This is a genomic window from Pseudomonas putida, assembly GCF_028682455.1.
In the GTDB taxonomy this organism is placed as follows: Bacteria; Pseudomonadota; Gammaproteobacteria; order Pseudomonadales; family Pseudomonadaceae; genus Aquipseudomonas; species Aquipseudomonas putida_AA.
In genome coordinates this window covers 1,364,290-1,414,812 of the sequence record NZ_JANHLD010000002.1, presented here as the reverse complement: position 1 = coordinate 1,414,812, position 50,523 = coordinate 1,364,290, and the positions used below count along the sequence as shown (strand labels likewise).

47 protein-coding genes, 1 tRNA gene and 6 pseudogenes (1 of these 54 only partly in view) are annotated in these 50,523 nt (G+C 55.1%); 40 read left to right on the top strand and 14 right to left on the bottom strand.

Going from position 1 to position 50,523, the window contains the following annotated elements; genetic code table 11:
• The 22 genes and pseudogenes from NPS58_RS17100 to NPS58_RS16995 all read left to right on the top strand — a co-directional run.
• On the top strand, positions 1-335 hold a 335-nt coding region (locus tag NPS58_RS17100), incomplete at its 5' end, for a phage baseplate assembly protein V (protein ID WP_274116523.1).
• 7 nt (positions 336-342) lie between these two features.
• The gene (locus NPS58_RS17095) at positions 343-660 is read left to right on the top strand and encodes a hypothetical protein (RefSeq protein WP_274116522.1); all 318 of its coding nucleotides are present in this window, start codon (positions 343-345) and stop codon (positions 658-660) included.
• 62 nt (positions 661-722) lie between these two features.
• Positions 723-929, top strand: coding sequence for a hypothetical protein (locus NPS58_RS17090; protein ID WP_274113228.1), 207 nt, complete (start codon positions 723-725; stop codon positions 927-929).
• 6 nt (positions 930-935) lie between these two features.
• Positions 936-1,262, top strand: coding sequence for a GPW/gp25 family protein (locus NPS58_RS17085; RefSeq protein ID WP_274116521.1), 327 nt, complete (start codon positions 936-938; stop codon positions 1,260-1,262).
• A complete protein-coding gene (locus NPS58_RS17080; protein ID WP_274116520.1) occupies positions 1,259-2,239 on the top strand; it encodes a baseplate assembly protein in 981 nt (326 codons plus the stop codon). Before NPS58_RS17085 ends, NPS58_RS17080 begins: the two co-directional genes overlap by 4 nt.
• Positions 2,236-2,958 (top strand): phage tail protein I, encoded by a 723-nt coding sequence (locus NPS58_RS17075; protein WP_274116519.1) that lies wholly within the window; start codon positions 2,236-2,238, stop codon positions 2,956-2,958. The genes NPS58_RS17080 and NPS58_RS17075 overlap by 4 nt, the downstream gene beginning before the upstream one ends.
• Entirely contained in the window at positions 2,955-3,641 is a 687-nt protein-coding gene (locus tag NPS58_RS17070) for a phage tail protein (RefSeq protein ID WP_274116518.1), read from the top strand. The genes NPS58_RS17075 and NPS58_RS17070 overlap by 4 nt, the downstream gene beginning before the upstream one ends.
• Before the next feature lie 6 nt (positions 3,642-3,647).
• On the top strand, positions 3,648-4,391 hold the full coding sequence (locus NPS58_RS17065; RefSeq protein WP_274116517.1) for a hypothetical protein: 744 nt from the start codon (positions 3,648-3,650) through the stop codon (positions 4,389-4,391).
• Positions 4,392-4,405: 14 nt separating this feature from the next.
• Complete coding sequence (locus tag NPS58_RS17060) at positions 4,406-4,870, top strand: hypothetical protein (protein WP_274116516.1); 465 nt, start codon at positions 4,406-4,408, stop codon at positions 4,868-4,870.
• Between the two features lie 65 nt (positions 4,871-4,935).
• A complete protein-coding gene (locus NPS58_RS17055; RefSeq protein ID WP_274116515.1) occupies positions 4,936-5,247 on the top strand; it encodes a hypothetical protein in 312 nt (103 codons plus the stop codon).
• An 89-nt stretch (positions 5,248-5,336) separates the two neighbouring features.
• On the top strand, positions 5,337-6,503 hold the full coding sequence (locus tag NPS58_RS17050; protein ID WP_274116514.1) for a phage tail sheath family protein: 1,167 nt from the start codon (positions 5,337-5,339) through the stop codon (positions 6,501-6,503).
• Positions 6,504-6,515: 12 nt separating this feature from the next.
• Positions 6,516-7,025 carry a phage major tail tube protein gene (locus NPS58_RS17045; protein ID WP_274116513.1) on the top strand — a complete coding sequence of 170 codons (510 nt, stop codon included), beginning with the start codon at positions 6,516-6,518 and terminating at the stop codon, positions 7,023-7,025.
• Between the two features lie 11 nt (positions 7,026-7,036).
• Complete coding sequence (locus tag NPS58_RS17040) at positions 7,037-7,339, top strand: phage tail assembly protein (protein WP_274116512.1); 303 nt, start codon at positions 7,037-7,039, stop codon at positions 7,337-7,339.
• A 133-nt stretch (positions 7,340-7,472) separates the two neighbouring features.
• On the top strand, positions 7,473-10,424 hold the full coding sequence (locus NPS58_RS17035; protein ID WP_274116511.1) for a phage tail tape measure protein: 2,952 nt from the start codon (positions 7,473-7,475) through the stop codon (positions 10,422-10,424).
• 9 nt (positions 10,425-10,433) lie between these two features.
• Positions 10,434-11,279 (top strand): phage tail protein, encoded by an 846-nt coding sequence (locus NPS58_RS17030; protein ID WP_274116510.1) that lies wholly within the window; start codon positions 10,434-10,436, stop codon positions 11,277-11,279.
• Positions 11,254-11,460: a tail protein X gene (locus NPS58_RS17025; RefSeq protein ID WP_274113251.1), complete on the top strand. Its 207-nt coding sequence runs from the start codon at positions 11,254-11,256 to the stop codon at positions 11,458-11,460. Before NPS58_RS17030 ends, NPS58_RS17025 begins: the two co-directional genes overlap by 26 nt.
• A gap of 66 nt (positions 11,461-11,526) precedes the next feature.
• Positions 11,527-12,576 (top strand): phage late control D family protein, encoded by a 1,050-nt coding sequence (locus NPS58_RS17020; RefSeq protein ID WP_274116509.1) that lies wholly within the window; start codon positions 11,527-11,529, stop codon positions 12,574-12,576.
• Between the two features lie 32 nt (positions 12,577-12,608).
• Positions 12,609-13,160, top strand: a complete 552-nt coding sequence (locus NPS58_RS17015; protein WP_274116508.1) for a glycoside hydrolase family 19 protein — start codon at positions 12,609-12,611, stop codon at positions 13,158-13,160.
• On the top strand, positions 13,157-13,672 hold the full coding sequence (locus NPS58_RS17010; RefSeq protein ID WP_274116507.1) for a lysis system i-spanin subunit Rz: 516 nt from the start codon (positions 13,157-13,159) through the stop codon (positions 13,670-13,672). Before NPS58_RS17015 ends, NPS58_RS17010 begins: the two co-directional genes overlap by 4 nt.
• Before the next feature lie 155 nt (positions 13,673-13,827).
• Positions 13,828-14,621: pseudogene (locus NPS58_RS17005) on the top strand (DNA adenine methylase).
• A gap of 162 nt (positions 14,622-14,783) precedes the next feature.
• Complete coding sequence (locus tag NPS58_RS17000) at positions 14,784-15,245, top strand: hypothetical protein (protein WP_274116506.1); 462 nt, start codon at positions 14,784-14,786, stop codon at positions 15,243-15,245.
• Positions 15,246-15,808: 563 nt separating this feature from the next.
• Positions 15,809-17,365, top strand: a complete 1,557-nt coding sequence (locus NPS58_RS16995; protein ID WP_274116505.1) for a hypothetical protein — start codon at positions 15,809-15,811, stop codon at positions 17,363-17,365.
• Positions 17,366-17,851: 486 nt separating this feature from the next.
• On the opposite strand, the gene NPS58_RS16990 is transcribed toward NPS58_RS16995, so the two are convergent.
• On the bottom strand, positions 17,852-18,577 hold the full coding sequence (locus NPS58_RS16990; protein WP_274116504.1) for a hypothetical protein: 726 nt from the start codon (positions 18,575-18,577) through the stop codon (positions 17,852-17,854).
• A gap of 827 nt (positions 18,578-19,404) precedes the next feature.
• On the opposite strand from NPS58_RS16990, the gene NPS58_RS16985 reads away from it, so the two are divergent.
• Positions 19,405-19,495 (top strand) — tRNA-Ser (locus NPS58_RS16985).
• A 345-nt stretch (positions 19,496-19,840) separates the two neighbouring features.
• Here NPS58_RS16985 and NPS58_RS16980 read toward each other — a convergent pair.
• The gene (locus NPS58_RS16980) at positions 19,841-20,305 is read right to left on the bottom strand and encodes a helix-turn-helix transcriptional regulator (protein ID WP_274116503.1); all 465 of its coding nucleotides are present in this window, start codon (positions 20,303-20,305) and stop codon (positions 19,841-19,843) included.
• A 228-nt stretch (positions 20,306-20,533) separates the two neighbouring features.
• On the opposite strand from NPS58_RS16980, the gene NPS58_RS16975 reads away from it, so the two are divergent.
• From NPS58_RS16975 to NPS58_RS16945, 7 genes are all read left to right on the top strand, one after another.
• Complete coding sequence (locus tag NPS58_RS16975; protein ID WP_274116502.1) at positions 20,534-20,923, top strand: hypothetical protein; 390 nt, start codon at positions 20,534-20,536, stop codon at positions 20,921-20,923.
• Between the two features lie 22 nt (positions 20,924-20,945).
• Positions 20,946-21,350 (top strand): DUF6957 family protein, encoded by a 405-nt coding sequence (locus tag NPS58_RS16970; protein ID WP_274116501.1) that lies wholly within the window; start codon positions 20,946-20,948, stop codon positions 21,348-21,350.
• A 78-nt stretch (positions 21,351-21,428) separates the two neighbouring features.
• Positions 21,429-21,992, top strand: coding sequence for a hypothetical protein (locus tag NPS58_RS16965; protein WP_274116500.1), 564 nt, complete (start codon positions 21,429-21,431; stop codon positions 21,990-21,992).
• A gap of 53 nt (positions 21,993-22,045) precedes the next feature.
• A complete protein-coding gene (locus tag NPS58_RS16960; protein ID WP_274116499.1) occupies positions 22,046-22,285 on the top strand; it encodes an antitoxin VbhA family protein in 240 nt (79 codons plus the stop codon).
• A 184-nt stretch (positions 22,286-22,469) separates the two neighbouring features.
• Positions 22,470-23,198, top strand: a complete 729-nt coding sequence (locus NPS58_RS16955; protein WP_274116498.1) for a metallophosphoesterase — start codon at positions 22,470-22,472, stop codon at positions 23,196-23,198.
• Between the two features lie 110 nt (positions 23,199-23,308).
• Positions 23,309-23,632: a hypothetical protein gene (locus tag NPS58_RS16950; protein ID WP_274116497.1), complete on the top strand. Its 324-nt coding sequence runs from the start codon at positions 23,309-23,311 to the stop codon at positions 23,630-23,632.
• 40 nt (positions 23,633-23,672) lie between these two features.
• Positions 23,673-24,041 carry a hypothetical protein gene (locus tag NPS58_RS16945; protein WP_274116496.1) on the top strand — a complete coding sequence of 123 codons (369 nt, stop codon included), beginning with the start codon at positions 23,673-23,675 and terminating at the stop codon, positions 24,039-24,041.
• A gap of 118 nt (positions 24,042-24,159) precedes the next feature.
• Here the strand turns inward: NPS58_RS16945 and NPS58_RS16940 are convergent, their stop codons facing one another.
• Positions 24,160-24,477: a hypothetical protein gene (locus NPS58_RS16940; RefSeq protein ID WP_274116495.1), complete on the bottom strand. Its 318-nt coding sequence runs from the start codon at positions 24,475-24,477 to the stop codon at positions 24,160-24,162.
• A 413-nt stretch (positions 24,478-24,890) separates the two neighbouring features.
• On the opposite strand from NPS58_RS16940, the pseudogene tnpC (NPS58_RS16935) reads away from it, so the two are divergent.
• The 5 genes and pseudogenes from tnpC (NPS58_RS16935) to tnpC (NPS58_RS16915) all read left to right on the top strand — a co-directional run.
• Positions 24,891-25,524 (top strand): annotated as a pseudogene (gene tnpC / locus NPS58_RS16935) (IS66 family transposase); the annotation flags it as partial.
• Positions 25,525-25,545: 21 nt separating this feature from the next.
• A pseudogene (locus NPS58_RS16930) lies at positions 25,546-25,863 on the top strand (nucleotidyltransferase family protein); the annotation flags it as partial.
• 123 nt (positions 25,864-25,986) lie between these two features.
• A complete protein-coding gene (gene tnpA, locus NPS58_RS16925) occupies positions 25,987-26,319 on the top strand; it encodes an IS66-like element accessory protein TnpA (RefSeq protein WP_009684096.1) in 333 nt (110 codons plus the stop codon).
• Complete coding sequence (gene tnpB / locus NPS58_RS16920) at positions 26,316-26,651, top strand: IS66 family insertion sequence element accessory protein TnpB (RefSeq protein ID WP_009684097.1); 336 nt, start codon at positions 26,316-26,318, stop codon at positions 26,649-26,651. The genes tnpA and tnpB overlap by 4 nt, the downstream gene beginning before the upstream one ends.
• Before the next feature lie 61 nt (positions 26,652-26,712).
• Positions 26,713-28,248 (top strand): IS66 family transposase, encoded by a 1,536-nt coding sequence (gene tnpC, locus NPS58_RS16915; protein ID WP_009684098.1) that lies wholly within the window; start codon positions 26,713-26,715, stop codon positions 28,246-28,248.
• Between the two features lie 33 nt (positions 28,249-28,281).
• Here the strand turns inward: tnpC (NPS58_RS16915) and NPS58_RS16910 are convergent.
• From NPS58_RS16910 to NPS58_RS16900, 3 genes and pseudogenes are all read right to left on the bottom strand, one after another.
• Positions 28,282-28,816: pseudogene (locus NPS58_RS16910) on the bottom strand (NUDIX hydrolase).
• A gap of 91 nt (positions 28,817-28,907) precedes the next feature.
• Positions 28,908-29,759, bottom strand: a complete 852-nt coding sequence (locus NPS58_RS16905) for a universal stress protein (protein ID WP_024947943.1) — start codon at positions 29,757-29,759, stop codon at positions 28,908-28,910.
• A gap of 11 nt (positions 29,760-29,770) precedes the next feature.
• Positions 29,771-31,257, bottom strand: a pseudogene (locus NPS58_RS16900) (SulP family inorganic anion transporter).
• Between the two features lie 569 nt (positions 31,258-31,826).
• Between NPS58_RS16900 and NPS58_RS16895 the strand changes: the two are divergent.
• The 4 genes and pseudogenes from NPS58_RS16895 to NPS58_RS16880 form a co-directional block, all read left to right on the top strand.
• Positions 31,827-32,195 (top strand): hypothetical protein, encoded by a 369-nt coding sequence (locus tag NPS58_RS16895; RefSeq protein ID WP_274116494.1) that lies wholly within the window; start codon positions 31,827-31,829, stop codon positions 32,193-32,195.
• 17 nt (positions 32,196-32,212) lie between these two features.
• Positions 32,213-33,385, top strand: a complete 1,173-nt coding sequence (locus NPS58_RS16890; RefSeq protein ID WP_274116493.1) for a DUF3800 domain-containing protein — start codon at positions 32,213-32,215, stop codon at positions 33,383-33,385.
• Between the two features lie 119 nt (positions 33,386-33,504).
• Positions 33,505-33,870 (top strand): histone-like nucleoid-structuring protein, MvaT/MvaU family, encoded by a 366-nt coding sequence (locus NPS58_RS16885; protein WP_274116492.1) that lies wholly within the window; start codon positions 33,505-33,507, stop codon positions 33,868-33,870.
• Between the two features lie 231 nt (positions 33,871-34,101).
• Positions 34,102-34,221: pseudogene (locus tag NPS58_RS16880) on the top strand (DUF4113 domain-containing protein); the annotation flags it as partial.
• Between the two features lie 71 nt (positions 34,222-34,292).
• On the opposite strand, the gene NPS58_RS16875 reads toward NPS58_RS16880, so the two are convergent.
• From NPS58_RS16875 to NPS58_RS16860, 4 genes are all read right to left on the bottom strand, one after another.
• On the bottom strand, positions 34,293-34,619 hold the full coding sequence (locus NPS58_RS16875; protein WP_274116490.1) for a hypothetical protein: 327 nt from the start codon (positions 34,617-34,619) through the stop codon (positions 34,293-34,295).
• Between the two features lie 478 nt (positions 34,620-35,097).
• Positions 35,098-36,894, bottom strand: coding sequence for a reverse transcriptase domain-containing protein (locus NPS58_RS16870; protein WP_274116489.1), 1,797 nt, complete (start codon positions 36,892-36,894; stop codon positions 35,098-35,100).
• A gap of 312 nt (positions 36,895-37,206) precedes the next feature.
• Positions 37,207-37,509: an antitoxin Xre/MbcA/ParS toxin-binding domain-containing protein gene (locus NPS58_RS16865; RefSeq protein ID WP_274116488.1), complete on the bottom strand. Its 303-nt coding sequence runs from the start codon at positions 37,507-37,509 to the stop codon at positions 37,207-37,209.
• Entirely contained in the window at positions 37,506-41,471 is a 3,966-nt protein-coding gene (locus NPS58_RS16860) for a DUF4365 domain-containing protein (protein ID WP_274116487.1), read from the bottom strand. The genes NPS58_RS16865 and NPS58_RS16860 overlap by 4 nt, the downstream gene beginning before the upstream one ends.
• Before the next feature lie 275 nt (positions 41,472-41,746).
• On the opposite strand from NPS58_RS16860, the gene NPS58_RS16855 reads away from it, so the two are divergent.
• Positions 41,747-44,605 (top strand): AAA family ATPase, encoded by a 2,859-nt coding sequence (locus tag NPS58_RS16855; protein ID WP_274116486.1) that lies wholly within the window; start codon positions 41,747-41,749, stop codon positions 44,603-44,605.
• 633 nt (positions 44,606-45,238) lie between these two features.
• Here NPS58_RS16855 and NPS58_RS16845 read toward each other — a convergent pair.
• The 4 genes from NPS58_RS16845 to NPS58_RS16830 form a co-directional block, all read right to left on the bottom strand.
• The gene (locus NPS58_RS16845; RefSeq protein ID WP_274116484.1) at positions 45,239-45,718 is read right to left on the bottom strand and encodes a hypothetical protein; all 480 of its coding nucleotides are present in this window, start codon (positions 45,716-45,718) and stop codon (positions 45,239-45,241) included.
• A gap of 149 nt (positions 45,719-45,867) precedes the next feature.
• A complete protein-coding gene (locus NPS58_RS16840) occupies positions 45,868-46,560 on the bottom strand; it encodes a hypothetical protein (protein ID WP_274116483.1) in 693 nt (230 codons plus the stop codon).
• Positions 46,561-46,577: 17 nt separating this feature from the next.
• On the bottom strand, positions 46,578-49,961 hold the full coding sequence (locus NPS58_RS16835; protein ID WP_274116482.1) for a hypothetical protein: 3,384 nt from the start codon (positions 49,959-49,961) through the stop codon (positions 46,578-46,580).
• A protein-coding gene (locus NPS58_RS16830; protein WP_274116481.1) for a site-specific integrase crosses the window boundary here: on the bottom strand, positions 49,958-50,523 show its end. Its footprint extends 880 nt past the window's final position; only the last 566 of its 1,446 coding nucleotides appear in the window; the start codon falls outside the window, past its right edge; the stop codon is at positions 49,958-49,960. Before NPS58_RS16830 ends, NPS58_RS16835 begins: the two co-directional genes overlap by 4 nt.

The window sequence follows — 50,523 nt, the reverse complement described above, 5'->3', positions numbered from 1 at the left end:
GACTCTACGGCAACGCTGGGGCCCAGCCGGATAACCGCGATCACGTCGAGGTATGGCGTTTCGATGATGGCGGCTCGCTGGTCTACGACTGGCAGGCCAAAACCTACACCATCGACCTGCCCGGCGGCACCGTCAGTATCAAGGTCGGCAGCACCGAGGCGGTGTTGACGGATGACGCGATCACGGCCAAGTCGGGGGCGGCTACCGTTGAGGCGGCCAGCATCACCCTGACAGGCCAGGTGCAGATCAACGGAACGTTACGCGTAACGGGCGATATTCTCGGTGGCGCCAGAATCATCGACACCGCCGGTAACACGGCAAACCACAAGCACTGAGGAAAGAATGATCGAAACCATAACTTTAGGCCCGATCAGTGGGTTTGATCGCTTCCAAATTTCCAATATGGTCGATAGGCAGATCAGTCAGGAGTTCGACTATCACCGCATGCTTTCTTTCTGGAAGCGGCTGATGGCGGGTGACAATGAGCCAGAGGAAATTGCCCAAGGTCTTTGCATCGCCCTGAGTCTCGGGCGCTACGTCCGCAAAGAGGGCGCAGGAATCCGCAACGTCAGTATTCAGGTGTTCGGCGAGGTCGACCCCAAGGAAATTGCCAAGGCCGTAAGCGGAGCTATCACAGGCTCGACGCATACGGGCGCTTAGTTCCGCTATCCAATTCACCCCAGCCCGCCCTGTGCGGGCTTTTTCATGCCTGGAGAACAAACATGGCTACCCCCAAGAAAACCGCCGATGCCGCTGAGACAGCGGCGCAAGTGACCTTTCGCGATACGGCTTACACCTCCCGCGTGCTGATCCTGACCAAGGGTCGCCAGTTGCCGGTCGAGCGTGGCCTGGTGACGGTGGCGGCGGATGACGCCGAGGCGCTGCAGTTCCTGCAGGCGCACCCGGACCTGAAACCGCTGCAGGAGTAACCCACCATGATCGGACTGGACCGCCGCACCGGGCAGCCCATTGCCGGCCTGGCGCACCTGCGACAGTCCATTGAAGACATTCTGACCACGCCGCTGGGCAGCCGGCGGATGCGGCCGGAGTACGGTAGCCACCTGCGCCGTTATGTCGACCTGCCGGTCAATGAGGGCTGGAAAAGCGCGGTTCAAGCCGAAGTGGCTCGCGCCCTGGGGCGCTGGGAGCCGCGTTTGAAACTGGAGCGGGTGCGGGTCACGGCGGTAGTTGGTGGCCAGATCACGCTGCAGTTGACGGGCCAGTACCTGGCAGAGGCGGCCACCCTGGAGGTTCGCGCATGATTGACCTGTCCCTGTTGCCACCGCCTGAGGTGGTGGAAACGCTGGAGTTTGAAACGCTGTATCAGGAGGTGCTGGCCGACTTTCGCCTGCAGATGGGCGACCAGTGGACCGCGCTGTTGGAGTCCGACCCTATCGTCAAGTTGCTGGAGGTGGCGGCCTTTCAAAAGATGCTCGGCCGGGCCCGAGTCAATGACGCGGCCAAGTCGAGCCTTTTGGCCTATGCCCGGGGCACCGATCTGGACAACCGTGCGGCCGACTATGGTGTGCAGCGGCTGACCCTAATCCCGGCCGACCCTGACGCGGTGCCGCCAGTGGCGGCGGTGATGGAGGGTGACGAGGCGTTGCGCTACCGCACGCGGTTGTCACTGGAGGCGCTTTCGGTTGCTGGCAGCCGGGGCGCCTATGAGTTTCACGGGCTGAGCGCGTCGGCCAGCGTGGCCAGTGTCTCCGTCGATTCGCCGACGTTCAAGGGCGTGCCGGTCCCAGCAGCGCTGCAGGCGCAGTTGCCGGCCGGGGCGATTGTGCTGGTCTGCGACTACGCCGCCGGCCTCGACAACCCGTTGCCGGGCGACGTGTCGCTGGCGGTGCTGCCACGCCTTGACAGCCCGGTACCGGGCGCCGAGGTGGTGGCCAGCGTGCAGGCGGCACTGTCGGCCGAGGATGTGCGGCCGCTGACGGATAGCCCCCGCGCCCAGCTCGGCCAGCCCACTGCGTTCAACGTGGCGGCGGTGCTGGAGCTGGACGCCGGGCCCGATCCGGCGGTGGTCAAGGCCGCGTCACGTGCCAGTCTCGACGCCGCCCTGGCGGCAGCGCGGCGGCTGGAGGGGCAATTACCGCTGTCGGCGATCTATGCCGCGTTACACGTAACGGGCGTGCGTCGGGTGCGGTTGACTCAGCCCCTGGCCGATGTGACCAGCGACAAGCGCCATTACCCCAGTTGCAGCAGCGTCACGTTGGCCACTGAGGTGATTGCATGAGTCTGCTGCCGCATAACGCCACCGATCTGGAGCAGGCTCTGGTGGTTGCCTGTGACCTGGGAATCGACCCGGAGGTGATTCGGGGCGTGGCCGACTCGGCGCGTTGCCCGCCCGGCTTCCTGCCGTGGCTGGCCTGGGGCATGAAGGTCGAAGGCTGGGACGCGGCGGATAGCGAGGATCAGCAGAGGGCGTTGATACGGGAGGCGATCCCGATTCACAAGACCAAGGGCACCGTAGGCGCTGTGCGCCGGGTGCTCAAGGCGGTGCGGGTCAATTCGGAATACAAGGAATGGCACCAGATCCCAGGTGCCGCGCCGTACACGTTCCAGTTGACCGCCTGGGCCAACCACAACCGCCCCGGCGAAGGCTCGATTCTGTCGCCGCAGCTCTACGCCCGTTTGCGCGCCCTCGTCGACGCGGCCAAGAACGAGCGTAGCCACTATGACTTTCGCCTGGGGGCTGGATTCGATGGTGGGCTTCGCCTGGGCAACGCCACCCAGGTGCGCACTGTATACCGCCGCTCGGTGGAGGCTCAGGGCGTGCCGCTCGATCCGGCCCTGCAGGGCCTACAGCTGGGCAACGCTACCAACCTGCGCTGCGTGGTTCGACGCTCTGTCGAGGCGCAGGGCATTCCGATCAACGCTGAACAGGGCCTACAGATCGCTAATGCGGTACGGCTCCGCATTGTCGTGCGCGGCACGATGGAGGCTGTTCTATGAGTACACCCTTGCAACCCGTCATTACCAAGGCCGGCTTGGCCGCGATCTGGCGGGCCGATAACACCGGCGTGTCGGCTGAGATTACCCACGTCGTCCTGGGCTCGGCGGGTTACACCCCGCGAACCGACCAGAAAAGCCTGCAGGCGCAAGTCGCCAAGTACCCCATTGCCGGCGGGGAGCGCCTGAGCAGCACGCAAATTCACCTGACCGCTGTCGCCGATGATGATCGTGCGTACTGGGTCCGCGAAATCGGCTTTCTGCTGAGTGACGGCACCTTGTTGGCGGTGTGGTCGCACCCCACCGAGGCGCTGACCTACAAGCCTGCCGATGCAGACTTTGTGCTGGCCTATGACGTGTCGCTGGCCGCGCTGCCGGCTGACAGCGTGATCATCAACAGCGTACCTGGTGGGCTCAACCTGACCTTGGCGGGGCCGTTGGCAGCCCAGGCATCGGCCCTGATCGCCGAACAGCTGCGCGGCCTGCAGCAGCAAGATCAGATTGCTGTTCAAGCCGGCCAGCAGCGTATCGCCGGTGAGCAAATCGCCAACCTACTGTCGCGCATGAAGGCTGCCGAGCAGCGACAAGACGCAGACCGTGAAGGTCTGCTGAGCGCCGCTATCAGTAACGCGGCTGGGCTGATTGCCCTGCAAACCCTTGTTGTCCAACACATCCACGGAGCATAAGACGCCATGAGTCTTGAAACCGATGTTGCCACCCTGGTAACGAAAACCACCCAGCTGATTGACTACTTCAACGGCAAAAAGGCTGGCATTGATGCTGCCGTTGCGGCCGCCATCGCCGCAGTCCCGAACAACAAAAAGGTCTTCCGCATCCACCAACAGAACGGCCTCGATACCAATGATGGCAGTATCGGTGCGCCGCTGAAGACCCTCGACAAGGCGCTGGCCAATACCCCCTACGGCGGTATCTGCGAGGTCTACCTGCAGTCAGATTACAGCTTCTCCGCCGATATCAACGGCCTGGAAGGGCGCTACCTGACAATTCGCACCGATGACTTGGCTGCAGGAAAGCGCTCGTTGCGACCGGCCTATCAGTTGAACGGTGCGGGGGCGCAGATGCTTGCGAGCTTCCCGCTGTTTTCGGGTGCGATGCTGAACCTGCGTGAGGTCAAAATCGTGCTCCCTACTGCCAATGGGGTTGATCCCGTGCCAAGCGGATTGAACAACTGTTTGGTCCGCTCTATCACCACCAGCACGTCGATGCTGGTGGGCTTGAAAATGACCGATTGCGAGGTCTCTGACCTGGCGGGCGCCACCGCTTATCTGGTCGGTCCTGGCGTGGCGGCGACATTGCTTGAGGTCGTGGGGACGACATTCCCGACGGGGTTTGGTGGCCGTTACATTCTGAACGTACCTGGTGGGACCAACCCCGCAACGCTGAACAACGTTCTAACTAACCTTCCGGCTCTGTAAGGAGAGGCCATACCATGAAAAAAACCAACCTGTGTGTGGATCACGGCGGTATCAGTTACGCCGGTTATGCCTATGCAGCCCTACCATTGGCGGCGGCTCTGATCGTTGCAGCGCAACAAGTCGATTTGGCGGCGGATGCGGCGCGCACTGCCGTTTTGACCGACCCGCTGCGCGCCCTGGAGTATGAGCGTGCTGCTGTCGAGGCCCGGGCCTTCGCGGCTGCTGGCTATGTCGGCGACATGCCGCCAGCGGTGCAGGCCTGGGCAGAGGCCGCCGAGCTGGAGCCGCAACCAGCGGCTGACACCATCATTGCCCAAGCCACTGCCTGGGAATCGGCACTCTACGCCATCCGTGCGGCCCGCCTGATGGGCAAGCAGCGACTGCTCAAGGCAGCCAGTCACAACGCCGCCGAGGCGATTGCTGATGAAGCGATTGCGGCTATTCAAGCCAGTATCGAGGGCGTTGGTAACGCCGCCTGACCCGCTTCCCTCAACGTCAACCCTAGGCCGCCGAGTGCGGTTTTTTTATGCCTGGAGTAAGCATCGTGAATCAAACCAACTTGCAGCACGCCCTGGCGGGCCTGCTCATCATGGCCCTGATCTGGGGCTTTCTGGCGCTGTTCGGCGTTCCGTCCGGGCAGTGGGTCGGCGCCGCTGCTGGCGTCTTCTTCTTCCTGGGCCGGGAGTACACCCACGGCGAGCGCAAGCTGGCCCATGATCGGGCCCTGCACCTGAGTCACCTGCGCTGGTACGACGGTTTGCGCATCTGGCGTTGGAGTCCAGATGGGCGCCTCGATCTGCTGTTTCCCCTGGTTGCCTGCCTGCTGGCCGCACTGGTGGTGCCGCTGCTGCTCTGATCGGTTCCGACCACCTGCAGCCCCACCTGGGGCGCCTTCTTCCTTTCTGGCCGCGTACGTCGCGGCCTTGTGCATTCTGGAGCTTTCCAATGTCTGGTTTCTTTCACGGCGTTACCGTAACGAACGTCGACACCGGCGCGCGCAATATCGCCTTGCCGTCGTCCTCGATCATCGGCCTGGTCGACACTTTCACCCCTGGCGCGGATGCCACGGCCAAGGCCAACCAGCTGGTGCTGATCACCAGCGAGCGTGAGGCGGTCGCCGCCTTCGGCCCGGCCTCGGCCATCACCAAGGCTTGCCAGGCCATCTATCAGCGCTCCAAGGCGGTGATTGTCGCCTGTGGTGTTGCCAAGGGCATCGACGGTGCCGCGCAAACTTCGGCGATCATCGGCGGTGTGCAGGCCGACGGCACCCGTACCGGCCTGCAGGCGCTGCTCGATGGAAAGAGCCGCTTCAACGCCCAGCCGCGGCTGTTGATCGCACCCACGCACAGCGCGACGCAAGCGGTCGGTACCGCTCTGGTGGCCCTGGCCGACAAGCTGCGCGGCCTGGCCATCATCGACGGCCCGAACACCACCGACGAAGCGGCCCAGGCCTACGCCGAGAACTTCGGCGCCAAGCGTGCGTTTCTGGTCGATCCCGGCGTGAAGTATTGGGACACCGCCACCAGTGGCGAAGCGGAAGCGCCTGGCTCGGCCTGGGTCGCGGGCCTGTTTGCCTGGACTGACAGCGAGTACGGCTTTTGGGCGTCGCCGTCGAACAAGGAGTTTGTCGGCATCACCGGCACCGGCCGTGCCATCGAGTATCTGGACGGCGACCCGAGCTGCCGGGCCAACCTGCTCAACAACGCCAACATTGCCACCATCATCCGTGATGACGGTTTCCGCTTGTGGGGCAACCGCACGCTGAGCACCGACCCGAAGTGGGCGTTCGTTACTCGCGTGCGGACGATGGATATCGTCATGGACGCGATCCTGTACGGACACAAGTGGGCGGTCGACCGCTCGATCACCGCGACCTACGTCAAGGACGTGACCGAGGGCCTGCAGGCGTTCATGCGCGACCTCAAATCCCAGGGCGCGATCATCAACTTTGAAGTCTTCGCCGATCCCGACCTGAACACGGCCAGCCAGCTGGAGCAGGGCAAGGTGTATTGGAACATCCGTTTTACTGATGTTCTGCCGGCTGAAAACCCCAATTTCCGCGTCGAAGTCACCAACCAGTGGCTGACCGAAGTCCTCGACAAAGCCGCTTAAGGAGCCGCACACATGGCAATGATTCCCGAGATTCTGGCCAACATGAACCTGTTCGTGGATGGCATCAGCTTCCAAGGCGATGTGCCCAGCCTGACCCTGCCCAAGCTCACCCTGAAGACGGAAGAGCACCGCGCCGGCGGCATGGACATGCCGGTGGAAATGGACCTGGGCATGGAGAAGCAGGAGGCCGGCTTTGTCACCACCGGCGTGCGCCGTGAGTCGCTGAAGAACTTCGGCCTGGCCGACGGCACTGCGTTCAACGGCACATTCCGTGGCGCCTTCAAAGGGCTGAAGGGCGAGATCAACCCGGTGGTTGTCACGCTGCGCGGCTCGCTGAAAGAGGTGGACATGGGCGACTGGAAGCCCGGCGACAAGGCTGAGATCAAGCACAACGTCGCGTTGACCTATTACAAGCTGGAGGTCAAGAACCAGACCATTTACGAGATCGACCCGATTGGCATGAAGCGCGTCATCAACGGCGTCGACCAACTCACTGCTCAACGTTCGGCCCTTGGCCTGTAAGGAGATTCCCCATGAGCAATGCAATCAAGATCCCATCGTTCCTGAAGCTGACTGCCGACGCCGTTATCGTCACGCTGACCAAGCCCACCGAAGCCAATGGCGTGCAAGTCGACACGCTGCGTTTGCGGGCCCCGACCGTACGCGATATTCGCGCCGCCCAGCAGACCGCCGGCAGCGATGATGAACAACGCGAAATGAACCTGTTCGCCTCCCTGGCTGAGGTCGGGCCCAAGGATCTGGAGGGCCTGACCCTCAAGGACTATGCCCGCGTGCAGGCCGGCTATTTTCGCCTGGTGCAAGACGACGAGCTTTGACCCAGCCCTGCAGAAGCTGGCAGCCAAGCGACTGGCTGCTGAACTGAATTTTTCTGCTGAAGAGATCATGACCATGTCTTACAGCGACATGGTCTGGTGGCTCACGGATTGAGCCCGCACTTAAGGGGGAGTCATGGCGAACAAACTGTCGTTAGGGCTGGTCATCGGCGGTGCTGTCAGTTCGTCGGTAGGGGCGGCCTTCAATACGGTGACCAGCGGCATCAGGAAGCTGGAGCAGCAGGGCAACAAGGCCAAGGTGTTGAAGAGCACCATCGGCGAAACCATTCGCCTGCGCGAGTGGAAGAAAGCGCACGACAGCGGCGCGGCCTCGGCGGCCGGGTTGCTGCGCAAACTGGACGGTAACCTGGAAAGTCTGCGCAAGCAGGGTGTCGAAGTAGGGCGACTGAACCGCGAGTATCAACGCCTGGGCCGTGCCGCCAAGTCGGCCGATCTGCAGATCAAGGGACATCAGCAGATTGAGCAGGGCAAGGCCGGGGTGAAGTCGAGCGTTGGCCAGGCAGTGATCGGCGTGGGCGCGCTGGGTGTGGCGGGCAAGATCAGCGCGGACTATCAGGCGATCATCCGTGACATTGCGATTAAGGCGAACGTAGCCAACAAGCCGGAAGAAGTGCAGATGACCCGCACTGTCATCCAGACTTCGCAAGATACCGGCATGGCGCGCAATGACGTGGCCGACCTGGTTAACCAACTGGTCGGCGCTGGCATGGAGCTGGACAAGGCGTTGGCCTATGCGCCAGTGGCGGCCAAGTTCGCCATTGGCCAGGGGGCTAGCGGCGTCGACACGGCGAGTATGATTCAGGCGCTGGAGCAGAACGCCAAGATCACCGACCCGAAGGTGATGCAGCAGGCCCTTGAGGCTATCGCCAAGCAAGGCCAGGCGGGCAGCTTTGAAGCTGCTGACATGGCCAAGTGGTTTCCGCAACTGTTGGCAGGCATGGAGAAAAACGGCAGCACCGGCCTGGATGCGGTTAGCTCGCTGGGGGCGATGCTGCAGGTACAGATGAAGACCGCCGGCGGCTCGGACGAGGCGGCCAACAACCTCAAGAACTGGATGGAAAAGATCGGTTCCGGGGATGTGGTCAAGGCCTACGCGGATGCCGGTATCGACTATCAGAGGTCGCTGAACTCGGGCATTCAAAAGGGTATGTCGACCCTAGAATCCAGCTTTGCCCTGGCCATGAAGTACGTCGAGGCCACCGACCCGGCCAAGGCCGCGAAGATGGCCGAAGCCCAGGCCAATATCGACAAGGAAACCGATCCTGAGAAAGCCAAGGCGCAGCTTGAGGCGCTGGAGAAGTCCCTGCGCACCGGCGATATCTTCGCCGATATGCAGGTCAAGGCGGCACTGACGGCCTATGCGGCCAACCGTGGTCTGTATGAGCAGCTGAAAAACGACTCGAAGAACGCGGCAGGCATTCTCGACAAGAACCTGGCCGAACGCCGCGAGTCCTCGGCGCAGATGTGGGCCGAGACGGGGCAAGCGGCTAATGACGCCATGCGCAGTATCGGTGATGCCATTCGCCCGGCGACTGACCTGGTGGCCAAGGGCATCAAGGCGGTGGCCCAGGGGCTGACTAATTTGTCGGATGGCTCGCAGACGGTCGTGCTGGGTCTTGCCGCCGCCGGTGCCGGGTTCGTGGCGCTGAAGACGATTCTGAGCGGCCTCAAGATTGCTCGGGGCGTGGCCAACATTGGGCGAGGCGTGATGCTCGGACGTGCTGGCTCCAAGGGGTTGGGCGACGTTGCGAACGCTGTGGCAGAGAAAGGCCCGCAAACCGGTATCAAACCCGTGGACGCCGGTATCAAGGCGTTGGGTGGTCTATTGGGGGCCAGCAATGACGACAACGCCGGCAGCAGCAAGGAGCCGCAGCGCGTGTTTGTCGTCAATGCCAACGCCATCGGCGGTCTGGGTGCTGCTGGGCCGGCCCCTGCAGGGTCGCGTCGGTCGCGTCGTCGTCAGCGGCGAGCGGCGGGGCGGGCTACTCCCGCGCCGAAGATGGCTGCCCCTGCCATTGCACCAGGGCGGTTTGCCAAGCTGCTTGGCGCTTCGGGCAAGTTGGGCAAGGCCGGCCGGTTAATGCCGGGCGGAGTGATGCTCGATGCCGGCATTAACACCTTGACCACGGCGGTCACTGCCAAGACCCAAGAGGAAAAAGCCGAGGGTTACGGCGGGGCTGCGGGCAGCCTGGCGGGGACGATGGCCGGCATGGCGGCTGGTGCGGCGATTGGTTCGGTGGTGCCGGTGATCGGTACCGCCGTCGGTGGCGCCGTCGGTGCGTTCCTCGGCAGTATGGGGGGCGAGAGCCTGGGCAGCTTCCTTGGCAAAAGCTGGTTCGGCGGGGAGAAAAAGCCGGAGGAAATCGCCGCCGCCGGCGATAGCGCGTCGGTGGAGAAGGCACCAGCGACCCCGCAGGCTAAAACTGTTGAGGTGGCGTCCGGGCCTGCAGCAGTTCCCCTGCCCGTGTCCTATGACCCGCGCGACCCGAATGCTAAAGACCCGTTCTTGCTGCCGGCCCTGGCCAGCAACAAGGTCAGGTTCCCTGGTGCCGGTTTGGCGCGGCCGGAGCCGGTTGTGGCGCCGGTAGTAGTAGCAATGCCGGTGCCTGTGGCAATGCCAGCGCCTGCAGCAGCGCCCCTGCTGGCCGAGAAGGCTCCGGCGGTGTCCTACGACCCGCGCGATCCGAATGCCAAAGACCCGTTCTTGCTGCCGGCCCTGGTCAGCAACAAGGTCCGGTTCCCGGACGCCGGCCCGGTGCGGCCTGAGGGGCAAGCAGTACCGCCCCAGCCAGCGATGGGCGATGTAGCTCGCGCGCTGGCCGTGGCGCCGCCACCGCCTGCAGCGCTGCCCGCGTTGCTCAATCCACCACCGCCGGTCAAGCAGGAGCCACCGAAGTATGAGCAGTCCATTGAAATCTCGGCGCCGATGACCTTCACCGTGGAAGGCGATGTGAAAGACCCGGGGCAATTGGCTCAGGAGCTTGAGCCGTATTGGCGTAAGCACGTCGAGGAAATCCAGCGGCAGGTGCAGGCGCGAAGCCTGCTCGATGCGCCGCACGCTGCATAAGGAGGGGCAATGCCCTACATGGAACAGATGGAGTCCGGTTTGAAATCCCTGGTGCAAGCCGGGGAGGCCGGCCGGCAGGGGCTCGACGGCATGTTGGGGCCTATGAATGGCGCTATCGGCGACATCACCGGCGCCGCGTCTGAGCTGGAAAGTATCCCGTTTGTGGGGCCAGAAGTGGGCGCGAAGCTACAGCGCACCATGCGCGGCATCAACCTGGCCCAGTCCAAGGTGGGCGAGGTCGCGGCCATGTATGGCCAGGCCACCTCGGGAATGTCCCAGATCCAGGCGCGCATGGGCACGCTCAAGGAGCAGTCAGCCCGGGCAGGGGAGGCAATCAACAAAGTGGTGGGCAAGCTGAGCCCGTCGCTGGCCAACGTGGTGTCGACGTCGAGCTTTTCGCCGCTGGCGACCCCGGCGGCTGAGTCGGTCACGCCGTTCCCGCACCTGCTCATCATTCAGCCACTGCGGCCGGATGCTAGGCCGTATTACTTCAACCTCAACACGGCGGCGTTCGATGAGCTACGCCGGCAGACCGCGTTTCGCTGGGCTGGCCAGGAGCGCTTGAGCCGCAGTATTGCCCAGCAGGCCATCGGCCAGGGCGAGGATAAGCTGAGCCTCAAGGGCGCGATCTTTCCTGGCTTCAAGGGCGGGCTCAAGCAACTGGATACCCTGCGCAGTATCGGCAGGGCTCTGGAGCCGCTGAGCCTGATCACAGGCTATGGCGAGGTGCTGGGCAGCTGGTGCTTGCTCAGTCTGGACGAAGAACAAAGCCACCTGCTTGCCGGTGGTATCCCGCGTAAACAGTCCTTCAGCCTGGAGTTTGTGAGCTATGGCGGCGACCTGCAGAACGTCTGACGGGGATTTGCTCGATGTGATCTGTCAGCACCATTACGGACACCTCAACGGCACGGTAGAGGCGGTGCTCGAGGCCAACCCCGACCTGGCCAGGCAGGCGCAGCCGTACCGCGCCGGCCTGGTGTTTCACCTGCCGGACCTGCCGGCGCCAACCGATGCGCTGGTGCAGTTGTGGGATTGATCCCGCATTACGCATAACGATGAAGCCCCGCCCCGTGCGGGGTTTCGCTTTTCTGGAGTCCCAAGCATGAAACCCACTTTTCGCATCGTCGCGGACGGCAGAGACATCTCCGCGATGATCAACGACCGGCTGTTGTCGCTGCGCACCAGTGACAAGCCGGGGATGGAGTCCGATGAGTTTGAGCTGCGCATCGATGACCGTGATCAGGCGGTGTTGCTGCCGCGTCGCGGCGCCAACATCGAAGTGTTCCTGGGCTATGCCAGCCAGGCTCTGACCCGCTTGGGCCGTTACACGGTGGATGAGGTCGAGCTGTCGGGCCCACCTGACAGCTTGGTCATTCGCGGCAAGGCCAGTGACATGCGCGGTAGCGGCAAGACCACTCGCAGCGGTAGTTGGGAAGGCGTGGCCCTGCAGCAGATTGTGCATGACATCGCGGCTCGCAATGGCTGGGAGCCGGTCTGCCCGGTGGCCAGCAAGGTGCCCCGCGTCGACCAGCTCAACGAGTCGGACTTTAACTTCATCACCCGCCTGGCCAAGCAGTATGACTGCACCGCTAAGGTCGGCGACGGCAAGTTGTTGGTGCTGCCGCGTCAGGCGGGGCAGAGCGCAAGCGGCAAGGCCCTGGGCACCGTCACCATCACCCGCCAGGACGTGAGCCGCTATCAGTTCCGGGTCAGTGACAAGACCACCCACAAGGGCGTGCAGACCAAGCATCAGGACGAGAAGTCGGGCGAACTGAAAGTAGTCGACCTGGAGAACGACGAGTCTCCCAACGGCCTGCCGCCGGTGCATACCGACCGTCATATCTACCCGAACAAGACTGCCGCCGAACAGGCCGGCAAGGCGCGCTTGGCTGCGTTCAATCGCAGCACCGCTGGTGTACGCCTGGAAATGGCCGGCCGCACGGATCTGTTTGCCGAGCGCCTGGTTAATGCCCAGGGCTTCAAAGCCGGCCTCGATGGCGAGTACCTGGTGGATTCGGTCGAGCAGGTGTTCACCCAGTCCGGCTGGACCACGACCGTCGAATGCAACGGCGGCAAGAAAGGCAAAGCCAAGGCCGGCGACAAGAAGACTAAAGAATCCAAAGAGCTCAAGACCGTGGACCTACAACCCTAACGACCTGAGTGGTCAGCAATGGAGAAACACTTATGGCTATCACCGCGCAGCAGCTGCTGCAGATCCTCCCCGACGCCGGCCGCAACGCCGGCGTTTTTGTTCCTGGTCTCAATGCCGCGATGGGTAAATACAGCATCATCACGCGACTGCGCATCGCAGCATTCATCGCCCAGATCGGTCACGAATCCGGCCAACTGCGTTACGTCCGAGAACTGGGCGGCAATGCCTACCTCGCCAAGTACGACACCGGCCACCTGGCCCAGCGCCTGGGCAACACTCCCGAAGCCGATGGCGATGGCCAGAAGTATCGCGGCCGGGGATTGATTCAGATTACAGGGCACGACAACTACGAGGCCTGCAGCGAAGCGCTGTTCGGCGACAGTCGATTGCTCAACACCCCGGAGCTGCTCGAGCAGCCGGTCTATGCCGCGATGTCGGCCGGTTGGTTTTGGCAGGGCAGAGGGCTCAACTCCCTGGCAGACAAGGGCGACTTTCTGGCCATCACCAAGCGCATCAATGGCGGCACCAACGGCCTGGATGATCGCAAGGCGCTGTATCAGCGCGCCCTGGAAGTGCTGCAGTGAAAGCCTTGGATTGGCGCCTGGCGGTGCTGGCAATGCTGTTGGGGCTTGCCGTTGGCGGGGGTTGCGCCTGGCAGTGGCAGGCCAATAGCTACGGCAAGACGCTGGCAGAGCAAGCCGGTGACTTTCAACGCGAGCGTGAAGCTGCTGCCACTGCAGTGATCGAGTGGCAGTCGACTGAACAATCGCGCCGGCGAGCGCTGGAGGATCGGCTCCAGGCCGAAGACGAAACCCACTACAAGGAATTACTCAGTGCTCAACAGATTCAGGATCGCTTGCGTGACCGCCTCGCTACTGCTGATCTCCGGCTGTCAGTCCTACTCGACACCGGCGCCGAGGGTGGTGGCTGTGGGGTGCCAACCGGCACCGGCAGCACCGGCGTGGTTCATGGCGCCACGCGAGTCAAACTTGACCCAGCGCATGCTCGACGAATTGTCAGCATCACCGATGAAGGCGACCAAGGATTGATCGCCCTGAAGGCCTGTCAGGCCTACGTGCGCGCACTGGCGCGATGAATTGAAAAGGAGCGGGCAGAGTGGATGCGTCAACATCCGCGCTGCCCGCCGAACCCGCAGACCCTTCCTGCAAGTCCAGCCGAGGCTCCTGCTCCGTGCACAAAGCGCGGCGAGCCTAACACCTGTTTATCCATACAGTAAGGACTTGCTATCACATGACGAATCCAATCATTCCCTGGATGGGTGGCAAACGCCGCCTGGCCGACCGCTTGATCCCCCTCTTTCCCCCTCATGAATGTTATGTCGAAGTCTTCGCCGGCGGCGCTGCGCTGTTCTTCCTGCGCCCGCAACCCGCGCCGGTGGAGGTGCTCAACGACCTCAATGGCGACCTGGTGACGCTCTATCGGGTGGTACAAAACCACCTCGAGGAATTCGTGCGTCAGTTCAAATGGGCACTCAGCTCTCGTCAGATCTTCGAGTGGCAGAAGATGACACGCCCTGAGATTCTCACCGACATTCAGCGTGCAGCCCGATTCTTCTACTTGCAGCAGCACGCCTTCGGCGGCAAGGTCACCGGGCAGGCCTTCAGTACAGCAACTACTGGGCCAGCTATCAACCTGCTGCGCATTGAGGAAAACCTTTTCGCCGCGTGGCAGCGCCTCGCCGGCACCTACGTCGAGAACCTGTCCTGGCTCGCCTGCACTGAGCGCTATGATCGACCGCACACGTTCTTCTACATGGACCCGCCGTATTGGCAGACTGCCGGTTACGGCGTGGACTTCCCCTTCGAAGAGTACGAGCGCATGGCCGACTTCATGCGCCGCTGCAAGGGCAAGGTGATGGTCAGCATCAACGACCACCCGGACATTCGTCGGGCATTCGCGGGCCTCCACTTCGAGTGCTTTGATATCCGTTACAGCAACGGCAATCAACGAGTGGGGCAGCGGAGGTGCCGTTTGAGTTAGTGATAGTGAACTGGATGCCTGAATCATTAGATTGTCTATTTTAGAATATTTTCACTTTGAACTAGAGCTAGTTGTATTATGGCGGGGCGGTGAGTCGACTGTGGCTTGACCTCAGCAAGTAGTCATTCTTAAAGCAAGTGCTAGTGTATTCAGTGGTTCTTGTCCGGTGATAAGATCCGATAAAATTAGCGGGTGGAGTGTAAATATTGGATGGTGTCGGGGTTTTAGAGGTGGTGTCAACTGCGGGGCTTTTCTCTGTTCTTACATTTCTAGTGAATTTATATGTAACTGAAAAGTTAAGGCAGTCACTGCAGCGAGAAAACAATAAAATTGTAGAAGGGCTTAAGTGGGATTTAAAAGTCAGGGAGCAGTCGGTTAAAGTTGCAGAATATCTAGCCTTGGCTTATCGTCTCAGAAGTGAGGATTCGGATGAGTTGTACCGGCGAGCAGATCAGCTAGGTTGGGAATTGTCGATATGGTTGCCTGCCGATATTTATCGAATGGTAGCTAAGGCTGTTCATGAGCCAGATATTCATATAAATGTGTTGTCGGCTTTGGTTGAGGTCAGGAAATACTTGCTTAAAAGTGATGCTGGAAACCTGAGCTCGACCGAGATTTTGTTTCACCATCCAGGTGCAAAAAAAAGATCGCTGCAAGTTCAAGATTAAACTAAATGCACAAGTGGTTATTGAAAAGATCAATAGGTGGCGAGCTGAGGATATGTGGCTTGATAGTTGCTTGTTTGTATTGGGTTTATAGTTTCAATTGTTCAGTTGAGATCATAAAGACTTATTTTGTCAGTTCAAGAGTTATATAGAGATGTATCGCTAGCCAGTTCGTTCAACCGCTGGCAGGCGATACTGTCGACTAGTATCTCTACGCGATCAATGTAAAATATTACCACGGCTATAAAGTTTCGCGAATATACAAGGCGCGGATGCCGTAGAGGGATTACAAGGGTTTACAGGGGTGTTGGGCGTGGCTAGCCAGCATAGCCTATGTTTCGAAAGCATCAGAGTTTTGTGCATGGCAGATCACTTCTAGGGTGGTCATAGATGATTTTGCTGGAAGTATACTGTAGTCTGATCGCCTGGATGCTTGGAGGGCAACATGCTATGTCTAGTGGATCACAAATCTCTGGCCTTCAAATTAACAGCTATCTCTGAGGTGAATGCTGGATCCTGGTTTTTGGGGGGGCATAATGTCAGAAAGTTTTCTATATCGAGATGCAATGAAAATTCTAGTGCTTGGTTCTTCTAATTCGATTCGTAGTAATGCTTGGCTTGCAGGCATAAGGGAAAGCATTTCGGACGTTGAGATTACCAATTTTTCCGCTGGGGGTTCCCCTGGCGTACAATTTACATCTCACATTAATATGGACTTTGGAGTCTATGATTTTGTGGTATTCGATAGCCTGCCAAATGATGAGGAGTATTACTTTGGTAGGGATGGTTATTCTGATTTACAATACATCAACAATATACTCTTTGAGCTGTTCTCTACGATTTCAAGACAATCCAAGCTAATAGTTCTAAATATACCAATTAGGAAGCAGTTGGTTTTTGCGGACGTTGGTAAGGAAGAGAAATCTGAGGTCGCAAGAACGCGAGAGTTGATAGCTAATATTGTTGGCGCTCAAGTGATTGATGTATATTCGATTTTGAAGTATTTGTCTGTGTTTCTTGGGGGCAATTACCAAAACCTGTACGAAAATGAAGCGCACCCATTTCCTTTTGTATTGAAGCTGATAGGAGGTGTAATGGGGGAGCTTCTTTCTAGCGAAGATAATGGTAAGTATTTTTTCAATAGCAAGCAGTGCTTTAGAGATAATTACTTCCTCGTTCCACTTGGTGAGCTAATAAGGACGGAGAGTGTAAGGCTTAAAAATGCATTGATTGATGAGGTTTTTTATTTGGCAGTAGATAATGTAGTAAATCTTGAAAAGTACGCCAATTGTCAATGCATTGGATTTTATGCAGATTTCAGTGGTAGCAATGCATATCTAAATATAACAAGTGGGGGGGATGTGTTTGCGCTAAGCCTAGCAGACCTTCGCGCGCGCGGAAAAATATTGAAGGCATTCGTTCCAATGCCGAATGGCGTTAGTGTAAATGAAGTAAAATGTTCGGAAGAGCCAGCTGGAAAAATTTACAGGCCTTTGATGATAGGCAGTAGAGATGTGCGAGTTGAATCTCCAAGATTTGTGATGCGGGACTTTGTTTTTAGGAAAAAAGTGCCATTTAAAAGTGATTTTCGCATAAATTATGAGTTCGATGAAAAATCAATATCAAATGAAATTTCATTGAGATTGGTTAAGTCGCTTGTTGAAATTTCCGCTTCAACGAAATATGAATTCGGATGCCTAATTAATTCGATTAATAATACTTCGCTTTTCTATGATTATAATAAGAACTCTTGTTTGTTCATTGATCATAGGTTGGTATCTAATTTTTCTCTTGAGTTGACGCCGGTCGGGTTAGATTTTAATGAGCAAGGCGAAGCTTATTTTTATATTTTATGGCGTTCTACAAAGATTGTGCTGACGGCTTACTCATCTGGCTTAATGGTTGAGCATGATATTTTGTTGGATTGCATGCCAAGTAAAACTTTAAATTTGGGGGGGAGGCTTGGCAAATTTTATAAGCTTGATAAGCATGGAAGCAATTTTTCTTTAAGTATCGGCGGGAAATTTTTAAGGGTTGCTTTAGATGTTGCAGGCGATAATATTAGGCATGATAGGTTGCGCGCCGGGCCTTGGGAGTGGTTGACTTATTGCTCTGTTGCCTAACCAGTGACTCGCAGGTTGCGATTATTAATTGCGGGTTTGGAGCTTGACGTTAGCTGTATGCTTAGAGCGATTTCGATGAGTTTTATATAGCTAATGACGCTTTCTGGCTATCAGAGGGGAGTAACTGTAGGATGTTCCCCTCTGCTTGGCTGGTTGGCTCCATTACTGAGCGCATACCCTGAGTTTCCACTGGCGTGATATCTCTTGCGCCCGACCACTACTCGATAAAGCACAATGCATTGGGTGATCCATTATCGACCCATGGAGAGACAACTCATGCCCGGGTCACCGTGTTTGTTGAAAGGCCGAATACCTGCAAGGTAGAGCATATGTTTAGGCGGCTGGAGTAAAGCCGCTGTGTCGTTAAATGCTTCGTCCAGTTTGCGAAGTGCAAGCCAGTGATAGTTTTGTTGATTTGTGTTATGCGGTGATTACGACATTGCTTCTCATAACGTGATCCGGGTTTTAGCCGATTTGAACTGTCATCTATCCATCTTCGCGGTGCCAGTCAACTAGGCTTTGCTCGATCTCATTGCCACGCTCTAAGTGGCATTCAAATACTTTCGATATTTCTAATATCTTGTTGCTGACCTTCTTTAGAATTATAGGTCCTTGGCTGCCTAATGTATCTGTTTTAGCAAGCCGATTGGTGAAGTATGTTCCCGTAAGGTGGTTTTCACCTATGTCAAAGGTAAGAGTCCAGGCGCCTTTGAAATTTGGTTGGGATTTCTTAATACCTGTGTGTGTGTACAAAATATCTAGGTGGGATTTGTTGGCTGCGGGATCTTCAAGGGTGGCGGCATATGATTCATTTGTCCCGAGTCTTCTGTTTTTATCCCAGTGCTGATTTGGGTTGGTTTTGTAAAAAGCGTCTTCATGTATATAAATTTCAGTCCAGGTTTGCTCTATCGTGACAATGGCTAAGTGTGGCCAGTCTTGGTAGTTTGGTTGAGCGCACCCAATCCATGTTCCGTTGAGGTCTGGGATATTTGAGTTAACTAGTTTCCAAAGCCATCGATTGTAAATTATAAATAGTGCACCGAATGTTGCGGAAAAGCTGAGGGGTACTAGAGCAATGACTCCTTCGATCGGGGCAAGCAATGTTAATAAATATGGCGGGAGCAGACTAATGCAGTAAGCGCCTAGCGCAAGATATCCCCAGGTTTTTAGGCGTTCGTGCGGACTGAGCGCGTATGCGTGTCTTTTTTTCATGACGTACCTTCATTATTAAGCAGAAGCCTAATGATCAAGCATAGCTTTTAAACGTTTGGAATGATCTGAAGGGGGCTAAGAAATTCTTGTTTAGAGCAGTAATAGGGAAGCGTCCGCGCATGGTATAGGGGTGGAGAGGGCGTGTATTGGATGGGTTGGCAGCGGAGACAAAGGCGAAGAACGAAGAAAAATGGTTCTTGATCAAGGATTGTCGCAGGCGTTGGCGTTCTGGGAGCAGCCTTGGGATTCATGGTCGCCCAGATGGTTGTGTGCAATACCCTGATGTACTGCGGTACGTTTTCGCTTGGGGTGTAACGCTGGAGCCGAGTGCCCGCTTCTGGCCGGTTGCTGCCCTTAGCAAGAGGCCGCTATGGGTCGGAAGCGGTCCTTAGCGGCTGGCACCTGCCTGGCCGAAAGCAGGCTGTCCCAAGCGTCTTCTGCTAGAAACGGGTGGTACGAAAATGGTACGGGCGCTAGGAAAGTGTTCTAGAACTACCGTAAAGCTTGCGGTTTTGGAAGTGCCTGTCCAATCCATCATCGTGCCTACCCACATTGGCCTGTGCGTGTGCGGTGCGGCCCCGACTACCCTGAGTTGATCCTGCGGTCACGGACTCACAAATCAATTCCGCAACTGAAATTTTGACCCTTGCAGTGTAAGGGTTTCAGCCCCTTTAGATTACGATGCTTGCGGAAATTAAATCATCGTAGAGCATTGTTTTTAAAGGAAAATTTCGTGGACTTGAAAACCGTCGATGGGCAACTATCCTAGAGTTCTTATCTAAGGTAATTCCCAGATGCATGCTTCAAGGCATTCTAGGTGATGCATCGGGGAATTGGCAGAGTGGTTGAATGCACCGGTCTTGAAAACCGGCGAACGTTAATAGCGTTCCCAGGGTTCGAATCCCTGGTTCCCCGCCAAATTCTGTAAAAACAAGGGCTTAGAGCAAATCTAAGCCCTTTTTTTGTGCTTGTGAAATGAGGATTTATGCGGATGGCGGAGGCGATTGGCGCATTTGGCTTAAGCATGCATTTCATGAAATGCAGTCTACTGCGAGCTACTGCACGCTTGTTGTTGAAAGAAAACCAACTGCATGCTTGAAAAACGTCACTGAGCTGTGTGTCTCCGGGCCACCACAAGTCCTCCAGGAACGGATGTTGGGAGAGCTTAAGGGCATCCATTCCCCCCTGGAAGTTCAGTTAGCCCCCACAAGTCTGCCGCGTTAGAGGGCTAGAGGTGGCAGCCGAGAGGTCTTGAGTTGAAGTTCACAACTCTTGCCAGTACCGCTGAACCGTAGATTTTGGCAACCCTAGGACGCGTGCAGTTTCTGCTTGAGTCATGCCTTGACGCTTGAGGTCAATCACCGCGCTGACCCTCTCAGCGTTTGCTCGTATGCCCCTTCCGCGCTTCTTTAGAACGCCATCTTGAGTCTGAGCCTCGATGATTGTCAGTCCGCCTGACTCCATGAATCTCTGTAGCTCAGCTTGCGCATCTTGGAGTTCACGCTCGGGAGTCTTTTGGTCACGGATAGCCAAACACAATGCCATGATGGTTAGGAGGCTGACATTGAGGGTGTCGGCAATTTTGAGAAGGGTTGGCAGCGTCGCCTGAATTTTCCCTTGTTCCAGCAAGCTTAGGTTGCTCTGGCTAATAGCCCCAGCAAGGGATTCGTAACCCATCCCTTTCATTCGCCGTAATGCGCGCAGAGTGATAGCTAGCTCTTCCTTCACGATCAGCTTTCCAAAAGGAAGGATAGAGCCACAGCTGTGGCGACCCAATAAATATCATGTATTGTTATTAGCGGGTCATCTGCTTATGATGACATCTCGGTGAGCGATGAGCTGACCCTTGAATTGCGTGCGCTTCAACGGCGTGTCCTCCCGACATGCTAGAAGCACATGCAGTGTTGATTGATTGCGCTGGGCCGATCTAGGGCTGGGCTGGAGATGGAATAGGGTTTGACCACAGTGTTTGTGACCTATAGCAGCAATTTGCAGGGCCAGTTTAAGACTCCAGGTGGTGTTCGGATGCTCTGGAGTTCAGTTGATATCAGTCGGTGTAAATACTCGTTTTTGATTGAGGGGATGGGGATAGAGGACGGTGGGATAGGCCCGGTGGCGTATGTCGTCAGTGATGTTGCCACCCTCCAGATGATGCGCGTTGCAGAGCAAGGTAATTTCCTGAGCGTGAGCAATATCCACCTCATCCTATCGCCGGCAAAAAGCGAGCAAGGTTCTTACGCAATGGAGCTCCTTTCAGAGATTCGCGTTCAGGCTGGGACAGTAGAGAACCCGGTCTACGAGTTTGTTACCAGCGCAGGCCATGTTTATACGAGCGCACCGAGATGATGGGTCGAATCCTAGAGGTCTCATGGCCACAACTCTAGAAGAAGTCACTCAGTTCCTTTACGCGAGAGGGGAAGCAACTCCTGGCTGGCACGGCACCCAAGGCGAACTGATCAGCCTGGCCAACCAAGCTTTTCCTGAAAAGTCTTTTTGCCTCGTGAAGCAATGGATCATCGCCGACTTGCAGCTCACCCAAGACGAGCAGCAGAAGCAGTCATCCCTGGAAATTTTGCCCACGGTCGTCTACGCACATGAAGTCGTCCGTGACAGCCGAAACCGATTCCCGCCCGGCCACTGGGTGCGCACCAATTTCGGAATCTCACATGACCACCCGTGCATGTTTGAAACTAAAAGTACCGTCTACCTATTGCTGGGCGACGGGTTAAGGAAGCAGGCCGCACTTAGTACTGTTTTTTCTTTCCGCGCATAGCTGACTCGGCACATCGACAGACGCTGCCTTCGAGGCGGCGGGGTCGGCTGCGCGCTCTTGAAATTGCAGGAGCAAATTTTGATCAAGTTTGATTGCCGTCAGGTCACGGGAGTGATCGACAAACCACGCGTCACCGACACCGAGCCGGGGGCCGTCACTGCCCGGATCGTCATCGACGGGGAGGTGCTGCCGGAGGTTTTACTACCAGGAAAAATTTACGAAGAACTCGAGGCAGGAGAGCGTGTGACCCTGTTCGGCACCTTCACCAAGAATAAGGACAAGACGAAGAACAAGGCCACCATCTATGCCATGAAGGGCCCGAACGGCAATCTGGTAGCTGCGAGGCAGTACCAGATCAAGGTGCCGGTGATGTTAATGGCCTACTCAGTGCCTTTGATGATCTTGGCGTTCATTGTCGGGTGCTTCCTTTCGCCCTATCCGATCCACCTACTGACCGGAAGTGTCGACCCTGATTACCTTGTTCGAACCACCTTTGTTTGGGCGTTCTGGGAAGGGATTCTAGCTGGATTGGTCATGGTGGGGGTGGCGCTCAACTGGATCAGGTTGAGTAATGATCCCGAGAGTTGGGCTGCGATTGACGCTGCGACGCTTTCTCAGCGTTTCAGCAAAGCATTTAAGTAAACGCATTTACCCAGACCTCCCAGGTGGAGCTGTTGGCTAAGGAGATATGAGGCTTGAGTATTAGCGAGGATGAGCGTGAGCGCCGTCGTAAAGCTGTTGCTGCTGAAATCGCCTGTCTGACGCTTGATGGAGGACAGCTTGCTGCTGAACGCGTGGCTCAGTTGCAGCGCTATATAGATGGTGAAGTCAGCCTTGAGCAGCTTCGTGCGGAGTTAATTGAACGTCTCCGACTAGATGATGAGGGAATCGCAGATGAAGACGAAATCGGTCAAGCCTGGGGTACTCAACCATGAATGATTCAAATCTTCAGCCCTAAGCCGGCTAAAGCCGAATGACCGAGAACTGGGCGACGTAGACGCTGCAGTTCCTTTTCACCGGATTAGTAAGGCCTTTAAGTAAGCGCTTCGTATCCAGGCCTCCACTACGTTGGAGATGCCGACGGGGTGACACGGTACACGACATGGAACACCTGATCCGATGAAGCTATTGATCTACTCCGACTTACATCTGGAGTTCGTCGACTTTCAACCTCCTGTCGCAGATACCGATCTGGTCGTACTGGCCGGCGACATCTCTGTACGTGGCCGGGGAGTCATGTGGGCGAACGAGACGTTCAAATGCCCAGTGATCTATGCGTGCGGGAATCATGAGTTCTACAAGGGGCACCTCAATAAAACTCTGGTCAAGATGCGAGAAGCTGCGGCAGAGCATGTGCACGTCCTGGACAACCAAACCCTGATTATCGGCGACACAAGGTTTTTGGTAGCAACAGCGTGGACAGATTTCACCGCGACCGGGGACTACAGGGCTGCGATGAGGGTGTGTGCCGAGTGGATGAACGACTTCAAGCGCATCCGCATCGGCGAGGGATATAGCAAGCTTCGTCCTGTCGATCTAATCGCACGGAACATTACCACTCGTGAATTCTTGGCGACTGAGTTAGCGAAGGAATTCGACGGCAATACGGTGGTGGTTACTCATCACTGCCCGATCCAGGATGTCGCGGGTGATGGTCACGAAGGCCACTTGGGCGCGGCTTACTTCAATCAGTGGCACGACTTGGTGGCTCAAGCTGATATGTGGGTATTTGGTCACACCCACCATGCCGTCGACACAGTCGTCTCGGGCTGCCGAGTCCTTTCGAATCCGCGAGGATATCCAGGTGAGCGTACTGGGTTCTTGCCGAATCTAGTGGTTGAAATCTGATGAGATGAGTCCAGGCGTCCAGGCTTCTGCGCACGCAACTTGCGGCCGATGGCGTCGACGTACTCGACTGCGAAAATGAATATGAGCTAGGCGAATACAAGAGGTTTCAAATGGTCAAACGCAGCGTACCGCTCTCCACACACAAGCCCGTCGTTACACCTCCGTCCGCTATTCCCACGAGCGTTGCCAAAGCGATGCAGGCCGAATTGGGTCTCGAGATTACTGGTTACTTATCTTCCGTCGAGTATGGCCCAGGAGAGCGCTTTTTGAGAGGGGTTGTTTTCGGTGACCGAGAGAAACGCTTTGATGATGGTGAGCTGATTCGAACTTCCATCATTATGACCTCCCAAATGATTCAAGGATTTAATAGCCTTTACGTGGTTTGTGACTGGGCAGGTGATGGCGCTCGTGGGTGCTCAAAGGCACTGCACTGATGCAAAAACAGTTTTTTAATCGTTGTGGAGTTTCGGCCAGATGTCAGAAGTAATTACAGTTGAGTTTCACAGTAAGGAGGTGAGCGACTTTCAGCTGAGCCGCTTGGTGCGAGCAAGCCTTCGCAAATACACGGTGCCGATCAGAGCTTTCATCAGCGATGCACTGATCGCCGAAGACACATGCTTGGGGATTTCTTTCGACCACTCTGAGCGTGACGATGTGTACCACAAAGCGGATGGTTCGATCCTCCGCACAGGTAAAATCCAGGTAGCGAGGAAGGAAGGCCGGTTCTGGCTGCTCGAAACCCAAGACGGCAATTACGTCATAGCTAGCTTCAAGCGAGAACTCGGCAGAGCTAGCTTTCTCAAGCTTCTCAAGACCGCTGATCGTTTGCAATTGACGGTATGAAAGCTCCACCAGCCTTCAAAAAACGATTGCGATAGCGCTCTTAGGGCATTCGACGCTTTAAAGCGGTGAAGAGCATTACTGCTGTCTATCTCCTTTGATCTGCAGCTACTGGATGTGTTCAAAAGACACGATTCGTGCAGTAGCCGTAATCGTTCAGCAATTTCTGCAGAAACTCACGCCGCCTTTGAACAATACTCAAAATGAGATAGTCCCGGTCGGTGTCTCTCGTCGATAGGTGTCCAGCATCTACTAAGCCATGGATGTAGCCTTCAGCTTTGCCCCTCGATTCGAGCAATGCTTCGATGGATGTGCTTTTGTAGATGTCCTCAACGATTAGCTGCCACCGCTTCAATTGACGACGACCTACCGGCTCCTCCGAAAATTTTGGTGCATTGATCAATGCGTGTAAATCGTTGGGTAAGCTGTTTGTGCTCAAGATGGATTCTCAGAACAGTGATGTCTGTGCCGAGGCTAGCATGAGCGTACTCAATGGCTTGTTGCTGGTTGGCTTGCTGTTTAACCACTGCTCTGACAGAACGGATATACGATGACAGGCAAGCCGCTTACCTCCAAGATCACACACTCCGGTTTGCTGATAGCCTGGTGTGCTTCCTGCCGCCACGGTTGCCGCAGCGTTCAGCCGAATCGTTAACTGCTGCTTAGCAAAATTATCGCTGGGACATAATTATTACTGAGCCATAATTTCAAATAATTCCCCACGTCCACGATCAGTCCCCTGCTATTTGAGTGGTGACCTGATTTTTAAAGGGTTTGCAGGCAATCTAACAGGGGAGTGCGGTAGGCGGCGTCCCGCCGAACATTCGAAGGGGTGTTTGTAGACCTCGGGGCCATGCGCGTAGCTTCCTGGGCTCGTGGAGCGGCAAGCTGGTCTGCGATGACTTCGCAGGTTACAAAGCCAGCTTCTAGCAGGGCATCATCGAAATCGGCTGTATGGCCCACGCCCGCCGCAAGTTTTTCGACCTGCATGTAGCGAACAAAAGTCAGTTGGCCGAACAGGCACTGCAATCGATTGGCGGTTTGTACGAGGTTGAACGCCAAGGGCGCGACATAAGCGACGAAGATCGCTTGCGAATACGCCAGGAAAAGGCGGCACCGATCATCAAAGTACTGCATGACTGGATGCTGGCCCAACGCGATATGGTCGGCAACGGCCAAAGCCCTCGATTACAGCCTCAAACGCTGGGTAGCGCTGACGCGCTACCTAGACGATGGGTCTGTACCCATCGACAACAACCAGGTGGAGAACCAGATACCGCCATGGGCGCTCGGACGCTCGAACTGGTTGTTTGCCGGGTCGCTGCGCAGCGGTAAGCGGGCTGCGGCAATCATGAGTTTGATCCAGTCGGCGCGCATGAATGGGCATGATCCGTATGCCTATCTCAAAGATGTGCTGATGCGGCTGCCGACACAGCGGGCCAGTGAAACCGGGCAACTGCTGCCGCATCAGTGGATTCCTGCCTAGCTTCAACAAGGTGATTTCTGAGTGGACAATAGTTCGACAATCCAAGCGATTATTTCAGATGACCCCGTTCGGTGGCGGTTGCTTGAAATAGTGCGCTCCCTGCACTTGCCAGACTGCTGGATAGGAGCAGGTTTCGTCCGAAACGCAGTTTGGGATTATCTGCACGGGCGCGATTCATCTCCGGTCTCAACAGACGTTGACGTCATCTGGTTTGATGCCAAGCGTTGCACGCCCGACCAAGATGATGCTTTGGAGGCAATCCTCAGAGACCTAGATCCGAACGTAATGTGGTCTGTGAAAAACCAAGCGAGAATGCATGTTCAGAACGACAAATCATATCGCGGTAAGGCTCGATGCCTGTAACCGTCCGGCCAACTCACCTTCCTGACCCCGACGCCAAAGGCGATGGTGTCCACCTAATTTAAGTGGACACCATTTCTAGCCTTTTAAGCGGGTCTTTCCATGCAGTCACAACGCCGTTCCTATTCAAAATCCTTCAAGGCCCAAGTTGTCCAAGAGTGCGCCCAGCCCGGCGCATCGATTGCCAGCGTCGCGCAGAAGCACAGCCTTAACGCGAACCTCGTACATAAATGGATTAGGGTACTCACGAACAAAACCATGGCGCTGCAACCTGCTTTCATTCCAGTGCCCTTGCCGCTAGCCGGAGGACATTCGCAGGCAGCTTCATCAAGTATCTGCATTGAAATCCAGCACCCGCGTGGCACCGTCAAAGTGAACTGGCCGACCGAAAGCGCTGTCGCCTGTGCCACCTTTCTGCGAGACCTGTTGGAATGATTCGGATCGATGCCATCTGGCTTGCCACCGAGCCTATGGACATGCGCGCCGGTACCGAGACCGCGCTGGCCAGGGTGATCGCGGTGTTCGGTGTGGCGAAGCCGCACTGCGCATACCTCTTCGCTAATCGCCGTGCCAACCGAATGAAAGTCTTGGTGCATGACGGTGTGGGCATTTGGCTGGCAGCGCGACGATTGAACCAAGGCAAGTTTCATTGGCCCGGCATCCGTCACGGATCGGAAGTCGAACTCGATAACGAGCAACTTCAAGCCTTGGTACTGGGTTTGCCGTGGCAGCGGGTCGGCGCAGGCAGCGCGATCACAGTGCTTTAGCCCCTGCCATTAGCCCATCGGTTTATCGCTGTTGACGACCTACTCTGACACAATCAGCGGCATGACTTCCTCGCCCAATCTCGACCAGATGACACCGGAACAGCTGCGCGGCTTGGCCGAACAGGCTATGCAGTTGCTGTCCCAGGTCGACTCCATGAGCCAGAAAATCCAACGCCTCGAAACGGTCAACGAGCAACTGGCTCATGAAATCGCCATCCTCAAGCGACACAAGTTCGCCAAGCGCAGCGAGCAACTGAGCCCCGACCAAGGCAGTCTGCTTGATGATCTGCTCGATACCGATATCGCAGCTATCGAAGCCGAGCTGAAGGCAGCCAATCCGCCGGCCGCACCGGCCGAGCCACGTCATAAGCCCAAGCGTGCACCACTGCCGCCGCAGTTTCCGCGAACCGTGATCCGTCACGAACCAGAGAATACTCAGTGCGTGTGCGGCTGCCAGCTTCAGCGAATCGGCGAAGACGTCAGCGAGAAGCTCGATTACACTCCGGGCGTGTTCACAGTTGAGCGGCATGTGCGTGGAAAATGGACGTGTCGTCAGTGTGAAACACTGATCCAGGCGCCTGTACCGGCCCAAGTGATCGACAAGGGCATCCCGACCGCAGGCCTGTTGGCCCACGTGATGGTGGCGAAGTTCGCCGACCATTTACCGCTGTACCGGCAGGAGAAGATTTTTGGTCGGGCCGGACTGCCCATCGCCCGTTCGACACTGGCGCAATGGATCGGACAGACCGGTGTGCAGCTCCAGCCTCTGGTCGATGCGCTGCGTGAGCATGTGTTGGCCCAGGGCGTGATCCACGCCGATGAGACCCCGGTTCAGATGCTCGCACCAGGCGAAAAGAAAACCCACCGCGCTTACGTGTGGGCCTATAGCACCACGCCTTTCTCGGCCCTAAAGGCCGTGGTCTACGACTTCAGCCCCAGCCGTGCCGGCGAACATGCGCGTAACTTCCTGGGCACGTGGAACGGTAAGCTGGTCTGCGATGACTTCGCCGGCTACAAGGCCAGCTTCGAGCTGGGCATCACCGAAATCGGCTGCATGGCCCATGCACGCCGCAAATTCTTCGACCTGCATGCAGCCAATAAAAGCCAGTTGGCGGAGCAGGCGCTTCACTCGATTGGCGGGTTGTATGAAGTCGAGCGACACGCCAAGGAAATGAGCGACGAAGCCCGCTGGCGATTACGTCAGGAAACAGCGGTGCCCATCGCTGAAAAACTGCATGAGTGGATGTTGGCCCAACGCGAACTTGTGCCCGAGGGTTCGGCCACGGCCAAGGCCCTGGATTACAGCCTTAAACGCTGGGTAGCGCTGACGCGCTACCTGGAAGATGGTGCTGTGCCCATCGACAATAACCAGATCGAGAATTTGATCCGGCCGTGGGCGCTTGGGCGCTCGAACTGGTTATTTGCCGGGTCGCTGCGCAGTGGAAAAAGGGCGGCGGCAATCATGAGCCTGATCCAGTCGGCGCGTATGAATGGGCACGATCCGTATGCCTATCTCAAGGATGTACTGATGCGGCTTCCGACACAGCGGGCGAGCGAAATCACGCAATTACTCCCGCAGCATTGGATGCTTGCCTGAGGCAGGCTAAGTGGACTTCGCCAAATAGTCAGCTCAAAGGCTGATTGGCATCAACAATTCGGAAGCGACTTTTCTCAGCATGTAGGTTTCGCGCAGAATTGATTGCCCCATCGAAGACTCGTGCCGCTGCATAACGGCTTCATTGTGCGTGATTGCTTCATGCAGGTTGATCCAGACAGGCCGCATACCATTAGCGATTTCGTGGCTTTCCATTCTCACGGGCTCTAGCTGGGGCGCTACTTCGCATTGATAAAAATGCGAGGTCATGTGCATCAGATCGTACTGTGGCTTCCAGTAGGACCGGTACTCCTCGATGTAACCGTAGTGCTGGAGCACCTGTATTTCACGGGCACCAGTCTCTTCCTCCAGCTCACGCTTCAGGCCTGTGACAATGTCCTCGTCAACATCAAGGCCGCCTCCAGGAAAGCTGAAGTCGTTATAGCGCTCGGTGAACAGCAACACGGATCTGCTCACCCCGCATCACGATGCCGCGTGCTGCATGTCGACGGAATACTCTGCCCTGCTTGGATTTCAGCTCGGGGTGAACAATTTCAGTTATGAGTTGCATGGGGCTCGTTACGGCAAGATCAGTTAGTCATCGTCCAGGGTGGCCACGGCATTTCCGCAGTTCTGGAAATACTGTGGCCAGTGGAACTGGCTCAGCGAAGCAGCAATACGGGTAAAGTGGATGTTCGCAGCATCGTCGTGGTCGTGCTACCTATCAGAAACTGCCTGATGCGTGAGTGCCCGTACGCCCCCATGACCAAGAGGTCAATGCCGTGCTCTGCCTGATACGCATGCAGTGTGGACTCTACTTCGCCTGGGCGGATCTCGGTATGCACCAGCGAGCCGGAAGAGGCAAGCGTGGTTCGTGCCTTCTCCAGCGCGTTCTGGTTGTCTTCAGAATCCGCTCCAACCATGACGATATGAATTGGCAGGCCTTCACACAGCGGGCTTGAAGCAAGCATCTGTACGGTCTTGTGGCATGTAGCACTGCCGTCAAATGCCACCATGACCGTTTCAGGTTTCCTGAAATGGCTGGTTGTAATCAGGATGGGGCGGTGGATAGTTCGGACTACCGCTTCAATCTGGCTGCCAAGACTTTGGGCACTGCGCGTGCTGTCCTCACCGACTCTTCCAATCACCAGTAACCGAATATCGTCTTGGAGATCGCTCAGGCTCTCGACGAGATGGCCATGGCGCTGCTTCATATCGGGTGACATGGCGCCAGAGTGGACTGTTCGCTCGCGAGCTTTTTCAAGCATGTGCTGCCCATGCTCCAAGGCCAGTTTTGCCCGCTGCGCATCCAGCGTGGCCAACTCTTCCAGTAGATGTTCTCTGCTACCGAGACCGATATTGCCGCTAAGATCAGCGGATGCAGGATACTTCTCCTTATCCAGCACATGAAGCAAGGTCAGGGGAGCGCTGAGTCGTTGCGAGGCCCATGCTGCGTAATCGCAGACCGCCAATGAGGATTGTGAGTTATCAATGCATGCCATTACGTGGGTCATTGTCGTTCTCCTTAGTGGCTCATGAGCTTGTCGATGGCGCCGGGCTTGTCATGCACGCCGAAGCGGTCAACGATTGTTGCGCTGGCTTCATTGAGACCGAGCACTTCAACCTCAGCTCCTTCGCGTCGGAACTTGATTACGACCTTATCCAGCGCTGCGACGGCGGTGATATCCCAGAAATGCGCCTGTGTGAGATCGATGGTGACCTTGTTGAGCGCCTCCTTGAAGTCAAAAACCTCAGTGAACTTGTCCGCAGAGCTAAAGAACACCTGGCCCACGACGCGGTAAGTCCGATGCGATTTCGTCTCTTCAAGAGTGCTCTTGATATCCAGGTAGTGCCCGACCTTGTTTGCGAAGAACAGGGAGGCCAGCAGCACACCTACCAGTACGCCGTAAGCCAGATTGTGAGTGGCCACGACGACCACGACGGTCGCCACCATGACGAGGTTGGTCGACAGCGGATGCTCTTTCAGATTACGCAAGGAATCCCAGCTAAAGGTGCCGATGGACACCATGATCATTACAGCCACGAGTGCGGCCATAGGGATTTTGGAGAGCCATTCGCCAAGAAATACCACCATCAGCAGCAGGAAAACGCCGGCACACAATGTCGAGAGACGGGTGCGGCCGCCAGATTTCACGTTGATGATCGACTGGCCGATCATGGCGCAACCTGCCATACCGCCAAGCATGCCGGCAGCGATGTTGGCCACACCCTGGCCTTTGCACTCGCGGTTTTTGTTGCTGGTGGTATCCGTCAGGTCGTCGACGATGGTCGCGGTCATCATCGACTCCAGTAGGCCTACAACTGCCAGCGCTGCGGAGTAAGGAAAGATGATCCGCAGGGTTTCAAAGTTCAGCGGCACTTCAGGCCACAGAAAATCGGCAGCGTGTCCGGCAGTTGGCCCATGTCACCGACGGTGCGGATATCCAAACCGAGGTAAATGGCGATGGCAGTCAGCGTCAGAATGCACACCAACGGAGAGGGAATCAGCTTGCCGATTTTCGGTACATACGGGAACAGGTAGATGATTCCCAGGCCCGCAGCGGTCATGGCATAGACATGCCAGGTGACATTGGTCAGCTCAGGCAATTGCGCCATAAAAATCAGAATCGCCAATGCGTTTACGAAGCCGGTGACTACCGAACGTGAAACAAAGCGCATCAACGAGCCAAGCTTCAGGTAGCCGGCAAGGATTTGAAGTACGCCACATAGTAGAGTCGCGGCCAGCAGGTACTGGAGTCCATGCTCTTTTACCAGCGTAACCATCAGCAGTGCCATGGCGCCTGTCGCCGCCGAGATCATTCCGGGGCGCCCGCCGACAAAGGCGATGACAGCACAGATACAGAAGGAGGCGTAGAGACCGACTTTGGGATCTACCCCGGCGATGATGGAAAAGGCGATGGCTTCCGGGATCAGCGCGAGTGCGACCACCAGCCCCGCGAGCACGTCGGCACGGACGTTGGAAAACCACGTTTGTCTAAGTTTTTGCAGCATATAAATATCCAAGGCAAAGCATCGCGCACGCCAAGGGAGTGGCGAGCGAATCGATACAAATTCAAATTTTGAGGATTTTTTGCTGTGTGCTTAAGGTGTAAAACCAGGCGTACAGCAGTGAGCACCCGCGAGCGAGGCTAGCGGAAGCAGGTTGTTGCGAGGGGGCGTAGCGCTAAGGCGGCGTAGGCTGCCAGTAGATCGTTTGGAGTACAGTCATGCTGATGTTCCTGTAGCTCAAGGGGTATGCGGAGCCGAAGTATACAATGAAGCCATCGTCGATTGCGACCCGCTGGCAGGCTCTGCATGACCTACGTCAGATACAGGCTTATTCAATGGGTATACCTGCGGGCAAGGCTTTGTTTTCCACCCGTTCTTGTCCGAGCTGGTCTGTGTGCTGAGGGGTGAGTTGGCCAGACGGTTACCGATGCCTAGCTTCTGCTGTATTGCCGCAAATTTTCGAGTGCCCTTGGCTAGCGATGGAGGATAAGGAAGCGTGTACTGCATAGCTGAGTGATAGCATTTAGCCTCTCTGCGAGATAAGCTCAAGTTTTCAGGCATCAAGGAAGACTATGAACAGGCTCATCGCTGTCGTTGGAATGTGCTTTGTGCTCAGTGCTTGCGCGACATCCCATTACACCGCTGGCCGAGATTTTCCTTCGGCAAGTGTGGGTACCATCACCAAAGGAAAGACCACGACGACTGAGCTGAAAGCACTTTTCGGTGAGCCTTACACTAAGAGTGCTGTAAGCGAGACCGATGAGAAGTGGATTTACACGTACACGTCCGGCTCTTCGCATGCCCAGAGCTATGTGGTGACGATGAAGGTCACCACCACCGGTACGCTGAAGACTCTGGATGTCCTCATCCGCGATGATGTGGTCATCAATTACACCTTCAGTGAAGGCCCCGCACCTGGTAGTAGCACAGCCACCTACTGATGAGGGAGAGCTCCTGATTGGACAGAACGTATGCCTACGTTGATGAGTCGGGTAACTCTGATCTAGACACATCCAAGGTGGGAAGCTCTGGCTTCTTCGTGGTTTGCTCTATCCTCGTGGTTGAGAAAGACCTGCAAGCAGCCTACCAGCGCGCTGAGGAACTTCGCCGGCAGCACTTCCAGACAGGCGAAATCAAGTCCAGTAAGGTGCGTGCGAAAGATGCTGACCGACGCGTTCGTATCCTGACCGACCTTGCGGAGCTTCCAATCAAGCTTTATTTCGTGGTCGTCGAGAAGGAGCGCATCTACAAAGATGGAGGCCTGCAGTACAAAACCTCGTTCGTAAAGCACATAAACGGATTGCTCTATGGTCGGCTTTTCAGGAATTGCCGCAACCTGCAGATGACCGTTGATGAGCACGGCGGGGCCGAGTTTCAGGAAAGCCTAAAGGCGTACGTTCAAGATCGCTATGTCGATGACCTCTTTGGAGACGATCATGCATTCCAGACCAAATCCAGCAAGGATGACGTGCTGATTCAGGTTGCTGATTTCTTTGCGGGGTCGGTTGCTCATATCTATGAACAGAAGGTCAAGGAAGATCTCGCTCAAGTCTATAAAAGGATCCTCCGCGAACAGACCTTAGGCCTATTGGAGTGGCCACCCAAATTCAACTCCCTACTTCCGCCGCCTATGGATGAGTCTAGGTATGCAGACTACCAGGTGCATCAGGAGGCGCTTCGCCAGGCAGATCGCTTTATCGATCAGGCCGGACAGTATCCGGACGAGGACGAACGCCTACAGCTCAGCATTCTGGATTACCTGAGGTTCCAGAGTGAATTCGTCACGAAAGACTACATCCCGACGGCCGACATCCTGGCTCATCTGGGTGAAAGGGGCTTTGGCGATCTCTCTGAGCAACGGGTTAGGTCAAGTGGCATTGCAAAGCTCCGGGACGCTGATGTCATCATCACGAGTACGTCTAAGGGGTACAAAATTCCCCAAACTAGAGCTGACATCAACGACTTCTTAGAAATGGCATCTGGTGTGGTTGTGCCGCTACTTGAGCGTGTCAAGAAAGCCCGTGCGGTCTACAAACTGAGTAGTGGAGGGGAGTACGACATCATCAAGGCGGCTAGGCTTATGGATCTAGAGAAGCTGCTTACTTCTCTTGAAGCGTTTGCCCCTGATTGATACTTGGCCAAATAAGTTGTCGGGGAAAATGCCGATTTAAACCAATGTCAGATTGAAGGAAATCATCACTTAGATCGCTTAAGATACCTCGCCTGATTCCGAATATTTGAGGAGCTCCTATGTCACGTTTAGCAGAATTTCGTCAGCTTGAGCAACAACTCGCCGCACAGCTCGCTGAGCTAGAAGCATTAAAGGGTAGCTCCGAGCTGCAGAAAGAGATTCAGTTTGAGACCAAACTCCGTGACCTGCTTGCTAAGTACGGCTACAGCCTGCGCGACATCATCAACATCCTGGATCCGCAGGCCAGTCGTCGTGCTGCTCCTGCCGCTGCCGAGAAGACTCCACGCCGTGCTAGACAAGTGAAGCAGTACAAGAACCCGCACAACGGCGAGATCATCGAGACCAAAGGCGGCAATCACAAGCTGCTGAAGGAATGGAAAGCACAGTACGGTGCCGATGAAGTAGAGAGCTGGCTGAGCAAGTAATATGGCATCACTGGGCAAGGCCTCCGACTAGGCGGCCTCACTCTCGATCGGGCAGTCGTACAGCTTTACCTGCCTCGCTGTAGAGGCGCGATTACAATCCCCCATAGCGTTTCTGCAGCACCTTCCTGGGACAGCTTCTGATCTGAGCGAGCTTGAAACGACATCCCAGGCTTTGCAGATTCAGCGCTTGGTCATCTGCGTGAGCCGAGGGTGCCCCCTGTCTTCAGGCGTAGGGGGCTATGCATGCTGGCCAGCGTCCCGTTCGATCCCAGTTGGGGCATGCGGAGGGAGACGATGAGCCAGAGCTTCACCACACGGGTTGTCGAGTTCTGGACGGTTTACTGCAAATAGGATGGATACCTTACGAAAGGCCAGGGCGTCCATGTTCCCCGGCCCTGAGCAACCCTAGCGGTTGTCTTCAGTCATGCCGCTGTCTTCGTCTTGTACCGCTTGCGAAGCTTCGTCAATGTCGCTCTGGTCATTGTCGGATTTTGGCCCAGTGGCATGGCTACCCGTCCCGCCTTGATGAGCTGCACCACCTGCTCCCTGTTGATCACCTTGGTGGTTGCCGCTTGAGCCCTCGCCGCCTCCCTGGTTATCACGTTGTCTGTCCATGTCGGACTGCCCGCCCGGCATCTGTCCCCCTCTTTGTCCTGGCTCAGATGACCGTTGTGGATCGTTCTCGAAGCCGCCGAGATTGTTTGAGCGGTGCCGCCTTGCTGACCGGTCTTGTCTTGATCGTTTGCCATGATCTCGCACCTCGTGGGTTCACACAGAGAACCTGTGTTTACTTCGGATGCCGGGTGGAATCGGCTGGCTCCCTTTACTTTCGTATTAGCTGACAGGGGGCGCGAAAGGTCGTGAAGCGCAACGTATTGCGCAATAAAGGTCGCTGCGAGGTTGATGACAAATAGCGGGCAAAAGAAAGCCCGCTGCTAGGCGGGCAAGATCTATCACACGTAGGGATAGCTAAAGACTGACCATCCGGGCATGAAAATTAAGTGAAAGTCCAGTCAAGGATGTATGAAGACAGTCAGTGATGAGCTTTCTGTCGCTCCGAGCGCTGGAAACGTAGCCGCAACTTATCATCGCTTGAGTGAGTGATCAGGCTGTCTGGCCTTCTAGGGAGCTCTTGACAAGGGAGTTTGATGACATCATGACCAAACGGAGGAATGGGTGTTCATCGCTTAGGGCGCGGCAAAGCCGCCATTGAGCCTTGGTCATCCATCAAGCTGATTTAGCCTTCTGAAAGCGTTCCTTATGAAGCATTGTTTGATAGGTGCTGCTAAAAATCCACTTGCCGGGAATTTCGGGCAAGAGGTTTAGCGATCCATCCCCCATATAGTCGTACAACCTTTTTAGGAGCAGAAAGTCGGCTCTTTTTGTAAAGTTGTTCAAACTCTCTAATGGTATGAAACCGTAAAGCGCTGCGTCGATATTGTTTTTAGCGCCTCTGGCTGTGACGCCGATTACTTCCATTGAGTCGTTGAACATAGGGCCACCACTGTTTCCCTCCATTAGCGTGAAATCTACCAGCCAAAGGTCTAGGTCAACCTGTCGACGCCGTTGAGTAGTATGACCTTTCGCGATGTAGTGTGCTGTACCGTCTCGATGTTTAGGAAAGCCGATAGATAGAACCGGATCGGTGGGGCGAACAATGATCTTGTCACATTTTCGCAGGGCAGGTATGTTTCGAAACTCCTCATTGGGATGGAAAATAGCCAAGTCTGCTTTCTTGTCCGAAAGGATAAGCTCTGCGGAGTATTCCTTCGGGTCGCCGGCACGGTGGAACGAAATGGAGTGACGAGCGATGGTTTTGGATACCCCGGTCACGACGTGTTCGTTGGTCACTATGCCGACCCCCTCCAGAAGGAAGGCTGTTCCTTGGCTTTCGTCAATGATGTTGTTCACGACAAAAATCGAGTTGCCTAAAATCTCTTCTGGTGATTTTTTGAACTCAGTATTTTCTTTGCCTATTGCTACTGTAAACTCGTACGCCAATCGACGGTATATCTTGTCACCTCGCCCTCGAACCATCTGGATGTAGTTCAGTCGTCCTTTGACCACCTTGATATAAAAATCGCCAGCATTGTCCTTTGTCCGCAGAATTTGTCGAGGCTGCAGCGGCTGATTCTCGCCCTTGAGGATCTCCAGATATCTGGCTTCTGCTAGCTCACGCCCGTAGCGCTTGAGGGCGTTGATCATTGAGCTCGTTAAACGGATGAACTCTCTCGTGACGTTCGGCATATCGTTAACGACAAGCCCCGTTACCATCTGTCGCTGCGTTCGGTGCTGAAGACGCGTTTTTTCAGGATTTATGATGAATCCATTGGATTTGATGATTTCTTCCAGCTCGCGCCCAGGTATCGCTCTGCCGTCCTCGGAAATTTCGACAATATCCTTCGGTAGATGTTTTGCGGTGCTGGTAAACGAAAATGTGATGTCGTCAGCATACCTGGTGAAATGACATTTGCCTGACTTTGCTAATGCCTGCAGTTGTGAGTCAAGCTTGCGGCATATCATGTTAGATATCAGCGGTGACGTAGGGGCGCCCTGAGCTAATTTCCCATCGCTGCAACAGATTTGTGCCATGACCGTCGCAACATTATGGGGTGCATTAAATGGATGAGCCATGAATAAGTTTCTGACTCGCCCGAAGTGAATACTTTCAAAAAAATCTTTCAGATCAATGTTGAATACATATCTCTTTCTGGAGTGGATCTGAGCATTTGTCTTAACGTTCCTGCCCTTGACGAAGCCATGGCTGGAAGATTTTGGGGAATAAAAATTTTCCAGATGCGGCAATAGTGCATGCTGAATTGCTTTCATCACCCGTTTGGGGGCTTTGATGGTGCGATGGGTTTTGTTTTTCTTTAAAATAGAAAAGCTTACGTAATGGCTGCCTTTCCTTTTGTAAAGAAAGTTCAGTAGTTTGTTTTGATCAACCTTTAGTAACTGGCAGAACCCATCAAGGCTGCTAAAACCTGGGCCAAACAAATTCTTGAGAATTTCGTCGATATCCATTCGTAGTACCGGGTCTCGGGGCTATTTTCTCTTCTACCAGCGCCATCGATAACGTCAACGTATAGCGCGATCAGGCAAAGCTACCCTTGCAGTGGCCACCGCATATAGTCAGTGGAAAGTTAAATCGTGCCCCGAGCCCGGTGGTAAACTGATATCACGGCACGCATTGCTGGTCAACGCGTACTGGGAGAATCTTCAGGCCGGTGTCAGACAATCATGCTCAAAAGCGATATTTTTTTTCTTCTGGATTCAGTCCGTCTGGAAGTTGGGCAGTAGTCTGCGTGTGTGGATCTGCCAATCTCGAAGGTTCTCTCAGGCACCAAATCCATGCTTAATACGCTGAATCAGACTCAGAGCTTGCTCGATGGCGACATCCCTAGGACGTTTCGTTCCCAGGGTGCGCAAGGGCTTCGATAGCCAGTTCAGCGCGCTTTTCTTGTCGCCGAATACAGCGATGGCTGCTTCAAGCAGCTGGGGGTCAATCGTTTCCGTCGATTCGGGGCTTTCGTGCGTTGGGGTCATCCCGTCGTTGATCGCGGCCACCTGCGAGGCGCCCAGCCTCGACCACACTGAAGCCGCATAGCGCAGCGTCCAGCGCTTGCTGCCCGCACTCATCGTCCGAATTTAGGGCTCTGCGCCGCTATTCGTGCTGTCGTGTAAGCGTTGGCGAACTCGGACTGGTCAATTGTGCCCCTCGTTAGACTCTCATTGAGCTCGGTAAAGATTCGCAAACCTTCGGTAGCCGCTACGGACTCCAACTGAGCACATTTCGAACCTAGCAACCGGATGGCAACCTTCTCAAGACGCTCGTCCATTTGGTCACCATGGTGAGACTCGACCAACAGCCTGTAAACCGTCCAGAGTCGTTTGGCGCAAGCCCTCGGCAAGTGACCCATGAGCGCGGCGGTGATGATCAAAAGGACTATGGTCTCAAGGGCCTGATCAGGAGCATCATTTTTCATGGCTGCTTTGACATGCCAGTGTCGCATCAGCGCAGCTAGTCCAATCTCAGGAAGCAGAGCCTGCTCCACCAGTACACGCAGCGCCGATGCTGCATGCCCCAGCGCTTTCTCAAAGGGCACGCGGTAATCCCAGAGCGCCGAGATCATTGAAATGAACTCAGGTTCTGCGTCAAGGATTTCTACGCCTTGACGTACGGTTCGTGCAGTAAAGGCAGCCGGAGGGAGTAACTGCACAATCTCGGATAGCTGTACGATTACCCCAACCCGCCATTCGCACAGCTGCGCAATTTTGCCCGCTTTTTCAAGTAGTGAGAGCTGCCCAACCTCTGTCAGGGCGGCCAGGACGTCAAGCGTGCAGAAGCCATCGACCTCGGAACCTGCGGCACAAAAAGTGCGCAGCGCTTCGTCATCAGAATAGAGCCTGTACCGTTCTGGCTCTTTGGCGCATATCTCCACCATTTCGCTGTTGCTTCGCCCAATTACTTTTGAGGACGATGCTTCGCTTGCTTCCTCTAGAGGGGAGGGTTGGAGGATCGAAGCGAGGTGGGGCTTCAAGGCGTTCTGCAGGCTCAGGCATTTGCTTCGCATTGGGCTTCCGAATAAAGGATTTGTGAACTCGGCAAGCTCCTCCATCGTGGCTCTGGCCACTGCAATTTGGCCGAAGAAAGTGATGACGGCGTCGATGAGCCCCAAGTCATTGAGGACTAGCAGCGCTGTCCAATCCAGCAAAGGCACTCGCTTGCGCAGGTCATCGGCACCGATCGGTTGCCAACCAATATCGTTGACCATCGCCAGGTGATACTGGCGATCATCCCGGCTGGACACCTTGGCAACTTCCCACAGATGCACGATATCGGAAATGCAAGACAGCACCAGTCGCGGGCGCCATGAGAAAGGGATGGTGTTTAACCCCTGCTGTAGGGAGCGCTCCTGCCGTTTCTGGAATGCTTCTCTGTCGGGCGTCAGTCCAGTCAGTGCTTTCAGGCATTCAACCAACTCCTTACCAGAGGCGCCCTCTCGAACCTCGCCCTTCCAGAGCATCCGGGAACTCGGGAAATTTCTGAAAAATGCATCAGCGCGTGTTCGGAATTGCTCTCTATCCCTGGCAAGGCCGATGTCATTGCGTCCACCCATGGTGCCGCTCAGATGCATCATCAAGTAGGTGCCTTCCTGGCTCTCTACGTTCTGATCTACTAATTCGCCAGCTCGCAGGGCCAGCTCCAATAGCCTGTCGCTCGTTGGGTCGGAAAACTGAATGAGGAAGAACAGTAACTTCACGAACTCCAACTGTTCCCCTTTGGACTTCGCAGTTTCAAGAGCCCTTTCCGCCGCCTCTACTGCGTCATCGACGTAGCCGCAACGAGTAGCGATCGTGACATAGGTGTTCAGAGCCAGTGGGTCGTCGGATCCCGTAGCTACAATTTTCAACAACCGATCGCGGGCTTTTTCCGTTTCGCCTAGATGATCAAGTGCCAATGCCTCAAAGGCCCCCATTCGATCACCTGGCTCAACGCGCACTCTATTGCTTTGACACAGTTCTACGAGGCCCTGCCAATCTTTCAAGGTTACCAACGCCATCCCGAGGCACGCGGCCATCGCAGGCGAAAGTACGTAGTGCTCAGTTATCCTTTCGGCGAGTCGAACACACTCCATCGCACTTTCCGAATCGGTAGGATCAAGCTCGTGGATGAGGGTGAGTGCAATGCTCACGGGCCGATCCAGTTCCTCATACCTAGCCTGCAGCGAACTCAAAGCCTCATCTTTGGCCAACCTGCTGATCTCCAACTGGAGATAAAAATGTGCGAGGGCGGCTTGGGCGGCTAGATCAGGATCTGATTCGAGCAGACCCATCCACTGTTTCACGAGGCCAGGCTGAACTGATTTGTGAGCAGAAATAGAGGCTGCTGTGACAGCCGACCCAAATAGGGGATGGCTGCGATCCACGCTACCGATGTATACGCTGAAGCTTTGGTAGCATGCCCGGAACTTCCGGATTTCATAAAGCAGGAGCGTGTTCCAGAGATGCTTGTCCGGTGAATCGGGCAACTGATCATTTGCCGACAACGCGAGGGTGAAGTCCGATAACTGACCTGCAATGCTCCGTAAGACCTCATGGATATGGGGCAAGTCCGGGCGTTTCTGCGCAGCATCCTTCAGGTCTGCAAGTATCGAATCTGCCTTGCCGAGTGCCGACGCTGCAGCCCCCCAAATGTCGACGAGCTGCTCTATGTTGGAATCCCAGCCTGATGCCTTTATGGACAAGACAGCGTCGTTAATCGCAGCCCAAGCCTCCTCAAGCTTTTGAAGGTCTACACCCGGAAGACCTGCTGGTGGGATAGATTCACGTCGCTGCGTACTGGCGGTGGCCAACGCGAGGGCAAATTTGGCTCGGGCCCTAAGCAAAAGCAACAGTTCACGTATGTCATCTGATGCCTCGCAGGATGCAAGGCCCGCTTCGCAGTCCGCCAGGGCATTTGCAGGCTCCTCAGACAACCAATGTGCAAACGCTCTGGCGAAAGACCGTTGAGGTTCTGGAAGCAAATCAGCCAGCTCAACGGCCAGCTCGTAATGCCCTTGCACAGCATGGAGCCGGGAACGAACGGCGATGACTATAGGGTCATCACCCTCCAGTAGATCATGCAACTCAGCAAGCGAGTCGCTATCGTGTTCGAATCTGATGCGGATCTCTGCCTCTACCAAAGCGGCTCGGTACTTGGGCAAAGGCGTTGCCTCATACGCGTTCTGGTATGAGGAGACTGCCGCTTGGTTATCCCCCGTTTGAACCTGCCAGTTGCCACGTAGACGCCAATATTCTGCGCGCTCAAGGGTGGTCGATTCTTCTAGCTTTGGCTCTGCCTCGTCGAGCTGTATCTTTGCTCGATCCAGCGCAGTTACCCGTAGATCTGCTTTAGCCTGAGTCAGATTCCAGGCAAGCGTGTCCCGAGCTGGGTTGACCCAGTAGTCTTCCGTTGAGCCTGCCAAAGCGTTCATCAGTGCAGCCCCTCTCGCAGCCACGCCTTTTACCACCCCCTGAACCAAGGTTAAGCGGTCATCTGCTTGCATCCCGGGGTGGGTGTGCTCCGCGCGTTGGCTAAGGACGTGCCCCACGCGAGACAGTTCGTTCTGGTGGCGAATGCCCTCAGAGAGATCAGTAGTCCTTTTCAGAATGTTCTTTGTTGGCGCGCGAAGGGTGACATATTTCTGTTCGGCAGACAGATCATCGACGGTGATGCGGATCAGCTCATCCCTGAGCCAGACGTAGTAAAGGGGGCAGTCAACAGGGTCTTCGTTTACCGATAGGTCGCAGATCACCAAGAGCACCGGTTCTACGGCTCGGGCGTAATAGCGGACAGTGGTGGCTTTCAGAGCGACCGAAATGTATTCGCCATCCGCCGTCAGGCTCGGAGAGCGGGTGCCTTTAAGTTGGATACGGAAAATATCCGTCGCGCGTTGATTCGGCGTGGTCTGCACTTGAAAGTCATAGCCATAGTCGTCAGTCCCTTCCAGGCTTTGCAATCGCCAATCCTTGGGATGACGAGCCATCAGGCAACGTATTGCATCGGCATTGATGTCGTGCTGATCACCCGTCCCAGGTAAAGGCCCGTCAACTGGCATGGTGCTTCCTCGGCATAATCAAAAAGGGCGCTGATGGCGTAAAGAGGCGTTTCTCGGTGCAATTTTTTTCAGGAGTATACAGCCCTCTAAACAGGGCTTGGGATCAGGCTACGGGATCAATATCTCTGTTTCTGGGGCTGAGAGGCAGGTTGGGCGCATACCTGTCTTGCACGAGACTGCCCAAGGTTATCCGAGCTCCGGCCTTTCCAGAGCACCTGGTAATGGCTTCTTGATGCCAGTCCGGTTACGCTGATGTGCACCAGGGAGGATGCGCGATGAGTCAGTACCTTTTAAGTTTTGCGAGGCAGAACCTTGAGGGGCGCACTGATGCATACCTCGTGCTGCTCTGGTGCATGTACCAGGCGAACCAGAGTAAGGGGCGCTATTCCGACCACATCAAGTCGCACATTACGGCGGCAGCTGACCACTTACTGGGACGCAACTACCAGCGCATCGCCGCCCGATTCAAAAAAGTGCTCGACCGCAAGCCGGAATTGGATCGAATACCGCCGTCCGGCCTCGGCATGTTTGACTACCTTCGCGTGAAAAACTTCCGAGGCTTCGGCGAGTTTGGCCCCGACGACAAAGGCACCTTCATTCGCTTCAGTAAGCTCAAAAACATCTTTTACGCACCCAATGGCGGCGGCAAATCATCGCTATGCGAAGCATTGGAAATCGGCACCACTGGCGATATCAAGGAAGCGGCCAGGCGCAAGACTAAGGTCAATCAGTACATTGCACGGGGAGAGGTGAAGCCCAAGCTGATGCTGATGGGAACAGACAAGCTACAAGTCATACGAAGCATCAGCTGGTCGGGCTGTTTCATCGATCGGAACCGTCTTCAGGAGTTTTCGCTCTTGGGTTCAAAGGATACTGGCAGTGCTGAGAGTGATGTCCTGGCTACCTTGTTTGGTTTGGAAGAACTCCAAGAGGTCATTTCTCGGTTCGTACGGCCAGAAAGCTTCTCGCTCAAAGCCTTCATGCGTGCCGATCAAGCCGAGGCACTCGACGCTCTTGAGCGCACCCAGATCAGCTTGGGCCAGCTTCGGCGTAAGCACAGGGCCGACCTTCAGGCATCGGTCTCCGAGAGTTGTCGGCTGCTGGGGCTGGGGGCCGGCCAAGACTTCGATGTGCGCCGAAAGGTCTTGCGGCTGCGCAACACTATGGAAATGCACATTCGTGGTGCTGAGCGCCTAAGGGCCGCCAAGGTACCGTTCGCCATTCAGCTGAGGCAGTTGAAGCGCATCTGTGCCATCGCCCAGCGCTTGCTCCATCGCAGAGCCGATATCGAGAAGGCATTTTTTCAGAGGGCGAGCGACGTTAATTATCGCGCCGTCTTCGAGGCCCTGGAGGCCATCGAAAAGTTGCAGACGGAGGAAACTTGTCCCGCATGCCTGACGCCCCTCGACCGGGTGGTAGTCAACCCGTTCGAGAGGGCACGAGAGCAGATCGAGGCGTTGGGTGCGCTGGAGGCCCTCAAGCAATCCAGGCAGCGAAATGACTCCCGGATCGCGCTCTGGGCATCACGAGTCGCGACCGGCATCAGCGCGGTGAAGGTCAATGAGCACGCCGATGTTCCTTGCGCAATGAATATGGACGAATTGGAGGAGGCTCTTGCGAAGTTTCATGCCGCAGCCGATCGCTCGGAAGTCGCGCCGTCCGTCCTCAACTCGTTTCTGAGGCTATGCACGGGAAGCGCAGGCCAGATCGAGGACTATCTGCGAGCCTGTGAGCGCAAGCGTCGGGAGGTCGGCCAAGCAGGGGCCCAGGCCGCCCGGCTTGAAGCACTGATTACAGAGCTGAAACAGATTGATGAGTCGCTGAAGCAGCAGTTCGACCTCAATAAGTTGGCGAAACGCGAGTTCAAGGTCGCCAATGACAAGATGTTAGACCTGATGAAGCATAAAGCGGCTTTGATCAACGATGCCGTCGACAACAGCCATTTCAATCAGCTGCTCAAGGATCTGGAGGCGGAGTACCGAACGCTGTACCGCGATTTGCTGGATTACAAGCTCGAGCTAGAGAAAGCACGCATCACAGGGATTGAAGCCAAAGCTGCCGAGTACTATCGCGCGATCAACAACCACGACGATGACCATGAGCAGATCGCGTCGTTGAGCTTCGACCGCCAGGCGGATAGCTACCGGATCAAGATCAGCAACGTTGACGGGTCATTGCTCGATGCGTTTGCGGTGCTCAGCGAAGGACATCTACGGGCGCTGGGCTTGTCCATCCTTCTGGCGATGGCTGAGAAGAACAATTTCCCGCTGATCGTCTTCGATGACGTCGTCAATGCGATCGACACCGAGCACCGATCGAACATCATCGACCTGTTCTTCAGCGATGCTTACCTTCGTCGGATCCAGATGGTTGTCACTACCCATGACCGCCTCTTCTGGGAGCGTTTCTGCATCATCGCCGACCGCCACCCTCAGTGCGATCAGCACTCCAGTCACGTGCTCAGTTACACGAACAAGGGTATCGTGGTGATCGATCATGCGGGGGGCTTCCAGAGAAAGGTGTACGAGGCGCTATCGGTATTCGACGTCCGTCAGGCATTGCTGTATTGCCGTATCTGGTTCGAATCCATGGTGCTTGAGTTCTGCATCGAGAACGGTGTCACGGTCACGGCCAACTTCAACAAGTCGCAGCTCAAAAAGAGCATGTACCTGCAGGTCAGCCTGGAGCACACTTTCTCACTGGTCGAGCCGTTCATTGCCTACGACCTGTCGTATTTCAATTTCATCAAGAATGACCTGGTCAACTGGGGTGGGCAAAACCAGGAGCATCATGCCTTCGACGAGGGCAGCCTGAACTTCGTTCACGCCAAGACCAGTGGAGAGGTGTTGCGCATCTACGATGCCATCCGCTTCTTGGAATGCCAGCTGTTCACAGCCAGGAAAAAGGAGTCAGGGGAGAAATTCCTTGCCGAGATAAACGAAAAGATCGAGAGGAACCGTAGAAAGCTGCCAAGGCTCGCCGGGGCGCCGGAGCAAGTGCAGCAGGAGCACCAGACTTCGTTGAAAGCGCTGGAGAAGCGTGCCGAAGAACTCGACCAGGAGCTTCAGTTCATCGATCGTTGCTTGGCCAGTGTTGCCCAGCGCGAGCAGGAGAGAGAGCAGCCCGCGCAGTGATTTACCCTCTCGGTTGATCCAAAAGACGCGATGAGTGCCCTCGCCAGCGGAGGTGATTGCGTCTGCCCTAGCCGTGGTGGCAGTCCTTAGTGATGGCCGCCCCGGGCGAACTGGAACCTGCGGTTAGTAAATTATCGCTGGGACATAATTATTGCTGAGCCATAATTTCAAATAATTTTCCGGCTTCCGAATCAGGCCTTCTACTATTCGACTAGTAACCCGGCCTGAAAGGGGCAAAAGCAATTTAGCGTGGTGGCGAGATAGATGGCGTCCTGCCGATTTCTCGATGGGGCTGTAGCAACTGCATCCTTCCGCCTCAGCACTGCATCGATCGTTCGGGCGGAAGCCCGCCTAAGGCTTTACGCTCGCTGCTACCAGTTCCGCTATGCCTTGCCGCACGGCATCAATGTTGTCGTCGAGGGTCGTCAGGGCACCGTTCACATTCCCAACCACAGTACTGGCTCCTCGATCACCGACCCATTTCGCGAGTTCTTCGACTGCCGCTCTCAGGGCGTCTTGGTTGTGGCTAAGTCGTTCCAGCACTTCTGCAGCGGTACGAAGCTCTTTCATAAAGGGCGCTCGGATCTCGAAGGTGTTCCGCTACGTTAGCTCAATGCAAGCGTAGGAGGCCAGCTAACGGGGTTTCTGTTGTTGGGCTTCCAGCCATCGGCTGAGGCGTTCTCGTGGCAAGTGCTCTAGCTTGGGGAGGGTAGAGGTCAGCAAGTCAATGACACCGTGGAAATCCGCCTCTTCAGGAAACCAATCCGCCAGCTCTACACTGCAGTGCATAGGGGATCCTAGAGCCCAGTCGAGAACCATATCTGCAGCCGCACGAAAGTGATCAGCTATGTAGATCCCGTGATTAATCGTCCAGCCACGGCGCCTGAGCTCCTGGCTAGCTTCCAGGATGCCAAACTCACCAAAATAGGCTGAGGTGTCGGGGTAATGGATGCACGCGAGTGAAACCTTGACCTGGCCAGCTTCCCTATCCCAATAGGAAAGGTGATGCCAGCCACCTGTGGTCGTCTCTGGCCAGGGAAAATTGATGGCTGCTTTCCCGGTGATGTAGTGCTCAGGAGACACTCGGCATAGGTCAACATCGAAGCGGGGCATGCGCTACCTCCTTGTAACCATCGAAGAGCAGGATATTCCAGTTTAGATACATCTACAGCGCCAATTCAGATGGCGAAGGAGGGGCTGATATTCAGAGTAAGTCGAAGCTGCCTAGTAGAGAGAAAATGCTAGAGGCCCAACTAGACAACCTATTGGATAGCTGGGGAGGATTTCGACAACTGCTCCAAAAAATTCCGGCCATCTTCGATCTCGTGCAACGCCTCGAGATCGGCAATGAATCCAACACTGCTGTACAGCCCTGCAATCTTCTCTTTTTCAGTTGGAGAGGACACGACCTTGGTCAATTGTAAAAAACGCTGACGCATCGTGCTGTACACGGCCAAGGTGGTACCTAGGTAAGCTGTCAGTTTTTTAATGGTTTCTTGGGCGTTCGCATCAATTAGAGCGTTCGAGTTATCTCCTGTTCTAATACCGCTAAGTCTATTCTTCAACAGATTAACCTGAGCCTGGAGACTGGCAATCCGCAACAATGCATCTTCTGAGACAGCCTGCGGCTGCTCCAGAGACTCCCGCCCGTGATTGAAGGCTATATCCACCATACGCCGGTAGCTTTCATTCCGCAGTAGGGTGATGTAACTGAAGCGGCGCACTTTTTTGTTGAAAAAGGGCGTTGTCGGATCACCGGATTTTGCCTCCCGCACCTCCGAAATGATACCTGCTAGCGCTTTACAGTAATCAGTGACATTACCATATTTAGTAGCATCTATAACGCGCAACGCTTGTTGGAGAATTTTTTCGATTTCTGCAGACCTGGCTGCCACAAATTTATCGAATGTGGAGGGCTTTCTCCCAGGCTTCGAATCGTCTTGTTTTTTCTTCATTTCGTAACCCCGAGTTCCTATGCCACCATGTGTATGAGCGGAAGTGTTTGTTTGGGTGTGGAGATTAATTGCTTAATTGCATCAAGGTCTCCAGAGCTGGCAGCAAACAACTCATACTCATTAATGGCTCCAGACTTAACCATGCCGCTGATTTGAGCCGCAACTTTATTGGCAATCGGTGTGGTTTTGTCGGGATCAACACCCAGTATCTTGGAAAGATCTCCTTCCTTCATGAGCAAGACATGCCGTAGGTGCGCCAGCTTCATGTTAAGATCGTCAGATGATGCATCTGGGAAGTTCTGGACGTCGATCAGCCTCTTGAGCAAGCGCGCCTCTTCCGGCAGCGACAGCCGCTCATAATGCCGCAAGACTTCTTGACGATCTTTGACCATAAATTCTTGCTCCAGACCTTTCTCGTACATTTGGACGAGCTGGATTTCAATGGCTTCGAGCAAGCAGGCTTCGCGAGCAAACCGGTCGTTCTCTGCCTCGAGTTGCTCCAGTTCGGTGCTGATACGGGCCGAAGGTTTGCGGGCTAAGTATTGTTGAATCAAATTTAGTGTGCCGGCCATCAGTTCCCGGTACTTATCCTTCTTGGCCGAGATGGCTGGCAGGTGTGCTACGCCGCGAATCGCAAAAGGGCACGCAGAGCAACAGTTTGGTTCGCCAAACAGGTCGAGTACTTCTTTGGGACAGGTGTTGTTGAAAGGACAGATATGTGTGGTGTTGAAGGCAAGTTCACTAACTTCTTTGGCGATGATCCGATCCAAACCCGTATCTGATTCCTGCTTGACACTCGACAAACTCATGAGCCGGTGCTTACTGATGGCAGACACTGGGTCGGCCGCGATATCTTTCTGAATCGTCCGGTTCAGTTTCGAGATTGTTTCTGCCAACTCTGGGAAGTCTCCAGTAGAGAGCTTGTCCTGATTGCTCATAAGGGACATGCAGAGCATCTGCTGGTGAGTCATCCCGAGGTCGCTCTCATCGAAGACCGAGTAATACGACACGAGCGCCTCAGACTGTCCTGTTAACCATTGGCCTACAATGCTTGGAGGGAGGAACTTGATCGCCTCAGAAACGAACCCAGCGCGTAGGCCATGCGGAGTGTAATCGCTAGTCAGAGTGCTAGCAGTTATAGATGAAAGAGCCTCTACCGAGTTATCAGTTATATACTGAATTTTGTCTGTGGAGCCTATCGGCGGTTTGCACCAAACGATATCAGGGCAGCGCATGTCTCCCAGTTCAGATTTGATGAAATGTTGCAAGCATAGTAGGAGAAGGCGAAAAGGATCATAGTTTGTCCAGCCACCAGGGCTAATCGCAAGCCTGAACAATGGGCGAAGTCTTCCGAATTTTGAGTTTTTATTCATGTTGTACCAAATGCTATTTTTGAAGCTCGGATCGGTGCACCGGCCGTACCAATCATTTTGTCTGTCTAGCAGCTCAATTACCCTGTGTGACACGATTGCTGTCCACTCGCCGTGAGCTTTGTCAGAGCTGACAAGCAAGGGGGCCAGCGGCCTTGTTGTATTACGCTCCACGTAGTTTGCATATCGGTCAACATCTAACCACAACAAATGATGTTGGCGAATGCCTGTTTCACACATCAACAATGTTGAGCGAACATCATTCATGATGATGCGCGGCTGAACAGTGCCATTAATGTGCATGTCGGAAATGCGATAAAACTTTGGAATGTATGTAAAAGGACGGGGTTTCCCATTGTGATAGAAAATAGGGGTAAAGTTTAGAGTTTTTAAGTCGACGCCTGCGCAACTCATGGCAGCCGTCCCCCATAGCCCTGCCCAATCTGAACCGTGGGCAAGTTCGCTAAGAGTGGGGTACTTCAGCTCTCCCTCGGCTATCCCCGGCTCAGCGCCGTCTGCCATGCCATTAAGGTGTATGGTCAGGTACTCCAATGAGTACAGCATGCTAATGAAGGTGGAGAAGTACATTCTCGGTATTGGCTTTTTGATAGTTCCCCATTTTCTGATAAGTTTTGGGTAACAATCTGGTGAAAAGCTATTCCTGACTTTTTCCGCATTAGGGATCACGACGGATTGAGAAATAATATAGTCGAAGAAGTCTTCAACAGGGTAGGTTCTCTGATATTGGGTGTCTGGCGTGTTTTGGTTGATTTCCATAATGATTTTTATCATGGTGAGAAGAGTCTCCGGAAGATCTTTCTCAAAGCCTCCAACTTCTCTCAATAGATCTACGTCAGCCGTGATATAGATTGCACAGGTAAAATCATTGAACGTAGTTGGGTAAGAGTCTAGGTTTCCATCACGATCCATGAAGAATTGGTATAGGTAAGGGCCGCAATAGGCGAGCAGATAGTAGAGCGACGTTCGATGATTTTTTTGGCTCTCTAACCTTCTGGACTTGAGAAACGCCAAGTAGGTAGTATTTAGCATTTGACAAAATTTAATCACTTTTTCCGGAAGCAGCTCTAGCCCGCCGGGTAGCGTAGGGGAGTTGTCCATCCTGAACGCACGACTGAGATCCCTAGCATCAGAGAAAATAGTCGCAAAGTGCTCGATGTTGTGTTCGGTGCCCTCTAGGTAAAAACGGGTTTTCTCAACCATCTGCAAATGCTGCTTATTGGTTTTTTTCTGCTGAACAGATTCGTATTTCAGCTTACGAGCCTGCTTGGCTTGCTCGCGGCTTTCAGCGAGGATGCGGTTGACGGCATCGCGCATCCAAGGGTTGTTAGATGCGTTGGCGAGAAACAGGGAGAAATCGTCCGTGTAAAATCTAGCGAGCTCAGATTTGCACCCAAAGCTTCTCAGCTTCAGATCACGAGCTACTTCAGCAGTGAAGCTTTCGGGGTCATGTAGATTTGACGCAAGCAACAGTCGCAGCCATCCAGTAGCTCTCAGTTCTCGGTTTTTTTGGGTCATTGCCCCTTCGTAACCAAGCGACGAAACAGGGTTGATGGCCCTGATTTTGGCGAGAAGAGGGAGGCTATTAGTATGTTCCTCGATAATCTCATCCAGAATAACGTCATTATTGATGGGGCTGCTCCAACCAAGCGGAAGTATTATCTTCTTTTCCATCCAGAGGCGAAGGAAAGCAAGTTTCAAAAGCGAGGTAAGTGGCGCGACTCTAGCCGTTGGGAATTCTGGAATGACAGCCTTGATGATTTCCTCTTTCTGGTTGTTTCCGGCAAAACAACACGTAAGCAGCTGTTCTACCTGAGCACGCGGCATCGCGAAGAACGGACGAGGGCCAAGCTCGTTTAGAGCCAGCAGTACATCACGCTGTCGCCCACCGCCTGCATGGTAGTAGTGATTCCAATAGCGATGTCTTACATCGATCATGGCCATGTCGAAAGCCGGGCCAGTTTCCTTGTTCTTGATCAGCCAAATAGGATTGACGTGAGATGGATTAATCATGCGGCCTCCAGGGCGAGTTGCTGAAGTTGTTTGATTTCTTGCTGGTGATACGCAATTCGCGCTTCAAGGACGGTCTTGGGCCCCTCGGATAGCCGGGCGAAGTTCGCCGCTGCCATCGCTGCCTGGAGCAAGTGCGCGTCTTGGCGTGCATACCGCTTGGTAGTTTTTATTAATGCGTGCCCCATGAACTGCTGAACCATGCTCAACTCAAGGCCAAACTTTCTGTGGCTATGTGGATTCGGGTTAGGGCAGTGGTTGACCAGGTAATACCCATACATGTGCCGTAGGGAATGGAACCCATACGGACGTTGTGTCAGCTTCAGGGCCGCTTTGTGAAATCGTTCGTACAGTGCTTGGTAACTGTTATGCATTGGTTCACCATCCACGAGGCTTCTAACCAGGAAGTCATGTCTCACGGGAGCCATCAGGCGTTGAGCTCGCATCTCTGCCCTATATTCGTCCAATGCAATCCAAAACATCGAAACGAAGGGTTCAATTAGAAAAGTCTCTGGATGGGCTCTGCCCTTATGCGGCAGGTCGTTAAGTTGTGCTGCCGAAATAT

Excerpts from the sequence above, each read along its gene's own strand:
- NPS58_RS17095 (WP_274116522.1), top strand. The coding sequence starts at position 343 with ATGATCGAAACCATAACTTTAGGCCCGATCAGTGGGTTTGATCGCTTC.
- NPS58_RS17090 (WP_274113228.1), top strand. The coding sequence starts at position 723 with ATGGCTACCCCCAAGAAAACCGCCGATGCCGCTGAGACAGCGGCGCAA.
- NPS58_RS17085 (WP_274116521.1), top strand. The coding sequence starts at position 936 with ATGATCGGACTGGACCGCCGCACCGGGCAGCCCATTGCCGGCCTGGCG.
- NPS58_RS17080 (WP_274116520.1), top strand. The coding sequence starts at position 1,259 with ATGATTGACCTGTCCCTGTTGCCACCGCCTGAGGTGGTGGAAACGCTG.
- NPS58_RS17075 (WP_274116519.1), top strand. The coding sequence starts at position 2,236 with ATGAGTCTGCTGCCGCATAACGCCACCGATCTGGAGCAGGCTCTGGTG.
- NPS58_RS17070 (WP_274116518.1), top strand. The coding sequence starts at position 2,955 with ATGAGTACACCCTTGCAACCCGTCATTACCAAGGCCGGCTTGGCCGCG.
- NPS58_RS17065 (WP_274116517.1), top strand. The coding sequence starts at position 3,648 with ATGAGTCTTGAAACCGATGTTGCCACCCTGGTAACGAAAACCACCCAG.
- NPS58_RS17060 (WP_274116516.1), top strand. The coding sequence starts at position 4,406 with ATGAAAAAAACCAACCTGTGTGTGGATCACGGCGGTATCAGTTACGCC.
- NPS58_RS17050 (WP_274116514.1), top strand. The coding sequence starts at position 5,337 with ATGTCTGGTTTCTTTCACGGCGTTACCGTAACGAACGTCGACACCGGC.
- NPS58_RS17045 (WP_274116513.1), top strand. The coding sequence starts at position 6,516 with ATGGCAATGATTCCCGAGATTCTGGCCAACATGAACCTGTTCGTGGAT.
- NPS58_RS17040 (WP_274116512.1), top strand. The coding sequence starts at position 7,037 with ATGAGCAATGCAATCAAGATCCCATCGTTCCTGAAGCTGACTGCCGAC.
- NPS58_RS17035 (WP_274116511.1), top strand. The coding sequence starts at position 7,473 with ATGGCGAACAAACTGTCGTTAGGGCTGGTCATCGGCGGTGCTGTCAGT.
- NPS58_RS17030 (WP_274116510.1), top strand. The coding sequence starts at position 10,434 with ATGCCCTACATGGAACAGATGGAGTCCGGTTTGAAATCCCTGGTGCAA.
- NPS58_RS17025 (WP_274113251.1), top strand. The coding sequence starts at position 11,254 with ATGGCGGCGACCTGCAGAACGTCTGACGGGGATTTGCTCGATGTGATC.
- NPS58_RS17020 (WP_274116509.1), top strand. The coding sequence starts at position 11,527 with ATGAAACCCACTTTTCGCATCGTCGCGGACGGCAGAGACATCTCCGCG.
- NPS58_RS17015 (WP_274116508.1), top strand. The coding sequence starts at position 12,609 with ATGGCTATCACCGCGCAGCAGCTGCTGCAGATCCTCCCCGACGCCGGC.
- NPS58_RS16995 (WP_274116505.1), top strand. The coding sequence starts at position 15,809 with ATGAAAATTCTAGTGCTTGGTTCTTCTAATTCGATTCGTAGTAATGCT.
- NPS58_RS16990 (WP_274116504.1), bottom strand. The coding sequence starts at position 18,577 with ATGAAAAAAAGACACGCATACGCGCTCAGTCCGCACGAACGCCTAAAA.
- NPS58_RS16970 (WP_274116501.1), top strand. The coding sequence starts at position 20,946 with ATGGCCACAACTCTAGAAGAAGTCACTCAGTTCCTTTACGCGAGAGGG.
- NPS58_RS16955 (WP_274116498.1), top strand. The coding sequence starts at position 22,470 with ATGAAGCTATTGATCTACTCCGACTTACATCTGGAGTTCGTCGACTTT.
- NPS58_RS16950 (WP_274116497.1), top strand. The coding sequence starts at position 23,309 with ATGGTCAAACGCAGCGTACCGCTCTCCACACACAAGCCCGTCGTTACA.
- NPS58_RS16945 (WP_274116496.1), top strand. The coding sequence starts at position 23,673 with ATGTCAGAAGTAATTACAGTTGAGTTTCACAGTAAGGAGGTGAGCGAC.
- tnpA (WP_009684096.1), top strand. The coding sequence starts at position 25,987 with ATGCAGTCACAACGCCGTTCCTATTCAAAATCCTTCAAGGCCCAAGTT.
- tnpB (WP_009684097.1), top strand. The coding sequence starts at position 26,316 with ATGATTCGGATCGATGCCATCTGGCTTGCCACCGAGCCTATGGACATG.
- tnpC (WP_009684098.1), top strand. The coding sequence starts at position 26,713 with ATGACTTCCTCGCCCAATCTCGACCAGATGACACCGGAACAGCTGCGC.
- NPS58_RS16905 (WP_024947943.1), bottom strand. The coding sequence starts at position 29,759 with ATGACCCACGTAATGGCATGCATTGATAACTCACAATCCTCATTGGCG.
- NPS58_RS16895 (WP_274116494.1), top strand. The coding sequence starts at position 31,827 with ATGAACAGGCTCATCGCTGTCGTTGGAATGTGCTTTGTGCTCAGTGCT.
- NPS58_RS16885 (WP_274116492.1), top strand. The coding sequence starts at position 33,505 with ATGTCACGTTTAGCAGAATTTCGTCAGCTTGAGCAACAACTCGCCGCA.
- NPS58_RS16875 (WP_274116490.1), bottom strand. The coding sequence starts at position 34,619 with ATGGCAAACGATCAAGACAAGACCGGTCAGCAAGGCGGCACCGCTCAA.
- NPS58_RS16870 (WP_274116489.1), bottom strand. The coding sequence starts at position 36,894 with ATGGATATCGACGAAATTCTCAAGAATTTGTTTGGCCCAGGTTTTAGC.
- NPS58_RS16865 (WP_274116488.1), bottom strand. The coding sequence starts at position 37,509 with ATGAGTGCGGGCAGCAAGCGCTGGACGCTGCGCTATGCGGCTTCAGTG.
- NPS58_RS16860 (WP_274116487.1), bottom strand. The coding sequence starts at position 41,471 with ATGCCAGTTGACGGGCCTTTACCTGGGACGGGTGATCAGCACGACATC.
- NPS58_RS16855 (WP_274116486.1), top strand. The coding sequence starts at position 41,747 with ATGAGTCAGTACCTTTTAAGTTTTGCGAGGCAGAACCTTGAGGGGCGC.
- NPS58_RS16845 (WP_274116484.1), bottom strand. The coding sequence starts at position 45,718 with ATGCCCCGCTTCGATGTTGACCTATGCCGAGTGTCTCCTGAGCACTAC.
- NPS58_RS16840 (WP_274116483.1), bottom strand. The coding sequence starts at position 46,560 with ATGAAGAAAAAACAAGACGATTCGAAGCCTGGGAGAAAGCCCTCCACA.
- NPS58_RS16835 (WP_274116482.1), bottom strand. The coding sequence starts at position 49,961 with ATGATTAATCCATCTCACGTCAATCCTATTTGGCTGATCAAGAACAAG.